The following is a 56,233-nucleotide window of genomic DNA, read 5'->3' as shown; positions in this document are numbered from 1 at the left end:
TCCTCATAGAGTATCAGTGTACGTTAAGATACTGAAACCAGGAGAGAAGGGGCGAACGGGATGAGACGAATGTACGCAAGCCCTCGGAGAGCTGTTGTGATGCACGTGGAGGAAAACCGTTCAATCTATGTGTTTTCCATTGTTCTCCTGATGATGGGCGTAATTTTCGGGGCGATCATTGTTAACAGCCTCAGTATGAACCAGCGAACCGATCTTTTCACATACCTGACCCAGTTTTTCGGACAGGTCCGTCAGGGAGAACTGGCAGCCCCGGAGGCCATGTTTACCCAGAGTTTTTCATATTACGCCAAATACCTCGGTCTTATGTGGTTTCTCGGGCTGTCCGTCATTGGTCTGCCCGTCATTCTTGTCATGCTTTTTCTAAAAGGACTGGTAATGGGCTTCACGGTGGGATTCCTGGTAAATCAGATGGGAACGGATGGCTTTCTGCTCGCTTTTGCAGCCGTGTTTCCCCAAAACGTTCTGCTCGTTCCTGTATTCATTGTTACTGCTGCAGTTTCGATCTCCTTTTCCCTGAAAATCTGCAGGCAGATCATACGTAAAGGCTATGAACCGGTTTTTCAGTATTTTATGGGATATTCGCTGTTTCTTCTTTTTACGGGTGCCTTTATCACTCTTATTTCCGCCTATGAAGCTTACGTCTCACCTGTACTGCTCCGGTCTGTGATTCAGTGGATTGGATAAGGCTGCTGTTCTTACTTTAGAATCATTATAAATTCTATATTGAAACGATTCTTATTTGACACCCTTTTTCGGTCAGGAGTATAATAGACTCTGTAATGTCATGGCGAAGGGGCGTTCAAAATGGAGCAGCGGATCGAACGAATAAAGAAACAACTGCATTCTCAAAGCTATAAATTGACGCCGCAGCGTGAGGCAACTGTTCGGGTTCTTCTTGAACACGAGGAAGATCATCTGAGTGCTGAAGACGTTTATATGCTTGTAAAAGAGAAATCACCTGAGATCGGTCTTGCCACTGTCTACCGGACATTGGAACTGCTTACTGAGCTGAAAGTGGTCGATAAGATTAATTTTGGTGACGGAGTTTCCCGCTATGATCTGAGGAAAGAGGGAGCGACCCACTTTCATCACCATCTTGTCTGTATTGACTGCGGGTCAGTGGACGAAATTCAGGAGGATCTGCTCGGTGAAGTGGAAGCAGTTGTCGAGCAGAGGTGGAATTTTATTGTTAAGGACCACCGGCTGACTTTTCACGGTATCTGCCACCGCTGCAGCGGGAAAGAGAAGCCTGAAAAAGAAAACCCAGAAAACAACGGTTAACCGGCCTTACTCGCAATTGTAGTAAGGTTTTTCTCATTTTTTACGGTATAGCAGTATAAACCGCTCCGGCCCGGACATATTCTTGTACTGTACAGAAATCTGTACGGTCGGGTTTTACGGGTCAGGAGGGAACTGTATGAGACCGCTCAGCACTATTATAGATACGTTATTTGTGTTTGTTCTGTTTATGGGGTGCACGCTGTTTTTTTATTATGGTATTCTATGGGTGAGTGATGAGTATGAAAACTATCACCGCTACGATGAGCCGGAAGGAAAGGCTGTAAAAGTCATTCAGCCGGCCGGGGAAAGGGTTTATGATCCTGTATCGGTAAAAGATAGGCTTAAACTCTTTTACATGCATGGGGAATAGAAATGGAGGCGTTTAACCAATGAAGGAAGAACTCACTAAATACCTCCGTTATCTTGTGGTGGAAAAAGGTCTGTCTGCCAATACGGTACAGGCTTATGAAAGGGACCTGGATTCATATCTTCATTTTCTTGAGAACGCTGAAAACATTCAGAACATAAACAGCGTACACAGATCCAGTATTGTCGCGTACCTGTTTGCACTGAAAGAGGACGGCAGGGCATCCACGACTATTTCAAGACGGCTGTCGTCTGTCCGTTCATTTCACCAGTTTCTGCTCCGTGAGGGAGCCTGCGATCACGATCCCAGTGATCTTGTGGATATTCCAAAAGCCGAAAAGCGCCTGCCGAAGGTTCTGTCGGCCTCTGAAGTGGAAGCACTCCTCGATTCAACGGATACCACACCACTTGGACTCAGGAACAAAGCCATGCTGGAAATTCTTTATGCAACCGGTCTGCGGGTAACGGAACTGTGTTCAATGACCCTGTCCGATCTTCACCTTGACATGGGTTTTATCCGCTGCGTAGGTAAAGGTAACAAAGAGAGAATTATTCCGCTTGGAGGCGCCGCTGTGAAAGCGCTGCGTACATACCTGAGCGCAAGCAGGCCTGAACTTACGAGAAAGGAAACCCACGATGTTCTCTTCGTCAACCATCACGGACGGAAAATGACAAGACAGGGTTTCTGGAAAATACTTAAACAGCTGGCCCGTAACTGTGAAATAAAAAAAGAACTGACCCCGCATACACTCAGGCATTCGTTTGCCACACACCTGCTCGAAAATGGAGCGGATCTTCGGGCTGTACAGGAAATGCTTGGTCACGCAGATATTTCAACCACACAGATCTACACACACGTCTCCAAAACAAGGCTGAGAGATGTGTATGCAAGTTACCATCCGCGGGCTTAAGCCGGATTTTGCGCTGAAAACCCGGCGCGAAATTAGATGTCTGACTTCTGACAACTCGATTAACCCCATAGACACGACCGGGGGTGGGTATAGTATTGCAGAAGAAGGCATCTGCTGACATGCGGTAAAATAGGTGAAAACAGGAGGATTATGAATGAAAGGAAAGCGCTTTAACAGAGTGTTCCTAGTCGTTATGGATTCAGTTGGGATCGGAGAGGCACCTGACGCCGATCAGTTCAATGACATAGGTGCCGACACGCTGGGTCACATCGCTGAGAAAATGAACGGACTGAAGATGCCGAACATGGGAAAGCTCGGTCTTGCCAACATCCGGCCGGTAAAAGGTATTGAAGAAGCGGCCAGCCCGATGGCCCACTACGGACGAATGGCAGAGGCATCAAACGGTAAAGACACCATGACCGGTCACTGGGAGATTATGGGTCTCTATATTGACCAGCCTTTTCGCACTTTTCCCGACGGGTTCCCTCCGGAACTGATTAACGAGCTTGAGGAACGGACCGGCAGAAAAATCGTCGGAAACAAACCGGCTTCCGGTACAGAAATACTTGATGAACTCGGGGAACACCATGTAAATTCCGGAGATTTGATAGTCTACACTTCTGCAGACTCCGTTCTTCAGATTGCTGCCCATGAAGAAGTGGTGCCGCTTAAAGAACTTTATGAAATCTGCGAACTTGCCAGAGAACTCACTCTGGATGAAAAATACATGGTCGGAAGAATTATTGCCCGCCCGTTTATCGGAACGCCGGGTAAATGGGAGCGCACATCCAATCGGCACGACTACGCCCTCAAACCGTTTGGCCGGACAGTCATGAATGATCTGGAAGATGAAGGTTTTGACTCCATCGCAATCGGTAAAATATCCGATATTTACGACGGGGAGGGAATTACTGAATCCCTTCGGACAACCTCAAACATGGACGGCATGGACAAGCTCCTGCAGACCCTGGATATGAAATTCACAGGTCTCAGCTTTTTAAACCTCGTTGATTTTGATGCGAAGTTTGGCCACAGAAGAGACCCGATTGGATACGGTAATGCACTTGAAGAGTATGATGCCAGGCTTCCGGAGGTGCTCGAGCGCCTGAATGAGGATGACCTTCTCATTGTGACTGCAGACCACGGGAATGATCCTGTGCACCATGGAACCGACCACACCAGGGAGTATGTGCCTCTTCTTGCATACAGCCCGCAGTTTTCGGGAGGCTCCCAAATTGAGGACCGGAAAACGTTTGCAGATGTGGGGGCTACAATTGCGGAAAACTTCGGTGTGAGAATGCCTGAGCACGGTGAAAGCTTCCTGAAATATTTAAAATAAGTCACAGACTCCGGAGGGCCACAGCGCGAGGAGGCAGAGCTGCCGCCGCAGAACAGCGGTGGTGAGAACTTCTGCACCATCTGTGTTCGGAGGGCAGGATCCAGGGAGCGGCGCGCATGCCGTTCCTTTCCCTCTTTACCGGCCCGAGAGTATGCCGGGGAACTGCGGAACGATAAGAAGAAAATGAAGGCAAAAAGAAAGGGACGATCACTGATGAGAAAAGAAATAAACGAAGCAGTAAATTATCTTGAAGGTAAATTAAGCTCCAAACCGGAGACAGGGCTTATCCTCGGATCAGGTCTGGGAGTGCTTGCAGATGAAATTGAAGACGCTGTCATTATTCCGTACCAGGAGATCCCCGGTTTCCCTTCTTCAACTGTTGCCGGTCATAAAGGCCAGCTTGTATCAGGTACGCTTGAAGGACGCCCGGTGCTTGCCATGCAGGGACGCTTTCACTTCTATGAAGGCTACGAACTGTCACTGGTAACACTTCCGGTCCGTGTAATGAAGGCACTTGGCGTAAAAGAACTGATCGTTACAAATGCAGCGGGAGGAATTAACGAATCCTTCAAACCGGGTGATCTCATGCTGATTGAAGATCACATTAACAATTTTGGCACGAGCCCTCTGATTGGACCGAACAGTGAGGAAGACGGTCCCCGTTTTCCAGATATGAGTGAAGCCTACAGCCGGGCGCACATCACTCTTGCTGAAAAAACAGCTCAAGAAGCGGGAATCACTGTACAAAAAGGGGTGTATGTAGGAAATACAGGCCCAGCATACGAAACCCCGGCAGAGGTTCGGATGCTCAGAACACTCGGTGGAGATGCTGTGGGGATGAGTACGGTTCCGGAAGTAATTGTGGCCAGACACTGCGGACTTAAAGTACTTGGTATTTCCTGCATTTCAAACATGGCAGCAGGCATCCTGGATCAGCCGCTGCACCACGAAGAAGTAATTGAGACTACAGAGAAAGTAAAAGCGGACTTCCTTTCTCTTGTTAAAAAAATCGTTGCCAGCCTCGATCAGACTGGAGAATAATCGAAAAAGCCGATACAGAGAGGAACGGTGAATCATTATGAGAATGGTAGATCTGATAGAAAAGAAACGGGATGGAGCAGTATTAACCGAAGAGGAAATCAAGTTTATCATCAGGGGTTACACGAATGACGATATTCCTGACTACCAGATGAGTGCCTGGGCTATGGCTGTTTTTTTCCGTGGTATGACAGATGAGGAAAGTGCGGCGCTGACGGACGCCATTGTCCACTCAGGTGATACAATCGATCTTTCCGCCATCGAGGGAGTAAAGGTGGATAAACACAGCACTGGCGGTGTAGGTGATACGACTACACTCGTACTGGCTCCACTGGTGGCAAGTGCTGGTGTGCCGGTGGCAAAAATGAGCGGAAGAGGGCTGGGTCATACAGGCGGCACCATCGATAAGCTGGAATCCATTCCGGGTTTCAGTGTGGAAATTACCAACGATCGTTTTATTGAGCTTGTAAACCGGAACAAAGTAGCCGTAATCGGACAGACTGCTGATTTAACGCCTGCAGATAAAAAGCTTTACTCACTGCGGGACGTGACTGCCACGGTGAACTCAATCCCGCTGATCGCGAGCTCCATCATGAGTAAAAAGCTCGCTTCGGGAGCTGATGCCATCGTTCTCGATGTAAAAACGGGTTCCGGTGCATTTATGAAAGAGCTTGAAGATGCCAAAGAACTTGCAAGGACCATGGTGAAAATCGGCAACGACCTGGGCCGCCATACTTCGGCTGTCATTTCCGACATGACGCAGCCCCTCGGTTTTGCGATCGGAAATGCTCTTGAGATGAAAGAAGCGATCGATACGCTGAATGGGCGCGGGCCAAAAGACCTCACTGAGCTCTGTCTCACCCTTGGAAGCCGTATGGTCCTTCAGGCAAAAAAAGCAGATAGTCTGGAAGAAGCGCGAGCGATGCTTGAAAAGGTGATTGAAGACGGTTCCGCACTTGAGAATCTCAAGACGTTTGTTGAATCTCAAAATGGGGATAAAAGTGTGATTGATCACCCTGACAGGCTCCCTGCCGCCAGACATACTTTTGAGGTGAAAGCGAAGGAATCCGGGTACGTCACCGGAATCACAGCAGACAGGATCGGAACTGCAGCGATGGTACTTGGTGCCGGACGCGCAACAAAGCAGTCGGAAATTGACCTGGCAGTGGGTCTGGTTCTCCGTAAAAAAATCGGGGAGAAGGTAGAAGAAGGCGAGACGCTTGTAACTGTGCACAGTAATCAGGAAAACATAGAGGATTGTGTAAACCGTATTTATGAGTCCTACACGATTTCCGCTGAAAAAACAGAAGCGCCTCCTCTTGTATATGAAGTAATCGACAAATAAACGAATTTACCAAACCGGTACTGCTCAGCTGACAGCAGTACCGGTTTTTTACTGTGGCTGAAATAGTACCCCGCAGGAGTCTTCGTTCATCGAAGGCCGGATCACCGCAGGTATGGGAGAGGGGCATTCTTATGGTCTGCAGGCGGCCATTATCTTCATTCAGGCTACTTGCAATAACGTATAAACTGCCTGAACAGGGGCAGAATGGTAGAGAAAACATGGCCTTCCTGCAGCCGTCCAGGGAGAGGCTCCGTAAAACCAACACAACCCAAGGAGGTTTTTGAAATGAAGCTGTATTCAAAATTTGTTCTCGTGTTTACTGCATTCATGCTGATGACAGGGGTGCTCTCCCCGGATGCATTTGCCCAGGAAGGGGGCGTGAAGCTTGCTGATGACGCAGGCTCGGCTATATTAATTGAAAGGGATACAGGCGAGATTATGTTTGAGAAAAACAGTAATGAACAATTACCGCCTGCTTCCATGACTAAAATAATGACGATGCTCCTCATTATGGAAGCCGTTGATAACGGCAGCATAACAATGGATGAAAAGGTCAGAACAAGTGAACGTGCGGCGTCCATGGGAGGCTCACAGATTTTTCTTGAACCCGGTGAGGAAATGACAGTGGAGGAAATGCTTAAGGGTATTGCGATCGCTTCGGGAAATGACGCTTCTGTCGCTATGGCTGAACACCTGGCCGGTTCAGAAGATGAATTTGTAAACATGATGAATGAAAAAGCGAAAGAGCTGGGCCTTAAAGATACAAACTTTGTGAACTCCAACGGCCTGCCGGCAGCTGAACACTATACCACTGCACACGATATGGCTATGATGTCGAGAGAGCTTCTCAAATATGAAAAAATTACCGAATACACAAGCCTTTATGAAGATTATCTCCGTGAAGACAGTGACAGGAAATTCTGGCTTGTAAACACGAACCGTCTTGTTAAATTCTATCCCGGTGTAGATGGACTGAAAACAGGTTTTACACGCGAGGCCAAGTACTGCCTTACAGCTACTGCAAACAAAAATGATATGCGGGTCATCGCTGTTGTGATGGGGGCATCCACTCCAAAAGACCGCAACCGTCAGATCACGGAAATGCTTGACTACGCTTTCAGCCAGTACAAACTTCACAGACAGTATGACCGGGGGACAGTGATCGACCAGGTGAAAGTCAGCAAGGGATCCAGGAGCAGAGTGGATGCAGTGACCGGTGAAAATGTATCCATGCTGACCAGAAAAGGAGAATCGCTTGAAGGGGCAACGGAAGAAGTTACATGGCAGGAAAATCTGAAAGCGCCACTGAAGAACGGCGATCCGGTCGGGAAGCTGACAATTAAGCTGGAGGGCAAAACCCTTTCCGAAGTTCCGCTTGTGATTACGGAAGATGTACCGGAAGCTTCTGTCTGGCAGCTGATTAAAAGAACAACGTCTGTTCTCGTCGGAAAAGAGAGGTCATGATTCGTCGCATCACACCTTTCTTTGACGAAGACTCACTAGTTTTGATTCGGTGAAGGAATCCGCCGGCAGAAAAACGAAATTCCCTTTACGTATTTTCCGGGAGCGCTGACCTCTGCGGCAAATGCACATTGAAGAGAGGGAGTGAAGGGGCAGTGAGTCTGTTAATCGATCTGGAAAAAAAGAGAATGTTCTTTGTGTCCGGCTTGAAGGTGAACTGGATCACCATACGGCAATGAAACTGAGGGAACGTGTGGATCAGGCAATGAAGGAACACAATTTAACACATATGCTTTTGAATCTTGAAAATCTGATGTTTATGGACAGCTCGGGTCTTGGTGTCATTCTTGGACGCTATAAGTTTATTCAGTCTCTCGGAGGAGAGATGGTGGTCTGTTCCATCTCCCCTCCTGTCAAACGCCTGTTTGATATGTCAGGCCTGTTTAAGATTATCCGTCTGGAAACCGATGAAAACCGTGCATTATCCATGCTGGGGGTGGCGTCATGAAAAATGTGATGAAGCTTTGTTTCTCTGCAGTCAGTGAAAACGAATCTTTTGCAAGGGTGACAGTAGGTGCTTTTATCGCCAAGCTTGATCCGACAATGGATGAGTTAACCGAAATTAAAACGGTGGTCAGTGAGGCGGTAACCAATGCGATCATTCACGGTTATCCGAATGACGAGCACGGAATGGTCCGGATCGAAGCAGAGATTGATGAGGATTCGGTAAAGATAACCGTGCAGGATGAAGGCGTCGGAATGAATAATGTAAATGAAGCAAGACAGCCTCTTTTCACTTCCAAACCGGAGCTTGAACGGAGCGGTATGGGCTTTACGATTATGGAGAACTTTATGGACGATGTGGAAATCCGTTCAGAACCGATGGTGGGAACAACTGTCAGACTCCAGAAGCGTCTAGCCGGGCAGAAAGCCATGTGCAATTAGGTGCCGCCCATGGAAGTGAATGTAAAACAGAAGAAAGAGGTGTTTCTGAAGGACGGGGAACTCAAAAGGCTGATTGCCGAAGCGCAGGAAGGAAGCCGGGAGTCAAGAGACCGCATCGTAAGCCACAACACCCGCCTCGTCTGGTCGGTAGTACAGCGATTTCTAAACCGGGGTTACGAACCCGATGATCTGTTTCAGATCGGCTGCATCGGCCTGATAAAATCGGTGGATAAATTTGATCTCAACTATGATGTTAAATTTTCCACCTACGCTGTGCCGATGATTATCGGGGAAATTCAGAGATTTCTGCGTGATGATGGAACGGTAAAGGTGAGCAGGTCGATTAAGGAAAGTGCAAACCGGATCCGGAAAATGAAAGAAGAGATGACCAAGTCCCTCGGCAGGGTGCCGAAAGTGAATGAAATAGCCGAAGCACTTGATATGAGCCCGGAGGATGTCGTTTTTGCACAGGAGGCAAGCAGAAACTTAACCTCCATTCATGAGACTGTCTACGAGAACGACGGTGATCCCATCACTCTGCTTGATCAGATCTCTGATCAGAATGAAGGCAAGTGGTTTGATAAAATTGCCCTGAAGGACGTTATTGAAAAACTGGAGGAAAGGGAACGCCTTATTGTATATCTGCGCTATTACAAGGATAAGACACAGTCCGAAGTCGCAGAACGACTGGGCATATCGCAGGTTCAGGTGTCGCGTCTTGAAAAGAAAATATTAAAGCAGTTAAAAGACCAGCTGGACGAGTGATCCGGCTGGTTTTTGTGTTGGGCTCAGCCTGCGGGGAATGACAATGAGTGATTGTTTGCATAATAAGAGGGAGTCTTACAAAAGCCGTCTACTTTTCCGGGGGTGATGAAAGTGAATGAGCAGAGGGTCTACATACGGCTGAAATCAAGAATCAGGGTGAAGGAGCCTTCTTCTCTTACGATTGGCGGGATATCATCCCTGATCGCTGATGATGGCTTAAGAGAGGAACTGGAAAAGATGCCGGCAGCTGGGGCCATGAAGGATCCCGGATCAAGCCCCGTAGTAATTGACTCCATGAATATCGTCAAGCTGATGCTTGCCAGATACCCTGACCTGGATATTCAGGTCGTTGGACCGGTTCAGACGATTGTATGGCATAAGGTGGAAAAGCAGCCTATGAAACCGGTGCTGTTCTGCCTGGTATGGTTTCTGCTTTTTATAGGCTCTGCGCTGGCGATAATGAATTTTCATGAAGATGTAAGCATGTCCGGTGTGCACCGGAAACTGTATAAAGTGATTACCGGAACGGAAACAGACAGTCCCCTGTGGCTGCAGATCCCCTATTCCTTCGGTCTTGGACTTGGGATGATCCTGTTTTTTAATCACCTCCTGAGAAAGCGGATCAATGATGAACCAAGTCCTCTCGAGATGGAAATGTTTAACTATCAGGACAATATCGACCGGTATGTTGCACTGAATCACAAACATCCGAACGAACAGGAAAAAAGTGATGATTGACCAAGCTTTTGCCATTCTGACAGGCCTTGGCGGAGGGATCGCTGTCGGCAGCGGACTGGTGGCTTTTATTACGGTACTTGGCATTATTCCGAGACTTGCCCAGCTTACCTTCACAGCGTCCTGGGTCACACGTTATGAAAGTGCTGTTATCCTGGGGGCGCTGTCCGGTGCCTGGATGAGCCTTGGAAGTCCTGTTATTTCACTGCCGGTCGTTTCTGCAATTCCCGTTGGCCTTTCAGCCGGGATGTTTATCGGTCTTCTTGCTGCGGCTCTGACGGAAGTTCTGAACGTGTTCCCGATTCTTGCAAAGCGCGTCGGGGCTTCAGACCGGATTAAATGGCTTCTGTTTGCAATAGTACTGGGCAAAATCAGCGGCTCCTTATTCCACTGGCTTTATTTTCAATTCATGAGGTGATCAGGTGTGAAATCAGAAGAACAGATCCGTAAAGAGAGGTTCGAGGAACGGCGCAAAAGAATGATTATTAAACCGCCGCGGATTAAAAACGCAGTAACCGCGTTTGTAACCGGTGGGCTGCTTGCAGTCGCCGCCCAGCTTCTTTTTAACCGTTACATTGTCTGGTTTAACCTGACTGAAAGAGAGGCAGTTAACCCGGTGGTTGCCACTTTTATACTTGGAGCGTGTATTTTGACGGGAGCAGGTGTTTTCAGCAGGATTTCCGAGAAGTGGGGAGCAGGGGTGATTGTACCGATAACCGGCTTTGCGAACTCTGTAACATCCAGCGCTATGGAAGCAAGGGCAGAGGGTGTCGTGTACGGCATCGCCGGTAACATGTTCCGCATTGCAGGGGTTGTACTGGTGTTCGGTGTAGCATCGGCATACCTTGTGTCATTCATACGTGTTCTTATTGAGACACTTATCAATTAACGTTTGGATTGTGCAGACCGCCTTAGGAGGGGAGAGGGTGAAATGATGAAAAAAATCCGGCAGACCTGGGTACTTGAAAATCCCGTTTATGTTGAAGCGGCCGCGATTGTCGCCGGCCCGCAGGAAAGGGAAGGACCTGTTGGGAGTTATCTGGACCATTCCTTCAAAAATCTCTACTGCGGTGAAACCACATGGGAAAAAGCCGAAAGGGCTCTGATGAAAGAGGCGGTGGACCGGTCCCTTAAAAAAGCGGGCCGTCAGACCGAGGATATTGACATGTTTGCTGCAGGAGATCTTCTTAATCAGACAGTGACGAGCAATTACACAGCCAGGGATTATCCGTGGCCCTACATGGGCCTGTACAGTGCCTGTGCCACGTCGATGCAGAGTGTAGCTCTCCTCACTCTGCTCGTACATTCAGGAATTATAAAACGCGGCCTCAGCGCAGTGAGCAGTCATTACGGGGCTGCTGAAAGGCAGTTCCGCAATCCGGTGGAACATGTCAGGCAGAAACCATCCACGGCTATGAAAACCGTTACCGGCGCAGGTGCTGTTATTTTATCAGACAGCCCGGCAGAAATTGCTGTTGGATCCGTCACCATTGGAAAAGCAGTGGACTGGGATATGAAGGATCCGCTTGATATGGGACAGGCGATGGCACCGGCTGCATACGAAACGTTCCGCCGTCACCTTGAGGATACCGGGCGCAGTGAAAAAGATTACGATCTTATTTTAACAGGTGATCTGAGTATGTTTGGTTCCAGGCAGTTTCTCGAACTATGTGAGGAGGATGGCTTATTCATCACCGACAAATATCTTGATGGAGGCAACACGATTTTCGGTTATCATCCTTCGGGATGCGCCGGGGGCAGCGGGGCAGCGTGCAGTGCTCTCGTGACCTATGGATACGTGTTTCATAAAATGCGGAGTGCACACTGGAAAAAAGTACTGTGTATTGCTACCGGAGCTCTGTTCAATCCTTTAACAGTAAGGCAGAAGGAGACGATCCCCTGCATCGCTCATGCAGTTGAATTTATACGAGTAGAGGAAACGGCGGGAGGCTGAAACAATGGAGTATCTGGCGGCATTCGCTGTAGGAGGTCTTTTTTGCCTGATCGGCCAGCTGTTTATGGACATCGGCAGGTGGTCTCCGGCACACATAATGGGTGGATTCGTTGTAGGTGGAGCGCTCCTGGACGGCTTCCACCTCTATGACCGGCTGATTGACTTTTCAGGTATGGGCGCGATTCTTCCCATTTCAAGTTTTGGACACTTTCTTGTGCACGGGGCCATGGCCGAATCAGATCGGTACGGATTTCTGGGAATTGGGATGGGGATATTTGAAGTAACGTCTGCTGGTGTTTCATCAGCTATTTTGTTCGGGTTTCTAACCGCCCTTGTTTTTAAACCGAGAGGATGATTCAGAGGATGAGTGCTAAGAAGAAGGTGATCGTCATTACCGATGGAGATGCGTCTGCCAGGGCAGCGGCGGAAAAAGCCGCGGAGAAACTCAATTGTTTTTTTATCGCTGAATCCTGCGGAAATCCAAGCCCGGTAACCGGTGACATTCTGATTAGACATATCCTGCGGGCTGAAAAGGAGCCGGTCCTGGTTCTGTTTGATGACTGCGGCTATGCGGAGGAAGGGCCGGGTGAAAAAGCACTGCTCACAGTATGCAGGCACCCGGATATTGAGATTCTGGGCGTTCTTGCAGTTGCTTCCCAGTCATTTGCCCACGAATGGGCAAAGGTTCATTTTTCCATTGAGCGTAATGGAACCCTGACGGAATACGGGGTGGACAAGGACGGGATCAAAGATACAGAAATAGGGAGAATTCGCGGAGATACGGTTTATGTCCTTGATGAACTCGATCTTCCCCTTGTAATCGGCATAGGGGATCTCGGGAAGATGGGCGGCCGGGATACTGCGGAAAAGGGAGCACCTGTTACATCGAAGGCCCTGGAACTGATTCTGGAAAGGAGCGGCTTTAATGGCGGAAAATCATCAGGATTTAACAAAAGTTGACCATCCCCTTTCTTATGACTTAAAAGAAAATGAAGAACGCATGAAGAAACGGGTCGGTATCGGCAAGAGTTTCGATGTCGGGGTCCGTAAACTCAACATACTGGATAAGGAAGTTCAGATCTATTTCGTAAACGGTCTTTGTGATACACAGTACATTATTGAAATTCTCCGTGAACTGATGCTGATTGAAACTGTCGACCGGAAAAAGAGAAATGTCCGCGAGCAGATTGAGAACCATTTTGCGCACGTACAGGTTGAAAATGTAAAAACACTTGATGAAGCCATTACGCAGATGCTCTCCGGTCTCATTTCCATTTTTATCGAGGGTGAAAACGAAGCGGTCATTATTGACACACGGATGTACCCGGGTCGTGGACCGGAGGAGCCGGATCTGGAGAAGGTTGTCCGTGGCTCCCGTGACGGGTACACGGAAAATATTATTGAAAATACGGCACTTACGAGACGCCGTATTCGTGATGAGAGACTCCGCAATGAAATTCTCCAGGTAGGCAGAAGATCCAAAACAGATATCTCCCTCTGCTATATCGAGGGAATTGTGGAAAAAGACCTTGTGGATGTTGTCAAGAAGGAACTTGAAGCTATAGACATCGATTCCCTGACAATGTCCGATAAAGTCGTGGAGGAGTTTATAGTCAAACAGGGAAACAATCCATTCCCGCTCGTCCGCTATACTGAACGCCCGGATGTGGCAGCTACACACATTCTTGAAGGCCACCTTGTCATTATCGTGGATGCCTCACCAAGTGCGATCATTCTTCCGACGACACTGTTTCACCATGTCCAGCACGCAGAGGAATACCGTCAGGCTCCTTTTATCGGTACGTTCCTGCGCTGGGTCCGTTTTACCGGCATGCTTTTTTCTCTGTTTATTCTGCCGTTCTGGCTTCTGATGGTCGTTCAGCCGGATCTGCTGCCGGAAGGGTTCGACTATATCGGGCCTGATGAAACGACGAACGTGCCTATTTTCGTTCAGATAATATTAGCTGAACTGGGGATCGAACTGCTCAGGATGGCAGCCATACACACCCCGTCCCCGCTAGCCACCGCACTTGGCCTTGTGGCGGCACTTCTGATCGGGGAAATTGCCATAGAGGTCGGCCTGTTTGTACCGGAAGTGATTCTGTACGTTGCTGTAGGGGCGATCGGCATGTTTGCAACCCCGAGCTACGAACTGAGTGTGGCGATGAGAGTCATGAGGTTAGGCCTTCTGGTTGCTGTGGTTCTCTTTAAGGTACCGGGCTTTATGATCGCCACGACCGTACTGATCCTGGCCCTTGCTGGTATCCGGTCCCTCAATGTTCCGTACCTCTGGCCGTTTCTCCCGTTTTATCCGAAAGCTTTCTTTGATATTGTGATCCGGAGAGCAGTTCCTGCCAAGATGAAACGGCCGGCTGCTGTCCATCCTCAGGATTCCGTAAAGCAGGCAAAGTCAGAAACATAGGAGGCCGGGACAAACCCGGCAAGCGGTAAGGGCTCTCACAGCTGTGAGGGCCCTTACCTTTCTTCAAAAACGAAAACTTTCCTTCTTGATCTGTTTCTGCTTTTGTGATATGGTTTTTTCTATAATTGAATTATTCTCATGTACGTCATGAGGTAGAGGAGCAGGGCGAAAGAGTAACGCGGCTGAGTGCAGGAGCACGGAGAAGCCGTATGAAAGGTCAACCTGCCGAAGGGAAATACCGTCTCCGCCGGTATTTTTCTGGGGTATTGCAGAAAATGCAATGCACTGTCACTGCCCAATCAGCAGTGGAGCACTATCCGGATGATGAAAAGCGACTGTGCAAATTCGTCAGAGACCATTAGTGCTGTGCATTAATTGGTCTCTTTTTGTGTTCAGAGCGCAGCAGTCATCCGAGACCGGACAAAATGAGGAGCGGAAAATGATGAAAAACAACCACCGGATCAATGAAAATGGAAACCTTGAGATAAACGGAGCGGATACAACCCGGCTTGCGGAAAAATACGGAACGCCTCTTTACCTTTACGATGTAGATGATATTTGTGATCGGGCACAGGCTTTCAGACAGGCCTTTGAAGAGGAAGGTGTCGGTTACCAGGTAGCCTATGCAAGCAAAGCCTTCAGCTGTGTGGCCATCTTCGAACTCATGGATGAGCTGGGACTGAGCCTTGATGTCGTGTCAGGAGGAGAACTTTACACGGCAGTAAAAGCAGAATTCCCTCCTGAGCGGATTCATTTTCACGGTAATAACAAAACACCCGATGAAATTGAAATGGCCGTCAATGCAGGCATAGGATGCTTCGTCGTTGATAATTTTCATGAACTGACATGGCTTATGGCGATTACGGATTCACTGGAGAGAGACATGAATGTGCTTCTCCGTATTACACCGGGTGTGGAAGCACATACACATGAATACATCAGTACCGGACAGGAAGATTCCAAATTCGGCTTTGATATTACGAGCGGGCAGGCCGAGGCGGCAATAACACAGGTTATGGGCCACGGCCGTCTCAATCTGCTCGGCGTTCACTGCCATATCGGGTCCCAGATCTTTGACACTACTGGATTTGTCTCCGCAGTACACGAAGTGTTCAGCCACCTTGATCAGTGGCGGGCATCCACCGGTTTCGTTCCGGAAGTTGTCAACCTCGGAGGCGGGTTCGGCATCCGTTATAATGATGAAGATACTCCGCTGCCCCTTGGGGATTATGTAAAGGCGATGGTATCAGCCGTTAAACATGAATCGTCGGAAAGAAACTTTTCTGTTCCGGAAATATGGATTGAGCCGGGCCGGGCGCTTGTTGGTGAAGCCGGTACCACTCTTTATACAGTGGGGGCGCGAAAGTCCATTCCGGGTATCAGGGATTATATCTCCGTTGACGGCGGGATGACAGATAATCTCAGGCCGGCTCTTTATCAGGCAAAGTACGAAGCGCTGGTGGCCAACAAAGCCGGACTTGAAAAGTCGGAAACCGTTTCAGTAGCCGGGAAATGCTGTGAGTCCGGGGATATGCTCATCTGGGATCTCCAGGTGCCTGAACTTAATCAGGGAGATATTCTGGCTGTTACCTCGACGGGCGCATACGGGTATTCGATGGCCAGTAACTACAACCGCATTGCACGTCCGCCGGTAGTATTCATCCGGGGCGGGGAAGATGCGTGTGTGGTTGAACGGGAAACGTATGAAAACATGACGAGCCTCGACCGCTCTATGAAGCAGACGAAAGAACCGGTGCAGCAGGTGAGATAGAGGAAGTAAGGTACTGGTGAGTAAGGGGCCCTGAAGACAGGTGGATAAACCTTCAGGGTCCGTTTTTATCTGCAGAGGTACGGGTACTTTCCTTTTCCCGCAGTATTGTTGTAGAATAGAGCGTGCAGTCAGTTACATAGCAGACTAAAAACCGAGAGGACGGATTTAATATGAAAAAAGGAACGATCGTACTGGACAGTGGAAATAAACTTGAACTGGAGTTCTACCCTGAGGCAGCACCGGGAACCGTGGAAAACTTTGAAAAGCTTGCAAACGAAGGTTTCTACGATGGTCTTACCTTTCACCGCGTAATCCCCGGATTTGTCGCTCAGGGGGGCTGCCCTGTCGGCAACGGTACAGGCGGCAGCGGTAAAACAATCAAATGTGAAACAGAAGGCAACCCGCATAAACATGTGCAGGGAACACTTTCCATGGCTCATGCAGGGAAAGACACAGGCAGCAGCCAGTTCTTCCTTGTTCATGAACCACAGCCTCATCTCGACGGAGTGCACACTGTGTTCGGGCAGGTAACGGAAGGTATGGATGCTGTTCTTGATATTAAAGCAGGCGACGTTATGCAGGAAGTCCGCGTCTTTGACGACAAGTAAAACAGAGTGAAGCAGGCTCCCGGCATGGGGGCCTCTTTCTTTTGAACAGCCTACCTGCGAAAGTATGGTCACTTGCTCCATCCCGGCATATTAAAGCGCTTTCGGGATTTCGGAGCAAAATTCGACCCGTATGTATATTTTTGTGATATACTATACAAAACTTCAATATCACGTTTCTTCGGGGCAGGGTGAAATTCCCAACCGGCGGTGATAAATGAGCGATCATTTTAAGCCCGTGACCCGTTCCCCCTTTGCAGTATGGGAACGGTGGATTCGGTGAAAAACCGGAGCCGACAGTATAGTCTGGATGGGAGAAGAAACAGTGGAAACCGGAATTGATTACGGGACCGGTCTGCCTTTTTGAGGCAGGCGGCAAAGTATTCGGCAAGTGTGTCTTTTTAAGCACCCCGCCACCGGTTTATTAACCATTGTTTTTACGCCTGAAGAGACCTTTTCTTCAGGCTTTTTGATTGCCCGGATTTAACAGCAGGGGGCACTGTATATGAACGATGAAGCATATATGAAACTGGCACTTGGACTTGCCCGGTCTACAATCGGGCAGACATCACCCAATCCGGCTGTAGGGGCAGTCCTTGTGAAAAATAATGAAGTCGTTGGAATGGGGGCTCACCTAAGAGCCGGGGAGCCTCATGCAGAACGCCATGCGCTCACAATGGCCGGGGAAAAAAGTAAAGGTGCTGTAATGTATGTCACACTTGAGCCGTGTGCACATTACGGACGCACGCCTCCCTGTGCAGAAGCACTGATTGAGGCTGAAGTGAGCCGTGTGGTTGTAGGTACAAAAGATCCTGATGAACGGGTGGCAGGCCGGGGAATCCGGATGCTCAGGGATGCAGGAATCAGTGTAACGGAAAACGTCTGCGTTGAGGAGGCAAGGGAACTTAACCGGATGTTCTTTCATTCTGTCACGGAAAAAAGACCGTTTGTGACGCTGAAAACAGCTTCCTCACTTGATGGCAAAATCGCAACAAAAACCGGGGAAAGCAAATGGATTACCGGTGAGGCCGCACGGGAGGACGTTCACAGACTCAGGCATGAACATGATGCCATACTGGTTGGGGTTAATACGGTTATAGCCGACGATCCATCCCTCACCGTGAGGCTGCCGGGAGGAGGTCGTCACCCGGTGAGGGTCGTTCTTGACCATAATCTACGCACACCTGCAGATGCCGGAATGATTCAGGACGGACTTGCGCCGGTCTGGATCGTTTCCTCACAGAACGGGAATACGGAAAGAAAATCAGCACTGGAAGAACAGGGGGCGAAAGTATTCGAGCTCGGCAGGGATACTGTGGAGATTGCACCTCTTCTTACTCTTCTCGGTGAACAGCAGATCCGCTCGGTACTTGTTGAAGGCGGGGGCAGTGTAAACGACAGCTTTCTAAGGTCGGGACTGTTTGAACAGGTGATCGTTTATATTGCACCTCTTCTCATAGGGGGAGAGGATGCCCGTTCATCCTTTGCCGGATCGGGAATCCGCAGTCTTACCGATGCTGCTGAACTATCTATTCAAAAGACAGAAAACATCGGCAGAGACCTGAAAATCACTGCTGTCAGGGAGGGTAATAATGTTTACCGGAATCATTGAGGAAAAAGGAACAGTAAAGGAAATCAGGGAATCGGGTGAAGCCATAGAAATGGTAATTTCAGCACCGGAAATACTGAAGGATGTAAAACTCGGCGACAGTATTGCAGTCAACGGTGTCTGCCTGACAGTTACCTCTTATACAGACCGGGTATTTTCAGTGGATCTTATGCCTGAAACAGTCAGGGCAACTAGCCTGAAAATGCTGAAGACAGGATCAAGTGTCAACCTGGAGCGGGCGATGGCAGCCGGCGGCCGGTTCGGAGGCCATTTTGTAACCGGTCATGTGGATGGGACCGGCACAATTGTTTCCAAACGAAAGGAAGCCAATGCGGTTTATTATGAGATCAGAGTCAGCGGGGATCTTCATAAATATATGATGCTGAAAGGTTCGGTGGCTGTGGACGGCACAAGTCTCACGGTATTTGGAACCGGGGATGATACGTTTACGATTTCCATTATCCCGCACACGATTGAAGAGACAATCATAGGTTCACGGGGCCCAGGAGACATCGTTAACATAGAAACAGACATGCTGGCAAAATATATTGAGCAGTTTCTGACACAGAGAATGACAGCAGATAACGGGGCCTCGGAGAAGCTGACGGAGTCATTTCTGAAGCAGCACGGATTTTAATGCTGCCGAAACCCGGTTTAATACAGCAGTTAAGCCTTGATAATCATGCGGGAAGGGCGTGGAAAAATGATACAGTTTGATGCGATAGAAGAAGCGATTTATGATCTGATGCAGGGGAAAATGGTCATTGTATGTGATGATGAAGACCGGGAAAATGAAGGGGACTTCGTTGCTCTTGCCGATAAAACCACACCGGAAGTCATCAATTTTATGATTACACACGGGCGAGGACTTGTCTGTACTCCGATCACCCAGGCACGTGCAGAAGAGCTTCGTCTTTTTCCGATGGTGGATCACAATACCGATCCCCATGGAACTGCGTTTACAGTGAGTGTAGATCATGAATCAACAACGACAGGGATTTCCGCACACGAGCGGGCGGATACAGTCCGGGCACTGATTAATCCTCAGGCAAAAGGAACGGACTTCAAAAAGCCGGGTCATATTTTCCCTCTGATTGCAAAGGATGGAGGTGTTCTGCGCCGGGCCGGACACACGGAAGCAGCTGTTGATCTGGCACGTCTGTGCGGATCTGCACCTGCAGGTGTCATCTGTGAGATCATAAAGGAAGACGGCTCTATGGCAAGAGTACCGGATCTACGGAAAATTGCTGATGAGCACGATCTTAAAATGATTACAATCAAAGACCTGATCCAGTACCGCAACCGGAAAGATCAGCTTGTTAAAAAAGAAGTGGAAATCTCAATGCCGACAGAGTTCGGTGATTTCAGGGCAATAGGCTATTCCAACGTCGTGGATGGAAAAGAACATGTGGCTCTTGTGAAAGGTGAGATTAACCCGGAGAAACCGACTCTTGTACGCGTTCATTCGGAGTGTCTTACAGGTGACGTTTTCGGATCCAACCGGTGTGACTGCGGGCCGCAGCTTCACGCAGCCCTTGAACAGATCGAAGAAGCCGGTGAAGGGGTGCTCCTTTATATGCGCCAGGAAGGCCGGGGCATCGGACTCCTCAATAAAATGAGAGCGTATAAGCTCCAGGAAGAGGGCCTTGATACGGTCGAAGCCAATACAAAGCTTGGCTTTGCACCTGATTTGCGGGATTACGGAATAGGCGCACAGATTCTCAGGGACCTGGGGGTAAGAAAAATGCGCCTCTTAACGAATAATCCCCGTAAGATTACGGGCCTTAAAGGTTATGATCTTGAAGTAACCGACCGGGTGCCGCTCCAGCTGCCCCATAAAAAAGCGAACGAGCGCTACCTTAAAGCAAAAAAGGATAAACTCGGCCACATGCTTCATTTCTAATTGGCTGTTTTCGGACAGATTATTCCTTTTCGGAAATTAAATAAGGAGCGGAAAGCGTCCGCCTGAAGTGGCCTGGGGTTAAGTGGCATTATGCTGATACGACACAGAAAATAATTTAACAAGTCAGGGAGGAAACAAAAATGGGAAACGTGTATGAAGGACAGCTTGTAGGTACAGGATTAAAAGTAGGAATTGTTGCAGCAAGGTTCAATGAATTTATCACAGGAAAGCTCGTAGGGGGAGCTCAGGATGCCCTGAGACGCCACGGCGTTTCAGAAGACGACGTGGATCTGGCATGGGTACCGGGTGCATTTGAAATCCCGTTAATTGCAAAAAAAATGGCTGAATCCGGCAAATACGATGCAGTCGTTACGCTGGGCACTGTGATCCGCGGGTCCACACCGCACTTTGATTATGTATGTTCGGAAGCTGCGAAAGGCGTATCCGCTGCTGCCATGTCAAGCGGTATTCCTGTCATTTTCGGCGTACTTACAACAGAAACGATTGAACAGGCTATTGAGCGTGCCGGTACAAAAGCAGGAAACAAAGGTGGGGAAGTGGCTGTAGCTGCAATTGAAATGGCAAGCCTTGCAAAAACACTTGACCGATAAAGAAGAGGGAACAATATGATCATTCCGTATCAACAGGATTATAAGAAAATTGCCATGGGGCTGCTTTCCTATATGCCCGGAGAAAAAAAAGTGAAAAAACTGCAGAATACAATGGACCAGTATTCCGGTAACCGGGACTGGGAATTGTATTTCTGGAAGGAAGAAGATACTTTTGTGGGAATTATGGGAGTGGAAATGGATGGAGAGCGTGCTTACCTCCATCACCTGTGTGTGAATCCATCATTCAGATCCGAAGGGATTGGAAAAAGGATGGTCCGGGAGCTGGAAAGTCACCTGGGGACGACAGCACTTTGCCCGACGAAACCCACAACCTCTTTTCTGGATTCATGTAATGAAAGTGGAAACGAAAGAAAGGAAGGCTAATCTGCCTCCCTTTCTTTTCTTTTTTTTCTCAGACTCGTTTCCCTTGCCTGAATCACTTCAGAACGGTCGCGGAGGCTGTGCTTGTATACGAGAGCTCTGTCGAGGCTGGATTCAGGTTTACCCCAGCTGAACCCGGCCGTCCTGCTCCGTTCAATCATTTCCTCTTCCAGTTTTGAATCCCGGAAAGGAAGATTAAACGATGTGTACGGCTCTCCTTTTTCCAGTACAGCCAGTCTTCTGCGGAGGAGGCGGAGCCATTCCGCGGTATCAATTCCGAGCGAGCGGAAAACATCGCTCCTTTTTTCTCCTGCTATTATCACTTTTTTGAGGAGACGCACAGCCCCGGGGAAGTTTCCCTGACGGTGATGATACAGGGCGACGGCAAGCTGAATTAAAGCCAGCCAGTGGTCCTGCCGGTCTTCCTTCCACTTGTCCTCCATAATTTCATGACATTCAAACAGATCCCGTTCTGCCTGAAAATATAGCAGATACTGCTTGTATTCTTCAGGATAGTGCAAGACAATTTCCCCTTTCCGGCCGTTTTCTTCCTTTACTTTAACACAGAACTTTTTCGGGATAAATTTATGCTCTCCGCCGTACGGCTGTGAAAACGTGTGATATAATGCTTTCAGACATTTATGAACAGGGTGAAATGATATGCAGTACAGCGTGAAGTTGCAGGCTTTTGAAGGCCCGCTCGATTTACTTCTCCACCTGATCCAGAAAAATGACCTCGACATTTATGATATTCCGGCAGCGGAGATTACAGACCAGTATATGAACTATATAAAGACAATGAAAGTGCTTCAGCTGGATATTGCCAGTGAATATCTGGTTATGGCAGCCACTCTGCTGGAGATGAAAAGCAGCCACCTTCTGCCGCGGCAGGAGGATGATTTCGAGGATGATGAGATGCTGCTTGATGAAGAAGAGGACCCGCGGGACGACCTGATGAAGCGCCTGATCGAATATAAGCGATATAAGGAAGCGGCCGGGCATCTCCGTGAAAAGGAAGTGGAACGAAGCAGGCTGTTTTCAAAACCGGTAAGTAATCTTTCTGCCCTTTCTGAGGAAGAGGAGCGTGACGTATCGGAAGTGGATGTCACGCTGTATGATATGCTTGATGCCTTTTCCAGAATATCTTCCAGAAAAAAGGAAAGAGAACCTGTTTATTCGACTGTACGCAGAGATGAATATTCGATTGATGAGAGGATGACAGAGATTGTGGACGTTCTGGGTAAGGGTCCTGGGCGCGTACCCTTTGAGGCACTTTTTGAAGAGCGCTCACGCCCCCAGAAAGTCATCACATTTCTTGCTGTACTTGAGCTCATGAAATCGAAGATGATCGGCTGTGATCAGGAAGGTAATTTTGATTCTATTGTTGTTTATCAGACATGAGGTGACAAACGGTGAAAACAGATGAAATGAAAGCCGTGATTGAAGGGCTCCTGTTTGTTTCAGGAGAGGAAGGCATGGATAAAAAACAGCTGGCCGAGGTGCTCGGAGAGGATCTGGAGAGCGTGAACAAGGGGATAGAAGCGCTTACTGCCGACTACAGCGAAGGAAACAGAGGGATACAGATCCTTGAGGCAGGCGGCACTCTGCAGCTGACAACAAAAGCTGAACATGCTCCCTACTTTAAGAAACTTGTTCAGTCTCCGGCAAGTGCGACCCTCTCCCAGGCTGCCCTTGAGACGCTCGCTATTATCGCCTACAGGCAGCCTGTTTCAAGAGTGGAGATTGAGGATGTCAGGGGAGTTAAATCAGAGCGGCCAATCAGAACTCTTATGGGGAAACTGCTGATCAGGGAAGCGGGCCGTGCGGAAGGTACAGGCCGTGCCATTCTTTACGGAACAACGCCTGAATTTCTCGAACAGTTCGGCCTGCGGTCGATTGAAGAACTGCCGCCTCTTCCGGAGAATCCTGATACAGAGGATGCTGAAGGGGAAGCGGATCTCTTTTTTGAGCGATTTCAGGAACAATTTGATGAACCGTCCTAGCATTCTTTACGTACAGGCTTCATAAGCTATAGTACGATAAGCTCAAGGAGGTCTTTATGGGAACCGATTCAATCAGACGTGAGCTTGGCGTAACAGTGGAAAAGCTCAGCTTATCAGCTGGTATTATAAGGGATTTCCTGAATAACGTAACTCTGCCCATGCTTATTGAAGAGACGGGGGAGGATTCGGTGAAAGAAGAGGATCTGTCCCTTCTGCTGGATCAGCTGAGACGTCTGCTTGTTTACAGTGATGAAGCAGTCGAGGCGTGTAAAACACTCCTCCGCCGTAATACCCTTCAGCAGGACCATGCCTCAAAAAGAATGGTCTGGGTTTATCACTACTGTGTGGAGGAGTTTTTTCAGCCGCGATTGGATACGTGGTACGAAGACAGCCGAGCCGCATACTGCGGAAAACATGCCGTGGTATTCCGGTTCCCGGTGCCTGATAGAGTGACGGCCATGATGATGTCCTGTGAGGACTGCATTCAGAAACTGAGGGAAGAACTTGAAGCCTACACAGATTACAGGGCTGGCGGCAGGTAATTGAAACTGCGCTCCGCATTCGTGCGGGGCGTTTTTTTGTTTGGGCTGATTTAGCCTTTACGGAGGGCTGTTCCTTGACCCGCCGGATGACAGCTCGATTTTTTTTACATAGGGAAAGTGATTAATCTGAATATAGAGGGGCTTTCCTTCTGTATATTCCCCATAGAGAATATCCCTTACCGGAATACCGTTCCCGGCCAGAGTTTGTTCAATGTCTTCCTTTGAAAACGGAATCTGCCCGACGTTTTCGCTGACCCATTCCCCGTCACTGATAATGGAAATGGGAAGTAAAGTATCCTGTTTCTTTTCACCCGGTTTCAGATCCTGCCTGACTGCAGCCTGATAAGGCCCTTTTTTCATTACATTTACTGTCCCGTTCGGCTCGAGTACCGCATAGGCGACCTCCTCCATCGAAAAAACATCTTTATCCCTGAGCAGATGCTGCAGCTGATTCAGGTCAAGCTTACTTTTCCGTAACTCCTCCCGGTCAATCACTCCATCACGGATGACTATGGAAGGTTTTCCTTCTAAAATTCCCCGGGTTCGCTTCCACTTTTGTGTGATAAATTCCACTGTAAAGATCAGTCCTCCCCAGAAAACCACAGCATAAAGAACGTAGTTTAACCCGATTTCCTTATCATAGATGGCATTTCCAACCAGCTCCCCAAGCACGAGTGCGGAGATAAAATCAAAGGGAGTCAGCTGGGTAATCTGTGTTTTGCCCAGAACTTTTGTGAGAATCAGGAGCGCAAAAAATCCTGCAAGCAATTCAATTGTAAGAGAGGGGAAGGTTGTATTCATCGTTGCACACTCCTGAATCGTTATCCCTGTTAGGGTTAGCATGAACGAATAATTTATAACACCGGTGAGCCATTATAAGTGTATACGCCTCCGGCTGTCACTTTTCGGACGGCAAAAATCATGCAGCAACCGGAAAGGGGATGTTCACCGTGAAACTGAGAGTTGCCCTGACATTACTCCTTATAATCGCCGCACTGTCTGCACTCGGCGCGTGCGGTAAAACAGATGATGCAGGAGGACAGAATAAACAGCAGGCAACTGCCTCCTATATCGAAGCCCAGAGCGATGTCTCACAGAAAGAAGCTGACACCGTAAAACGCCGGCTTGTTCGGATGAAGGAAGTGAAGGAAGTCAGGGGAGCGTCAGTGGATAATGATATTTATATGGCGCTGACGGTTGAAGGGTTTGACAGGTTCTTTCTGGATCGAATCCGGAAAGCAGCACACGACAGAGCGGCAGAAAAATACCCGGATGCCAATATCCATGTCAGCACTGACCGGAAAATATCCTCTGATTTAAAGAAGCTCGAGACGGAACTGAGCGGAAATAAACTGAATCGGAAAGAGCTTAAAAAAAGGCTCAAAAAAATTGAGGATGATATGAGAGGGTAGAAAGGAGGAACAGATTTGGGAAAGAAAAAGAAAATGCAGAACCTGACGCCGGAACAGCGGCAGTATCAGGATACGGCGCAGAAACACGAAATAAAAAGGCCTGTGGTCGCAAACTGTATTAAAGCTTTTCTGATCGGTGGACTGATCTGCGTATTCGGACAGGCGATCCAGCTGTTTTATATGTATCAGTTTGATTTCACCGAAAAAACTGCCGGGAACCCGACAGTTGCCACACTGATTTTTATCGCCGTCCTGCTTACCGGTTTGGGCGTTTATGATCGCTTTGCCCAGATTGCAGGGGCAGGTACGGCCGTTCCGGTAACCGGATTTGCAAACAGTATGGCTTCTGCTGCCATTGAGCACCGGACGGAAGGATATGTGCTTGGAGTGGGCGGGAACATGTTCAAGCTTGCAGGGTCAGTCATCGTCTTTGGCACATTTGCTGCATTTATTATTGCACTCATACTGAATCTGACAGGATTTGAAGGGGGTTGACGGGATGATTTCAGGACAGCGGACGTGGACGTTTCAGAACAGACCGGTCATTCTGTCAGCCGGAACAGCGGTAGGGCCCTTTGAAGGAGAAGGACTGCTTGCTGATGATTACGATGTCATTCATGAGGATTTGTGGTGCAGCCAGGACAGCTACGAAAAGGCACAGAAAAAGCTTTTCGAAGATGCAGCAAATCAGGCGCTTGATAAAGTGTCCAAAAAGCCTGAAGATGTCCAGTTTATTTTTGCAGGAGATCTTTCAAACCAGATTACATCAAGTTCATTTGCCTGCCGTACGCTCTGTATTCCGTACTTCGGTCTGTTTGGGGCCTGTTCAACTTCGATGGAGGGGCTCGCCCTTGCAGCTTTTATCACGAACTGCCGTGGAGCAGATCTCATTATGACCGGTGCAGTGAGCCACAATTGTGTAGTAGAGAAAACATTCAGGTATCCGACCGAATATGGCGCCCAGAAACCCCCCAGCTCCCAGTGGACGGTAACCGGGGCCGGTATGGCTCTTCTCGCACAGAAAGGTGACGGACCTGTTGTGACTTCTGCCACCATCGGAAAAGTAATCGATATGGGGCTTTCCGATCCGTACAATATGGGAGCAGCCATGGCTCCGGCAGCTGTTGATACAATCACTGCACACCTGAACGAGAGAGGAGTGGAGCCTGACTTTTATGATCTAATTATTACAGGCGACCTCGGAAAAATCGGGAGAAACATCGCTCTTGACCTTTTCAGGGAACAGGGTACCGAAATAGATCCCGAGAAGTTCAAGGATTGCGGTCTGCTTATCTATAATGACGATCAGCCTGTATTTGCAGGTGCCAGTGGAGCGGGGTGCTCTGCCACAGTTTTATATGGTCACCTTCTCAGGCGTATTAATAACGGCGAACTCAATCGTATTCTTGTCGTTGCAACGGGAGCACTGCTTTCTCCCCTTACTTATCAGCAGAAGGAATCCATTCCGTGCATCGCACATGCGGTTGCCATTGAATCGGGAGGTGGAGCAGAGTCATGATGACATTTGTCTGGGCTTTTATTGTCGGAGGGCTGATCTGTGTAATCGGACAGCTGCTGATGGATGTGGGTAAACTTACTCCGGCTCATACGATGAGCGCCCTCGTTGTAAGCGGAGCGGTTCTTGACGGGCTCGGCCTGTATGAACCACTTATTGATTTCGCGGGAGCAGGCGCCACGGTTCCGATCACAAGCTTTGGTAACGCTCTCGTACACGGTGCAGTGGCTGAAGCAAATCAAAACGGTCTGATTGGTATCGTAACCGGAATATTTGAGGTCACCAGTGCCGGTATTTCTTCGGCTATCATCTTCTCCTTTCTCGCGGCCCTTATTTTCAGGCCGAAAGGGTAGAAACAGGATTGAATCGCAGTTTCTTTATACATTCCTTAAACTGAAAATAAGAAAGACGGTGATTGTGTGGAGGATATAAAAAGTGTCAGAGGGTGTCTTGCCTCTCTTCACATGCTTGAAGCAGGGCTTTCGGAACTTCAGATTCAGACTGCTTCAGAAGAAGCGCATGATGTGTACCGGGAATCGATGCTTAAAATACGTACAACGGCAGCCCGTCTCGAGACGCGTATAAACGAGCTGGAAACGACGCCTCCCCAATGATGAACTGAAAGAAAAAGGAGATGACTCTGTATGCCGGGTTGGCTTGAAGTAATACTGAGAACAGTAAGCGCGGTTGTCCTGATCCTTGCTTCTGCAAGACTGCTTGTGCGGAAAAATATTCAGCACATGACCCAGACCGAAGTGCTGCTGATGGCATTTTTTGCAGCTATGCTGGGAGTGGGGACAGTATTGCTTACGGTTCCTGCTGTTTACCCGCTCATCGGTTTTTTTGCTGCATCCATGATCCTGTTTGCTGTTCAGATTCTTAAACAGAAAAGCAGGAGCTTTCGGATGTGGCTGCAGGCCACACCTGTTCCGGTCATAAAAGACGGAAAGATTCTTGAAGATGAAATGAAAAAGCAGCGTTTTTCTACTGACGACCTTGAGGCCGGGCTAAGGAAAAAGGGTGTTTTTAATTTACAGGATGTTGAATTTGCCATGCTTGAAGATACTGGTGAAGTGGATGTGCTTCTTAAAAGTGACCGAAGACCTGTTACAGCTAAAGATTTAAGAATTGAAATGCCTCCCGGAAAAGAAAGTGTCACTGTGGTAAGGGATGGATCCATACAGGATGAAGGACTTAACAGGATCGGTCTTTCCCGTAAGTGGATAGAAGCGGAGATCGAAGCGCGTAACCTTACGCTGGATAATGTTTTTTTTGCACAGGCAGATGGTGATGGTCAGCTGTATGTGGATGTTTTCGATGATAAACTTCCCGCAAAACAGGTCAATGATAAACGGATGCTTCTCACTGCACTTATTAAAGCAGAAGCAGAATTACAGTCCTTTGCGGTTCAGACGGGTGATCAGCGGGCAGCGCAGATGTATGAACTTTGTGCATTTGAGCTTGAGGAAGTAAAGGGCAGGGTGAAAATGTACCTCGAAAATTAAAGGAGGTCCGCCGGTTAATCAAAAAACGGCGGACCTTTTCTCTGTTCATCTTTAAGTGATATGTGGAGACGCCTGTCATCCGTTACAGCTGCATAAAAAACGTCATCCTGTCCTGGAACTCCTTTTTCGAGTAATTCGTTTCTGAGCCACTCCCTGTCGAGACCGAGATCAAAGAGAACCTCTTCGTATACTTTTCCTTCCAGTATGACAGGGTACGCAATACCCGAAGACTTCTTACTGATATTGAGATCTTCGGGAGAGAGGTGATCTTTTTCGGGTTTCATCCTCACGCTGAGGTTGCCGTTTCCCTCCACAATCGCCACTTCCACATCATCTGGATCGAACACGTTTTTTTCCCTTAGCATCTGGAGAATATTATCTGCCGAATAGCGCAGTTTTTTCAGGCTGCCCGGTAAAATGCGCCCGTTATGAACGACAATTGTGGGTTCAAAGGTTACAAGTTTTTCAAACCTTCTGCTCTTGATCATTATATAGGCAATCATGCGCTGGAGAACGGCTATTCCCAGAATGGCAGCCACAGTGTGGATGTGCTGAATATCGGGGTTGGCCAAATCAGCTCCGGTGACCGAAGCAAGTGTCATAATTACAAGGAAATCAAATACCGGAAGAGCACCGATGGAGCGTTTTCCCATAAAGAGGGTTGCAGCAAGAAGAATTGGAAGAATCGTGCTGATTCTGAAAACAATTAAGCCCAGATCCTGTAATACAGCCAACGCACCACTCTCCTTTCCCGCTATCCGGATTACTTTATTTTCCACCCCTGGACAGGGATTATACATTTTCAGAAAGCATAACAGGTGAGGTTGGGCATAGACTTGTACAAACTATGCTTGGACCGGGGGACGGTGTAATGAAAACATTAGCAACAGCAATTTTTCTCATAATATTTGCCTGGAGTACTGCCTTTCACCCTCTGCCGGTGAATGGAGAAGGCTACCCGGGAGAGACATCGGCTCAGGGCGCAGTTCTTATTGAGCTTGAAAGTGGAAGGGTCTTATATGAGAAAGAAGCACATACCCAGATGAGAATAGCGAGTATTACGAAGATCATGACCGCTCTTCTTGCCATCGAAGAAGGTAACCTGGAAGACATTGTAACGGTGTCAGCAAGGGCAGAAGGGACAGAAGGTTCGTCATTATACCTCTATGCCGGTGAAAAGCTGCCGCTCAGAGATCTTGTATACGGGTTAATGCTTCGTTCCGGCAATGATGCGGCTGTAGCCATCGCTGAACATATTGGCGGGAGCCTCGAAGGTTTTGTTTACATGATGAATGAAAAGGCACGTGAAATCGGTATGTCGGGAACCGTATTTAATAATCCCCACGGTCTTGATGATCATGAAGAACATTATTCAACTGCCTACGACATGGCACTCCTTACGAAATATGCGATGGAAAACAGTGCGTTTCGTGAAGTTTCCGGTACAAAAAGCTACCGGGCTTCGGAACGGGAGAACGGCTACCGGGTATTTAATAATAAAAACCGGCTTCTCACCCAGCTATATCCCTACTCAACGGGAGGCAAAACCGGCTACACAAAACGTGCCAAGCGGACACTTGTTTCCACTGCTGCAAAAGACGGTCTCGAACTTGCTGCTGTTACACTCAACGCTGGGAGTGACTGGCAGGACCATATGAATATGTTCAACTGGGCGTTTGACAATCTGACGATTACTGAGCTTGTGAAGGAAGGGAAAGTTAAAGGAATAAAGGACGAGGTATACAAAGGCAGGGTATTTGCCGATTACAGCTTTGAATATCCGCTTACAGAAGAGGAAGAAGGCCTTGTTGAAAGCAGAGTGACTCTCCTTAAACCTGATCCCCGCTGGGAGGACACGGGTTATCCCGATCCCATCGGATCAATTCAGGTTTACCTGGAAGAGGAAAGGATCGGGGCTGTTCCGCTGTCCTACGTGACGGAAAGAAAGGATCACCGGACATTCTGGCAGAAGATGTGGGATGTGTTCTTTACGGTTACTGGTGTGAAGACAAGTGGTTAATCTGATCTGGGTCATACTGTTCGTCGTCGGGATTGCTTTTGCAGCCGTAAACGGGACAATGGACCAGGTTAATAAAGCTGTATTTGAAGGGGCCAGGGAAGCAGTAACGATCTGTATTGGTCTGATCAGTGTTCTTGTATTCTGGCTCGGTTTAATGAAAATTGCCGAACAGGGTGGTATTCTCAGAGGGATGAGCAGACTTCTGGGACCCCTGGTACGTAAGCTTTTTCCGGAGGTGCCGAAAGATTCTCCGGCAATGGGATACATTCTTTCCAATATGAGCGCAAATATGTTCGGTCTTGGAAATGCGGCGACACCGATGGGGATAAAAGCAATGGAGGAGCTGAAAAAGCTTAACGGGGGACGGGATGAGGCAAGCCGTTCAATGATTACGCTTCTTGCGATCAACACGGCAAGTATTACCCTTATTCCAACAACCGTCATCTCACTGCGTCTTCAGTATGGCTCGGTTTCCCCTACAGAAATAGTCGGAACGACGATAATAGCAACTGCATGCTCCACGGCAGGCGCTGTCCTTATTGACAGGTATTTCCATTACCGGAGGGTGCAGAAAGGAAGAGGGTGATTGGTATTGGAATGATTACAGCTGTTTCACTCTGGATCATCCCCTGTCTGATTGCCTTTATTCTTGTGGTGGCTGTGATTCGGAAGGTGCCGGCCTATGAGGCTTTTGTGGAAGGTGCAAAAGAGGGAGTGGGGATGTCCTTTGCTATTATTCCCTACCTTGTCGGCATGCTCGTGGCTATCAGCGTATTCAGGGAATCAGGTGCGATGGAGTTTTTTATTGATCTTATCAGGCCCGCACTTCATGCCCTTGGAGTGCCCGCCGATATTGTTCCCCTTGCTATGATCCGGCCACTGTCGGGCACAGGGGCACTCGGTATGACTTCTGACCTTATTGCCACTCACGGCCCCGATTCATTTATAGGCCGGCTTGCATCAACAATGCAGGGGAGTACAGATACAACGTTTTACGTGCTTACGGTGTACTTTGGAGCCGTAGGAATTAAGAAGATGGGCGACGCCCTCAAAGTTGGCCTTCTTGCAGATGTAATCGGCATTGCATCAGCTATTGTAGTTGTTACGCTCGTTTTTGGATAACTAAGGAACGATTCGTGCACCTCCAGTCGTATATTCATTAGCCCCGCCCGCCTGTCGGCGGGTTTTTTACTGTGAAGGAGAGTCTACTCATTGCGAAGGACACGGAACCTCAGCCGCTTCCTGAGGAAAGTGGCGTATATTCAGGAGCTATACCTGAACCGCACCATGATTCACCTCTTAAAACAGCAATTTCAACGCTTCCTGGAACCTCCACGTTGAGAGTTTGATAAAAAAAAGATAAAATAAAAGTTTGAAACAGTGTGCACAGCGGCGACACTGTCAGTGAAGAGCAGTGCCGACCAGACAGAAGAGGTGAAGTTTGTGGAAAGATTACAGAAAATCATAGCCCAGGCCGGGATTACATCCCGACGGAAAGCGGAAAGCCTTATCGAGCAGGGGCGTGTAAAAGTAAATGGAAGTGTCGTTACGGAACTTGGTGCTAAAGCGGATCCATCCTCGGATGAAATTGAAGTGGATGGAGTTCCTGTAGGTAAGGAAGAACCCGTTTATTACCTTTTATATAAGCCCCAGGCCGTCATTTCAAGTGTAGATGATCATCATGGAAGAAAGACGGTAACCGACCTGGTCGAAACGGATAAACGGATTTATCCGGTTGGAAGACTGGATTACGATACATCCGGACTCATCCTTCTCACCAATGACGGGGAATTTGCAAATATGCTCATGCATCCGAAGTTCCGGATCCATAAAACGTATATTGCAAAAGTAAAAGGGATCCCTTCCCGCCAGAAACTTAAAACACTGGAGAAGGGGATTGAGCTTGAAGACGGCAAAACAGCACCTGCCCGCGTGAAGCTCGTCAGAGGGAACAGCAAAAAAGAAAATGCTATTGTTGAAATAACCATTCACGAAGGCAGAAACCGGCAGGTGAGGAGAATGCTGGAAGCGATCGGTCACCCCGTGGACAAGCTGAAGCGGGAACAGTATGGGTTCTTAACACTTAAAGGTCTTAATGCAGGAGAATACCGGGAACTGAAACCCCATGAAGTAAAAAAGCTGCGTGAGCTTGCCGTCACATAATGTTCATTTTTTGACCGGGGTAATTCCCTGTTCACTCTCCCGGGCGAATGCTAATATGAGAGTGTGGATTAAACTGTGCGGCAGAACATGCCGGTAACTGAGGGGAGAAAGAATGAAAAAAAGGAGACTGGTCATAAGAACTGCTATCCTTCTTGTTCTGACAGCAGCTCTCGGATATACGTTTTATACTCACTTCTCCGAAGAACGGGGGCTTGTGGATGCAGGTGACGAGGCGCCCGACTTTGCTCTTGAGGATATGGAAGGTAACACTGTACACCTTGATGAAATGAAAGGAAGTGGTGTATACCTCACGTTCTGGGCAACATACTGCGCCTACTGCCGGGATAAGATGGAGTACTTGAAGGATTATCATGAAGACTACAGGGATAAAGGGGTAGAAATCGTTGCAGTCAACGTAGACGAGCCGTCCGTTTCGGTGCAGCGCTATATTGACAGGCACAGCGTCCCTTATGCCAATGTTATCGATCGTGGAATGCGGGTTAGTAACGCCTACGGTGTTCGGAGTCTGCCTGCCGTATTCCTTATTGATGAATCAGGAGCCGTTGTTGAAAGACAGATCGGCGGCAAAACCGAAGCCCAGGTTCTTGAGGCTTTGGATAAATTAGTACCGGGCAGCGGGTAGGGGGTCACCATGAAGAAAGTGATTTGTGAATGCGGCCATGAAAATCCCTACGGCACGGAACTGTGCGAATCGTGCGGTAAACCACTGAAAGACCAGGGAAAAGGCCTTGTAAACATGCGTTACGAAGGGGCGGCTCGCCGCTCACAGACATACAGCAGAACGATAGTGGATAAAATATGGAACTTCTTTTCATCCGTAAAGGTCGGCGTATGGATCATCGTTCTCACTCTGATTGCGTCCTCACTGGGAACAGTTTTTCCTCAGGAGATGTTCATTCCTCCCGGGGAACGGGCGTCTGTGTATTATCAGCAGGAATATGGGACGGCAGGTCAGCTCTTTTACCAGCTGGGCTTTCATAACCTATACAGTTCCTGGTGGTATATGCTCCTTGTGGCGGGGCTTGCCACCTCACTCATCATTGCGAGTATTGACCGGTTTTTCCCGCTGTACAGAGCGCTTAAAAATCAGCGGGTGACACGTCACCCGGGATTTATGAAGCGTCAGCGTCTTTATCACACAGAAAGAGCGGGAGAGGATGCTCACGATCGTCTGAAAAAGGCGGGGGATGCACTCCGGGAAAAACGCTACCGTGTGAGAGAGGAAAATGGAAATCTCCTCGCGGAAAAAGGCCGTTTTTCCCGCTGGGGCCCGTATGTGAACCATATCGGACTCATCATATTCCTGATCGGGGCTACACTTCGTCTGTTTCCTGAAATGTATCTGGATGACCATATCTGGGTCAGGGAGGGTCAGACTGTGGAAGTTAAAGGAACCGGAGGGGAGTATTCTGTCCGGAACGAGGAATTCCTGATTGAATTTTACGATGATGAAGATGAAAGGTTTATAAACAACCCCCAGCAGGCCAGTGCAGTAGCCAAGACCTATCAGACAACGGTTACGCTGTTTCAGCAGACATCGGAAACGATTGGTTCAGGTGTAGAGCCGGATGAAGTGGAGCAATTCCCGATTCGGGTGAACAACCCGCTCACCTTTGACGGTTTTTCCCTGTATCAGGTTGATTTCAAGCTCAATGAACTGTCCGAATTCACCTTCGCCGTGGAGCCTGAAGAAGGAACAGACGATGAACTGTACAGTGAAACAATTGATGTGAACCTGTACGATCCTGAAACCGTTTATGAAATGGATAACGGCTTTACGGTTGAGATTCTGGAGTATTTCCCGAACTATGTATTTGAGAATAATGAACCGGGTACCCTCAACCGTATTCCCGACAACCCGCGTTTCATTGTGGAAATCACCCCTCCTGGTGAAGAGGAAGGTGAAATGAGCATGGTCGGCATACAGGTGAATAATCCCCTATCGGAGGAAAGTGACTACCGCCTCCGGATGGTTGATTTTGATACGAACCATGTAAGCGCCCTTGCTGTAAGACGTGACCGGACAATCCCGATTCTCATCGCAGGTGGTATTATTTTCATGATCGGACTTGTGCAGGGGGCGTACTGGCATCACAGACGTATATGGATTCAGGAGCGTGACGGCGAACTGCTTCTTGCCGGACACGCTAATAAAAACTGGAATGCCCTCAAAAAGGATTTTTCCTGGCTTTCGGAAAAAACTGGACTTCCGGAACCTGCAGACCAGGCGGAAAAGGAAGAGACTGACGGTACGAGGGATGAAGGAGTGAAGAGTAACCATGGCGACGCTGGCTCAGACAAGCAGTAATCTGCTTCTGGCTGCATTTTTCCTGTATTTCCTGGCTACAGTGTTTTTCGCTGTATCCATTACAGGCGGCCGCTTTAAAAATAAAGAGGGTGACGAAAAGAACCGGACTGGAACATACGGCTACATTTCGTCCGTTCTCGCTTTTGTATCTGCGATCGGTTATTTTGTAACCCGCTGGATTGCAGCGGGTCACGCACCGGTCAGTAACATGTTTGAGTATACGACGTTTCTCGGAATTATGATGGGTCTTGGATTTGTCATTATTTATCCGATCTATAAGAGCAGAGTGCTGGGACTATTCACGATGCCGATCGTCATGCTGATCATTGCCTACGCTTCGGTATTTCCAACAGAGATTCAGCCGCTCATCCCGGCGCTGCAGACAGGGTGGCTTCAGATTCACGTTATTACAACGGCTCTTGGACAGGGAATTCTTGCTGTCGGGTTTGCAGCCGGACTCGTTTATCTTATCCGTGTGACCGATTTCAAGGCAAAATCAAAGAAAGTAACCGCCCTGGAGCTGGTACTGTTCGGTCTTCTCTGCTTTGTCGGACACGTCCTTCTGAACATGGGATTTGGTGCTGCCGGCTACGAAAAAGAATTCAATTACACGAATGAATACGGTGAACAGGCTCAGATGGAGTATCAGCTTCCGGCGATTATCGGGCCGAACGAAGCGGAGCTTGCTTCCGAGACCGGATCGAACCCGCTTCTTCTTGCTCCGGATTTTATCGTTGCAGATGATCTGAATGCGGTTATCTGGGCATTTATTGCCGGTACCGCTCTTTACTGGCTGCTGCGTCTTGTCCTGCGTAAACCGATTGGCGGGGCACTTCAGCCGCTTGTAAAAGGCGTCAATCCCCAGAGTGCCGATGAACTTAGTTACCGGGCGATTGCCATCGGATTCCCGATCTTCACACTGGGCGGGCTGATCTTTGCCATGATCTGGGCCCAGATTGCCTGGACACGCTTCTGGGGCTGGGATCCAAAGGAAGTATGGGCGCTTATCACGTTCCTGTTTTATGCAGCCTATCTTCACCTTCGCCTCTCGAGAGGATGGCACGGCGAGAAAAGTGCCTGGCTCTGTGTGATCGGATTTGCAATTATTATGTTCAACCTGATCTTTGTAAACCTGGTTATTGCAGGACTCCACTCCTATGCCATGTAAAACAGACCCGCTGCCCTGTGCAGCGGGTTTTACTATGGGAAAAAGGGTACGTTACAAGGGAAGGGGCGGTATAAAATTCACCGGATTGACAAAGGTTTCGTGTCCATCCGGTGACGCTTTCATATTTGTAATGGTAAACTGAGAAAAGATAGGAGATTTTCACTGCCCAATATCGGAAGTTTTTGAACAGGAGGTATGCACGGATGGACACAACAGAAGCAAGACTCCTCGTTGTTGATGACGAAGAGCGGATCAGGCGATTACTCAAAATGTATCTCGAACGGGAAAACTATACCGTCGATGATGCAGAAAATGGAGAGAAAGCGCTGGAGATGGCAATGAATGAAGATTATGATCTGATCCTTCTCGATCTTATGATGCCTGGAATTGACGGCATCGAAGTCTGTGAGGAACTCAGAAAGTATAAAGCAACCCCGGTAATCATGCTTACCGCAAAAGGTGAGGAAGCAAACCGTGTTCAGGGGTTTGAAGCAGGAACTGACGATTATATTGTAAAGCCTTTCAGTCCCCGGGAAGTGGTGCTGAGGGTAAAAGCACTGCTTAGGCGTGCATCAACGACCAAATTCCTGCAGACCGAAACAGCTGCAAAGGATGTCATTGTATTTCCGCATCTCACAATCGATAATGATGCGCACCGTGTGCTGGTTGACGATGAGGAAATCAGCCTTACACCAAAGGAGTATGAGCTTCTTTTATATCTGGCGCAGGCACCGGATAAAGTCTTTGCCCGGGAGGATCTCCTGAAAAACGTATGGAACTATGAATTTTTCGGTGATCTCCGTACGGTTGATACCCATATAAAACGCCTCAGGGAAAAGCTTAATAAGATTTCCCCTGAAGCCGCCAATATGATTTCCACCGTATGGGGAATCGGTTATAAGTTCGAGGCTGGAAGACAGTAATGTTCTGGCGCAGCGTCGTTGGAAAACTATGGGCTACAATTCTCCTTCTGGTAAGTGTGGTTCTTCTTGTCCTCACAGTCCTCCTTCTGCAGTATTTTGACCGGTTTCACAGTGAACAGGCGGAGGAGCAGCTTCTCAATCATGCTTCTCTGATTGTCGGACTGATGGAGGATAATCATACGGGTGAAGCAGCCGTGGCTATGGGAAGCCGGATCGCAGATACTTATGCCACAAAGTCCGTCATCGTTCTTGATGAGGAGGAATACTGGTATTCTTCCGGCAGAACTTCCAGGGAACTGCCGATCGAACTTTTTTATTCCGACAGTGAGTTGGCCAGGGTCATGTCAGAAAGGGAAACCGTGGTGCAGCGCGGGGGATATGAACTGAATGGGGGAGGCGGCGAATATCAGGACCTCCTGCTTGTCGGAAAACCCTTTATCTCGGATGGACAGACAGGAGCTGTTTATCTCTATCAGCCGCTTGATATCGTAGAGGAGGCTTCCGCACAGACAAAAAACATTATCTTTCTCAGTGCGGGTGTAGCCATTGTCCTGACCACTGTATTTGCATTTTTTTTAACAACCAGAATTACGGCTCCGCTTCGAAGGATGAGAAAAGCTTCTCTGGAAGTGGCAAAAGGGAATTTCAACGCAAAAGTACCGATCCAGACGAGTGATGAAATCGGTCTTCTTGCCATGGCGTTTAACAGGATGGCAAGAACACTGAACGTAAACCTGGCTGCACTCAATCGTGAGAAAGAACAGCTGTCCCGTATTCTGAGTTCCATGGCGGATGGGGTTATTACTGTTGACCGGCGGGGGGAAATGAAAGTAATGAACCCGCCTGCTGAGTCCTTTGCCGCTGCCTGGCGTTTTGAGAACGGTTCTGAGAGCGATTCCGACCTGCCTGAGGAAATTGGCGAACTGTACAGAAAGGTTCTGGAAAACGAAGAGGAACAGATTGTTGAAGTGGATGTTCAGGGACGCAACTGGGTGATCGTCATGACTCCGCTTTACGATGACAGTAATATACGCGGGGCTGTGGCTGTGCTGAGGGACATGACCGAAGAGCGTCTTCACGACAAGCTCAGGAAGGATTTTGTCGCAAACGTATCCCATGAGCTCCGTACTCCCATTTCCATGCTGCAGGGGTACAGTGAAGCCATTATTGATGACATTGCAGGTTCTGAGGAAGAAAAGAAGGAACTGGCACAAATCATTTATGATGAGTCCCTCAGGATGGGACGGCTTGTAAACGAACTTCTGGATCTTGCCAGAATGGAAGCAGGCCACATTCAGCTTAACGTGGATGAGACGGATCTTCGTGAGTTTGCCAAACGGGTATTTAAAAAGTTTACAACGGTGGCAAATGAACACAATGTGGAACTTTCCGGGGAGATCGGCCATGTAAGCCGGAATCTTGCTGTGGATGAAGACAGAATGGAGCAGGTTCTGACCAACCTTCTTGATAACGCCGTTCGCCATACGCCGGAAAACGGACGTGTCACTCTGGTACTTGAAGAAGAGGAGAATGGAGTCAGATTTGACGTAAAGGACACCGGGTGCGGTATACCTGAGGAAGATCTTCCGTTTGTGTTTGAACGGTTCTATAAAGCTGATAAAGCACGGACCCGTGGAAGAGCAGGTACAGGGCTCGGCCTGGCGATTGTGAAGAATATCGTTCATGCTCATAAGGGGAAAGTGTCGGTACACAGTAAAGTGAATGAAGGTACAACTTTTTCCGTGTTTATTCCGGAAAATTAGGCTGTGTTTGATACTGCCGATACATCAGAAACATCGCTTGAAACAGCAGGTGGGAGGTCTGTCCCGGCCAGCTGAAGCCTTGCCCGGGGCAAGCGGGTGTTTTACTGAATAATCAGCTATTAGAATACTGAATACAGGAAAAGGCTCTCACCCATGGTGAGGGCCCTTTTTATTAGCCGGGTTTTGCCACAGCGGCGTTTTTTTACCTATCCTTCCTGATCTCCCGCACCACATGCCCCAGTTCAGGAATAATCAGCTCCTCCATCGCCAGCCGGACAGCGCCGCTGGAGCCGGGGGTGGAAAAGACCGCAGTACTGCCCCGCACCCCTGCTGTGGCTCTGCTGAGCATGGCTGCCGGGCCGATATCCTTTTCGTAGCTCAGGTACCTGAAAAGTTCCCCGAAGCCCGGTATTGTTTTATCAAGAATAGCCTCTGCAGCTTCAAAAGTTGTGTCCCTCAGGGCAATGCCTGTACCTCCATTAATCAGAACAGCTGCCGTGTCTACCCGGGCATCTGCCTCCATGACCGCTTCCTGTACTGCTGTATAGTCATCCTTGATGATCTTATACTCGGTAATCCGGTGACCGTTTTCCTTAAGTTTCCCGATCATAAGCTGCCCGCTTCGGTCTGTTTCTTCTGTTCTGGTATCGGACACTGTAACGACCATGCAGCCGACAGAGTCCGGGGCTTCACGTTTATGCTGATTTACGCTCATTATCAGCCCTCCCTTCCTGAATTCTATTCATCTATTGTAAGGGATTTCATAAACAGAGACCAGAAATAAGATAATCTGTGACGAATGTTTAATAGTGTTGTATAATAAAACGAGTAAATGAACTTCATACGTCTGCTGCTTTAAGGTCACGCTGTAACAGGCGTGCGAAAAGGGAAGCCGGTGAAAATCCGGCACGGTCCCGCCACTGTAAGTGTGCCGGCTGTGATCATTGTGTATTGTATACGCAATTTGGATCGCGTTCCATTCCACTGTCAAAATGACGGGAAGGAAGATAACAGCCCCATGTGCACGAGTCAGGAGACCTGCCTTAAAGTATTTTATGCCTTCGGGAAAAAGGTAATAGCAGTGAAAAACGGGATCACAGACTGTATGTCTGTTTTCCGGTATTTTTCATATGCACATCTTTCCGCTTTGAAGGCTTACTTCAAAGCTTTTTTGTATGGCTGCAGTCAGGCTCCGGGTAACAAAGTGCCAGCCGTTGCTCCGGGCATGCTGAAGGCTATCGCGAACTCCTTCTTCCGGACGTTGGGCATTTACACATAATACATATAAGGGAGAGAGAAAGATGAAAAGGGCTTTTTTAACAACGGTAATCGGCAGCACAATGGTCATTGCGGCAGCCTGCGGAGGTACCGACGATGCAGCTGTGGAAAATGATGAAAATGGGGTCAATGACACGGATCAGGCCGGTGAGGAAGACAGCGTGGATGTAACAGATGAAGACACAGATGATCAGGAGGATGATCAGGCCTTTCCTGTTACTGTTGAGGATGCGAGGGGAGAGGCAGTTACGCTTGACGAAGAACCTGCTGAAGTTATTTCCCTTGTCCCGAGTAATACCGAACTGATTTACGGACTTGATGCTTGGGATCAGCTGACTGCTGTTACAGCAAATGATGACTATCCCCCTGAAGTCAGCGAGATGGATACAGTGGGAGATATGTCAATCGACGTGGAGCAGGTTATTGAGATGGATCCTGATCTGGTAATGGCCAGTATTATTAACCAGCCTGATGAGATTAATCAGATTGAGGATGCGGGGATTACTGTTGTGGTTCTTAATGATGCCAATAGTTTTGAAGAACTGTTCGACGTTATTGAGCTTGCGGGCTCAGCACTGGGCAGAACCGATGAAGCAGATGACCTTATTTCCGAAATGGAACAGACAGTCGAAGAAGTAAGGGAAACAGGGGCAGAGATTCCGGAAGATGAGCGGGCAACTGTCTGGTTCGAAGTCAGCGAAGACCTTTACACTACAGGTTCGGGAACCTTTGCCGATGAAATGCTGACGCTGATCGGAGCCGATAATGTGGCTGGAGAAGAAGAGATGTGGGTGCAGTTCACCGAAGAAGACGTAGTGAGCCGGAACCCGGATGTGATCGTTCTTACGTACGGGGCATACACGGAGGATGCACGGGGACAGGTACTTGATCGATCTGCATGGCAGAGTGTGCCTGCTGTGGAAAACGAGCGGATTTATGAACTGGAAGACCCTAATACAGTAACCCGCCAGGGGCCCCGTATGATAGAAGGACTGCAGACACTTGCCGAAATTATCTACCCTGACCGCTATTAGAAAGCAGGCCGCCTGGAAATATGCCCTGGCCCTGATCGTCCTTTTACTTGCGGTGACAGTCGGAACAGGTATTGGCAGTGTCACAATACCACCCGGAGAGGTAATAAGAATTCTTCTTCAGATGCTTCCGGGTATTACAGCAGGGGAGCTTGAACCGTCACGAGTCCACATTGTCACCGAAATCCGTCTGCCCCGTGTCCTTCTGGCAGTGTTCGCAGGTGCCTCTCTTGCTGCAGCCGGTGCTGCATTTCAGGGTCTGCTCCGTAATCCGCTTGCTGATCCATATACGCTGGGGGCTTCTTCCGGTGCAGCAGTCGGTGCTGTCGGGGTGATCTATTTCGGGATTACCCTGCCTGTACTTGGCAGCTTTACCCTGCCTGTGGCTGCAATTGCAGGAGGGATTTTTTCACTGTATCTCGTGCTTTTATTTGCAAGAGTAGTGAGCCGGACGATGGCAGTGGAAACCATTATTCTTGTGGGGATAGTGCTGAGCTCATTCCTGGGCTCTTTTATCTCCCTGATGATCGCACTGAGCGGCGAAGAGCTGAGGCAGATTATTCACTGGCTGATGGGATCGGTGGGAATGAGAGGGTGGACTCATGTAGGGCTGATTGTACCCTTTTTCATTGCCGGATCAGCTTTCCTTTTATTCAACTGGCGTGAACTGAATGTGTTTGCATTCGGGGAACAGTCTGCACGGCATCTCGGCATCGACGTAAAGCGAAAAAAACAGGTGATAGTAACGGGAGCTGCCATTCTGACAGGGGCTGCTGTGGCGGTATCAGGTATGATCGGGTTTGTTGGTCTGGTGGTTCCTCACTTCGTAAGGCTCCTGACGGGCCCGGATCATAAACATCTTGTCCCACTCTCAGCTATTGCCGGTGGTGCGTTCCTGGTGTTCGCAGATGTGATTGCCAGAACAATTCTCTCACCCCAGGAACTCCCCATTGGCGTCATTACTGCTCTTATAGGAGCTCCTGTTTTTGGTGTGATCCTTATAACAAGGCTGAGAGATAAAGCGGCCAATCCCAGGAAGGTGTGAGTATATTGATAAGAGCAGACCGGGTCAGCGCTGGATATGGCAGCGAAAAAATCGTTGATGAGCTGTCTTTTCATGTGAAAAAAGGTGAAATGTACGGAATTCTCGGCCCAAATGGATGCGGTAAAACGACCCTCCTGAAAACCTTTACCGGGTCCCTTAAGCCTTTTGAAGGCGAGATATATGTTGATGGAAAATCATCAGGGAACTACAGCGCCAATGAAATGGCACAAGTAACTGCTGTTCTTCCACAGCACCACGAACAATCCTTTTCCTTTACCGTAAAAGAAGTGGTGGCAATGGGGCGATATCCGTATAAAAAAGGACTCTTCACCTTTACTGACGAAGAAGATGAGAGAGTGATCGGAAGAGTCATGGAGGAGCTGAACCTTATTCACTACAGGAATACACCGCTGAATCTCCTCAGCGGGGGAGAGCAGCAGCGTGTGTTTCTTGCCCGGGCGCTGGTTCAGGAACCACGGCTTCTCCTTCTCGACGAGCCGACAAACCACCTGGATCTTTCCTACCAGGTGGGACTAATGACGATCATTCACAGACTTGTCCGTGAAGAGGGACTTACTGTTATTGCTGTCCTGCACGATATTAATCTTGCTGCGATGTACTGTGACCGGATTCTATTGCTTAAAGAAGGAAGGATCCATGGTGAGGGTGAGCCTTGCCGGATGCTGACACCTGAACGTCTCTCTGAAGTGTATGACGTACCCGCTGCCACAGTCCCCCACCCGGAGGTCCCGGTACCCCTGGTTACGTGCCGGCCTTTTAATGCTGCAGGTAAACGGGTGCCGTTTTTCTCATTTGAGGAAAGGGAGGATAGCCTTACAGTTGTAAGTGATACACCACTGCGGACATTTCGGACCGGACACGGTGGTGAACCATTCAGCTGGGAAAAAGAACTGCCGGCAGGAAAGGGACAGCGGACTGAAAAACAGTCATCTGACTGGACTCTTTTCATGTTTCAGAACGAAGGAATCCTGGAGCTGACCCTGATTGTAAATGGGAGCATTCAGGACAGCGAAGCCGTTTCCCTGTCCATTCTGCTCGCGCGTTCATTCCCGGCTATTTCAGTCTACAGCATTGCGGGTTTCCCGGGAGAAAAAAAGTCTATTAATGAAGACAGGCTGATACAGGATGCTGCAGGGTGTCTGGCAATGATGAAAGAGGAGGCGAAAGGATGAAGATCTATACAAAAAAAGGTGATCAGGGTAAAACGTCGCTGATCGGAAAACGGGTAGCTAAAAATCACCTCCGTGTAAATGCCTACGGAACGGTGGATGAACTGAACAGTTTTATCGGGAGAGCTGTGGCCGGTCTCGGCGAAAAAGCAGGGGAGGACGTTCCGGCGGAGCTTACCGCCATTCAGCAGCAGCTGTTTGACCTCGGGGCAGATCTTGCAAATGTCACAGACGAACCGGTATATAAAACAAAGGAAGCCTATATTGACACGCTCGAAAAAGCGATCGACAGATACTGGGATGAAGCACCTGAAATCAGGACTTTCGTACTTCCCGGCGGCAGTCAGTCCGCGGCGGATCTGCACGTGTGCCGGACTGTTGCCAGAAGGGCCGAACGTGAAATTACAGCTGCTATGACTGAAGAGGAAATTCCCGGTGTTATTCTACAGTATGTAAATCGGCTGTCTGATTACCTGTTTGCAGCGGCCAGAGTGGTTAATTTCCGGGAGGGCAATAAGGACGTCCTATATAAAAGCAATTCAGATGTCTTTAAATAGTACAGAAAAGCCTGTCCGAAATTAAACGGACAGGCTTTTGTTATTTGATGTTACTGATTAAACGTGGATTTCGATGTCACTTTCCTCGCGAAGCTGTTCAACATATTTCTGCTGCTTCACGTTCTTCTCGATTTCGTCGCGAACATCATCGAACTCACCCATTTCAGGGTTCTGCATCTGCTGCATTTCATACATCTGCTCGACTTCTTCGTCTGAAACTTCAATTGCATCTTCTTCAAGGTGATCAAGTTCAAGAAGCTGGGAAACAACACTGTTTTTGCGGATGTCTTCCATTAGATCTTCTTCAGTAAATCCACTGGCTTCAAGGGCCTGCTCAAATTCCTCGTCTTCTTCAAACTGGCCGCGGATCTGGGCATACTGCTCTTCTACTTCGTCTTCGTCAGCGGAAATGCCCTGATTGTCTGCTTCCTGAAGAAGAATTCTCTCGGTCACAAGCTCATCAACGTACATTTCTTCCTGCATCTGCATCATTTCCTGGAATTCCTCTTCTTCAGGATCCATTCCCTGCTGCATGAGCATCTCCTCGACCTGTTCCATCTGCTGATCCAGGTGTCCGCGTGTCACTTCTTCGCCGTTGACAGTTGCTATTGTTTCACTGCTGTCTGTATCTGCAGCTGCATCCTCATCTGCGTCCTCATCTTCATCTTCTTCAGCATCCTGATCGATTTGTTCACCGTTTTCGGTGTCTGCACCATTATTTTCTTCAGGGGCTTCACCATCACCGCAGGCGGCAAAAACTGAAATGGCTGTAACAGCCACCCCGATTGTCAGCGTCTTTTGGAGGCGTTTCATGTACATCACCTTTCTGGGTTGAAATTAGTATCTTTATTGCTGGTACCAACTGTATCACAATTGAAACGCGGGTTTCAAACTTACAAATCTCCAAAAGTATGAAAAAAGGGGCAATTCATATAAAAACTGCCGAATGTAATCGAAGGCTGTTATGATGGAAAAGAGTGGATAAGATCAGGATAAGACAGGACAGGAAAACCATTAAAATCCAAGAGTAAAAAGAAACCGGGGGTAGGACCATGAGGACTGACTATCACAATCATCTGGAAAAAGGGACATTAACGCTCGAGTATTTAAAACAGTTCGCAAAAAAAGCAGATGAGGAAGGCATTCGTGAGTTTGGGATCTCGGAGCATGCGTATCATTTTTATGAAACAGCGGATATTCTGAGCAATGAATGGGTGGATGCACGCAGGTGGTACACGATGAAGGAGTACACAGATCTCTTCAGGGAAGCAGAACGGGAAGGTCTAAATGTAAAAATGTCGATAGAAATGGACTATACTCCGGGAAAGCACGAGGAAATGGCGGAATTTATACAGGCTTATCCGTTCGATTATGTAATCGGAAGTATTCACTGGGTCGGGAATTTCGGAATTGATCTAGCAGAATACAGAAAAGAGTGGGACAGAAGAGATGTGAAAGAGGTCTACAGACACTACTTTGACCAGGTTGTCACCCTGGCACAAAGTAACCTGTTTGATGTGATCGGTCATCTGGATCTGGTAAAGATTTTCGGTTACGTCCCTGATGACAGGGAGTTCCTTTTATCTGAATATGAACGGATTACATCTGAGCTGGCTGAATCCAAAACATGTGTGGAAATCAGTACGGCCGGTCTCAGAAAGCCGGTAGGGCGAATGTATCCGGAACCTGAACTTCTGGCCATGTGCCGCCGTAAAGGGATTCCGATTGTGCTTTCCTCCGATGCCCACGAACCGGAGCATGTAGGGTACAGATATCAGGATGCCGTTAAACTTGCCAGGGAAGCGGGTTACAGCAAGGTGATGACCTTCAGTGAAGGACGGAGAAAAGAAGAAGATTTGACGTGACAGGCGGACGTTTTCTGCGAGCATCGCTTAACATAAGGATCCCACCGATATAGTGATGCTGCGGGGATTTAACTAAATCAGAAGGTATCCTTTTTGTGTAAACTTTCGTTGATTGTTCAAAAATACACCCGCTTGCCCCGGGCAAGGCTTCAGCTGGCCGGGAGGGGCACTTCTGCTTCTTCCTCTGCAGGTTGATCTTCGAAGCTGTCTGCGTCGAAGCAGCTCGAAGCATTCACAGGATGCAAACACTCGCAGCTCTTGCTTTTCCCGCAGGCGTCTCGTGATTTTTGAACAATCAACCTCAAGATACTTACCAGATCAAAAGGAGGCTTAGTCATAAGGCAAGTGTTTAGATTAGAATACAACCAAAAAGCTGACAAGCGGATGAAATTTTCGCCGACTCCTGCGGGAGGAAAAGCGCATGTGAGACCACGCAGGGCGAAGCACGCGGAGGCTCAGCCGCTTCCCGCGGAAAGCGGCGGCATTTCAGGAGCGATTTACCTGCGACGCATATTGATTGTTAGGATTTTTATCTGTAAAAACACTTCTGCCCAGCCCCTTTCTTATCAGCCGGGAACAACTTACAGTACGACTTTAAAGCTCTATAACCGTAACCCGGTTGATTTCACTGACCTGCTGAAGCCCCCGTACGGTTTCATCGGCAACTTCCTTATCCACAGTAAGCATCATCATCGCTTCACCGCCTTCAGTTCTGCGCCCAACCTGCATTGTGGCGATATTGACACCATGACTGCCAAGAAGCTGACCGACGCTTCCGATTACACCGGGTTTATCAGTATGGCTGATAAAGAGCTGGTGGTCCGATGGCTGAAAATCTGCCGAAAAGTGGTCAATCTTAATAAAGCGGATACCGAAATCACGATTTGACGTCCCTGTCAGGGAAAATGAATGATCCTCACCCTCTGCACGAATGGTGATAAGACTCTGATAACCACTCTCTTCCTGGGTACGCTTTTCCGTCCATGAAACGTCTCTCTGCCGTGCAATATACGTGGCATTCACATCATTCACATAGGAGTCGACGCGGTTTCTGAAAAAACCCTTCAAAGCAGCACGGGTTAAAAGCGAGGTGTCCTGTTCCGCAACTTCCCCGGAGTAGGTGACGGTAATCTCTTTTACCGGGATCTGCATAAAAATCGAAGACATTCTTCCCATCTTCTCTGCAAGGTCATAAAAAGGACGCACTTTTTTAACCTGCTCTCCGGGTATATGAGGGTAATTGAGTGCATGGGTCACACTTTTTCCCTGTGAGAAAGCTATAATTTCCTCCGACACCTGCCGGGCAACGCTGAGCTGGGCTTCGCGGGTGGAAGCGGCAATGTGCGGTGTAAGTATGATATTGTCCGCATCCCTGAGGGGCGACTGGAGGAGGGGTTCGTTTTCAAACACATCCAGAGCGGCTCCGCCAATTCTGCCTTCGCGTACGGCTCCTGCAAGTGCTTCTTCATCCACAATACCGCCACGGGCACAATTCAGAAGATACGCACCCGTTTTCATTACATGTAAGGCTTCCTGTCCGATCAGACCTCTCGTTTCTTTCGTCAGAGGGGTGTGGATGGTGAGAATGTCAGCATGAGACAGAACTTCTGTCAGGTCCCCGCTTTTAACACCGGCTTTCTCCGCCCTTTCCGAAGTAAGGAACGGATCGTATACAGTTACATTCATTCTGAAGGCCTTAGCTCTAGAAGCAATCTCGGTGCCTATTCTTCCGAAACCGATTATGCCCAGATGCTTCCCGTAGAGCTCAGTTCCTTCAAATTTCTTTCTCGTCCACTCACCTTCCTTAACAGAAAGGTGGGCCTGGGGGATCTTGCGCAGCAGAGCCATCATCATGGCAAATGTATGTTCACAGGTGGAAATGGTATTCCCATCCGGAGCGTTAATGACGATAATCCCTTTTCTTGTGGCGGCCTCAATATCAATGTTGTCTGTACCCACACCGGCTCTTCCGATGAGCTGCAGTCCGGGCAGCTTTTTAAGAGCTTCTTCGGTGACCTGGGTGGCACTCCTTACAATCAGGGCGCGGATGGCCGGAAGAGGATGTTCAATTTCCTCAAGAGAACGCTCTATAACCCGGATGTTCGGGATTGCCAGTAATGGAGCCAGGCCTTCACTGCTTACAGGATCAGATACGAGTACATTGAAAGTGTTTTCCGAAACAGTCTGTGACAATACATGAACCTCCCTGTCTGTTCTGATAATTCTGATTTGTACGCATATCATATCATGAAGGAAGTACATTCGTAATCATTATTCACCGGGATCGGGGGGACTTTTGTGAAATCATATACTGCCGAAAGAGGAGATACCGTTTATCGTATTGCAGCACTTTTTGCTGTGAGTCCGCACAGACTGTGTGAAATCAACCCTGTTCTTGAGGAGCCTGACAGTTACATTGCACCCGGTACGGTAATTCAGGTACCGGATTCAGCAGGAGCGGCAGGCTGCACAAGAAAGAAAGGGGTCTGCACGGAGCCTTTTCACTTACGTGATGTAGATGCTTTTCGTGAAAAATGGCTCGAGACAGGGCTGATTCAATGTGAAACTATTGGACATTCAGTTATGAACCAGCCGATTTATGCCTTTACGTGCGGATCCGGAAAGAAGCAGGTTTTCTATTCAGGAGGCTGGCATGCAAATGAATGGATGACAAGTAAATTTCTCTGTGAATGGCTTGATGAAGTGGCAGAGGCGGTCATCAGGGATGAAGCATGTTTCGGATACGATGTGGCGGCCCTCCTTAAGGAAATTACGCTGTATGTTGTACCAATGGTGAATCCGGATGGCATTGAACTTGTCCAGCAGGGTAATTATCCCGGCCATCCCTTTTATGAAAAAATACAGTTTATTAACAGGGGTGGAGAAATGTTTGACCACTGGTCTGCAAACATCAGGGGAGTGGACCTGAATCATCAGTGGCCTGCAGGGTGGCAGAAAGAAGCAGATGAAAGCCCTCCGAGACCCTGGCCCCGGCATTACAGCGGACGGGCAGCCCTTACTGAACCGGAGGCCCAGGCTGTACACAGATTTACATTAAATCATGACTTTGCCTATGTTATAGCTTTTCACTCCCAGGGTCAGATGATTTTCTGGGGTTATAAAGGATTTGAGCCGCCGGAAAGTAAGGAGATGGTCTGCAGGCTCTCACGGAACAGCTCCTACGTACCGGTGCATACAGCAGACAGTGATGGAGGGTATAAGGACTGGTTTATTCAGGAGACCGGGCGTCCGGGATTTACAGTTGAACTCGGCACAGGGACCAATCCGCTGCCATTTCGTGCATTCAGCGAAATATGGGCAAACGGTGTGCCGCTGGCACTTGAGGGTCTCGTTCTTTAATAGACAGTAATTTAATTATGTAAACTAAACGAAGTCGTAAAAACCACCATTCCGGAAAGGAAAGGTGGTTTTTCTGCCCTATTCAAACTTAAGGGGATCTCCCTCGAACGATTCATCTGCCACTTTAATTGAATCTGTCGGACAGCCATCGAATGCATCTTCCATGTCTTCATGAAGTTCATCCGGAACTGCCTTAGTTCCTTCGTTGTCATCCAGAATAACAAACGCAATACCGTCATCATCGTAATCGTAAATGTCCGGTGCTGCAGCTCCGCAGGCTCCACACGCGATGCAAGTGTCTTTGTCTACAATTGTATACTTTGCCATTACTATTACCTCCCGTTTATGTTAAGGCTGACCCTTTAATTTTCTATTATGTAAAAAGGGGTTTATTAAGAACAATGAAATGTCTTTACTCACTTAATCATTATTGTAAATGTTCTCACCCCTACTTTCAATAGAAAATATCAGGGTAACTCTGCTCAGAGGGTCTCCTTATGCTGGCCTCATCCGATCCTGTCTTTTATAATATTGGAAGATGGACTTCCGGTAAGAAGGAGGAAAGGGCATGGATGTTGAGAAGTGGCTGTTTTTAACGATGACTGAACGTCTGAAGGGACAGCGGACAGGCAGTGGTGCGGTCTACCTGTTAAATGGTAAACGTTCCTCGCAGACTCTGCAGGATGCATCGTTGTTTTATGTTTTACCTTTAACAGGCAGTTTAAAACATCGATCTGTGACAGATGTTCACGGTATATTAAGCACACTTGCCGCCTCCGGGCTTGTGAGGGAAACAGACCGTGGTCTCATTGACCTTACCAGGGAGGGGCTCAGTATGAAGCAGAAGCTTGATACCACGTACACTCTTCCTGAGCACTATAATGCCGGGCGCTTTGAATGGAACGGCGAGGCGGACTGGTTCTGGAAAAGGCTTTCCCTCTATATCCAGTCTCTCTCCTCTGTAATGGCAGGAATAAAGACATTTATTCCGATTCAGTACGATTACAGCGTCCAGTCCTGGGTAAGGGACAATTTTCCTTCTTCCCGTCAGGAAAGAGAGGACGCAGCAGCTTCCCTTTATTCTGAACTCAGTTCCATTTTATCGGCATTGAGTGATGAATATGCTTCCCTTTTTGTAAGACGGCTTTCCTCAGGTCACCGCGCCGGTGAATCGTTTACTCAGCTGGCCGGGGAAACGGGTGATCCGAACTTTACGTATATTCGTTTTCGTTCCTGTCTGCACTTTATCCTCGCCAGACTGAGTGAATCACGCTCAGGAAAGAAATATATCCTGCAGAATTTCATGAAGCCGGAAGAAGAGCGTACGCTTATGTCCCGATCAGCAAGGGAAACTCTGGACCTTCTGCTTGAAGGTAAAACGATGAAGGAGATCGGACAGATCCGCAGACTGAGGCGGAGCACACTTGAAGACCATGTAGTGGAAATAACAATGATGCATTCCGGATTCGATGCTTCACGGTTTGTCAGCAGCTCAAAACTCGAACTTGTAAAAAATACTGCAGAAGCACTTGGAACAAACCGGCTGAAAGTGATTAAGGATACTCTCGGTTCTGACATTGATTATTTTACGATACGTCTTGCACTGGCTGAAATGAAAGGAGATCCTCATGCACAAACCTTCTGAGGAAGAGCTGAAACATCTTTTCGGTTTCCGGGCTTTCCGAAAAGGTCAAAAAGAAATCATTGCAAAAATCCTTGCAGGACATGATGTGCTTGCTGTACTTCCGACAGGGACAGGAAAGACGCTTTGCTACCAGTACCCCTCAAGGATTCTCAAGGGTATGACTATAGTTGTCTCACCTTTGTTATCCCTTATGGAGGATCAGGTTCATCAGCTTAAAGCCATGGGAGAAAAAGGAGCATGTGCATTAAATTCACACGTTTCCTTCCGTGACAGAGAACGCATCCTCGCTTCCCTGAATGACCGTTCCATACTGTTTGTTTCGCCTGAAATGCTTCAGAACAGGGAAGTGACGGCGAGTCTTTCGAGAGTCAGGACCGGCCTTTTTGCAGTCGATGAAGCTCACTGCATTTCCCAGTGGGGACATGAATTCCGGACCGACTACCTTAAACTTGCCCAAGTCAGAGAGGAACTTGGCAATCCCCCCTGTCTCGCTCTCACGGCAACGGCAACAGAAAAAGTGCAGGAGGATATCATCTCCCACCTGAAGCTCGAAAGACTTTCGCGCTGTGTGCACTCGGTGGACAGGCCGAACATTTCCCTTCACATCAAAAAGGCGGGCACATATGAAGAAAAAGAACTGACCCTCGTCCAGACAGTAAATCAGTTAAAGGGACCAGGGATTGTGTACACTGCAACCAGGGCAGAAGCTGATCTCCTGGCGGTAAAACTCCGGCACCGGTGCGGGTTAAGAGCTGCCTCCTATCATGGCGGGATGGAAAAAGAAGACCGTCTTCTCGTTCAGCAGCAGTTTGTCCGGGATGAAACGGATGTAGTCTGCTGTACGAACGCGTTTGGAATGGGAATTAATAAACCGAATATACGGTTCGTCGTACATTATCATATCCCTCAGAGTCCGGAACACTATGTCCAGGAAACAGGCAGGGCAGGAAGGGGCGGAGGGCAGGCGTGTGCAGTTCTTGTTTATCAGGAGGAAGACAGACATCTCCCCTTATCCATGATCGTTTCCGATCTTCCGACAGATGATGAAATCGACCTGCTTTACTCAGTACTGAAAACAGTGCGGCCGGGCGCGGGCCCCCCGACTGCCGACGAAGCGGTAAAATCCTGCGTATCCTCGGAATCCAAAGAACGTCTGCTCTGTTTTTATCTCGATCAGGAAGGATTAATCGGTGAAGACGGGAGAATAATCATGACAAATGCCGGAAGCTCGAAACAGCGTCTGAAGAACAGGTTCCAAAAGCGGAAAAAAGAGAAAGAAAGCCAGTTTTTCAGCATGGAAAGCATGGTGAAAGATCATGAAAGCTGTACGAGGGAGCTGCTGCTGAATTATTTTGGTGAGGCGAAGACCGTGAGTCCGGTCCCGTGCTGCAGCAGCTGTGGGGATTCTCCTTTTTCATTTCAGATGGTTAAAACATCCGCATCTGAAGGGACGGGGGAAGCAGGCACTTCGTGGGAAAGCCTTCTCAGCAGGATCTTTCATCAGGATATTGGGCAGAAGAGGACAGGGCACCATTGAACAGACAGGCAAAAGTAATCAGCAGGCTGACCGATGGTGAACTTCTTCTCAACCTTTATCTCTCACAGGGAATTATGCTTCTTGTTGCACTTTTTGCCTCACGCCTTTTACTGGGTGGCTGGTTTGAGCCGTTTACCCTGATAGAATGGAACATGGGAGCTGTATTTACAGGACTTGCTGTTGCGGCTGCAGTGGTTCTTCTGGAATGGCTCTGTATCCGGATCCTCCCTGCAAAGTGGCTGGACGATGGAGGAATCAATGAGCGCATTTTTAAGAACCGCTCCGTTGTTCATATTGCTGTTATTTCCTTTGTGGTTGCCGTCTCCGAGGAAGTACTATTCAGGGGAGTCATCCAGACTTCGGCGGGCATTATAGCTGCTTCTGTACTGTTTGCACTGATTCATTTCAGATACCTTCATCACCCGTTTCTGTTCACCTTTACCGTAGGCCTCAGTTTTCTGCTTGGTTACGTTTATCTTATTACAGGGAATCTGCTGACCGTAATCAGTGCCCATTTCTTTATTGATGCCATTCTTGGTCTGGCAATAAAATACGGTTGGTTTGAAAAAAACGGAAAAAATCGATAATACCTCCTATTTACAAATGGCCGGATACCCACGAAAATGGTAAAAAGCATACAAAAGAGGTGAACAGAAAATGGCAGCCGAACAGCTTTCCCGGACAGACAGACAGCAGCATCTGCCGGAGGAAGAATGGTCCTCAGCCGATGCGGCTGATCTTCCTCCCCGAAGTGTAGTGAGAAAACAGAGGGAAAAAGAGAAAAGGGAGCAGCAGATTAAAGAGCAGGAAACAGATAGTGATGTGGCTGTATCTGTACATATTCCCATTGTCAGGCTGATGATGATCCTGTTTTTCCTGCTCGTATTCGGTGTGATTACCTATCCTGTCTGGGGGTCCTGATCTCCCCCGTCCAAAGCATGAACACAGCTTCGCCTTCATAGGCTGTAACAGGACAGACTTCAGGAGGCGGAAATGAGCAGCAGGGAAAAAAGCTTTTATGCAGAATTTATGACGAATGCACTTGTAAAGGCGAAGGAGAAGGAGAAAAGAGCCTACAGGCTGATTCAGCGTGCAGGCTGGATGCATCTTGCAGTTTTATGGGCTGCCGTTTTCTATATGGCTTTCGGCATTTTTATGCAGTATCACAGTTCCTTTTACATTACCGCTATTCTTCACGACCCGGTAATGATCATCCTGATTTTCCTGACAGTAATTACGTTCAAGTATGCAGATATGAAAAAGAAGCAGCTGGACAAGGCTGAAAAAAATACAGACAGACTGCGGACGGAGGTTATTGACCGGAGCAGTGAGATCTGGGCAGGGGAAAACAGGGAGCGGATTTATGCCGAATTTCTGGAAAAGTATAATATCAATCTTTATCATAAATAAGAAGTGCGAAACGGAGCGGATGAAAAATACGCAGACGCTCTTCCCGGCACAGAACTGCCGGAAATGGAAAAAAGGACATGGCCCTGGCCGTGTCCTTTTTCATCGGGGTATTTAGAGGATTACGTCTGATCAGGAAGTTTTAAGTTCCCTTGAAGGTCTTGAGCCGGGCAGTCCAAAGAATGCGCATCCGTTTCTTTTAAACCTTCTGCCATGGATGAGTACCGTTTCATCCGAGAGATCCTGAATTTTTCCGTAAGCAATCGTTCTGCAGGTAGTCAGGCAGAATACTTCAACAGGGTACCCCAGATTGATATTATGGATGAACTCCGCGTCAGTAACTAACGAGCGGTTTTTCCATTTATGCAGGGTCATCGGAATCCTCCTTTATATTATCAGAAAATTTAAATAATTGTTATTTTAATTATACTTACTCAGGGAAATCAATGCAAGGCGGTTTTGGAAATTGGGCCTGTCCTTATTTTGCCGGGAAGGTCGCTTTCTTTTTAACAATACGTACAGCGGCTCATATACTGTACTGTATTTAAAAAGAGGTGAAGTCTGTGAGCGATAACAGTTCTCTCGGTTATGCCATCCTGCTTGTTGTCACGATATTCGTTTTTATAACGTTCGCTGCCGGTCTGGGGGCAAGCAGTAATGGGGAAAACGGAGGTTTTGTGGTTATATCAACCTGACCGGGGCAGAGAGTGGCGGTGATACGGCGTGAACAAAAAGGGAAAAGGACAAAACGGTGAACAGAAAAATCCCTATACAGAAGAGCTGGGACCTTTAAGCCCTCAGCAGATTGCTGTCATTCTCGCCATGCTGACAAATGTCCTGAGGGTTAAAGCTGTACTGATTACCGTTGACCAGACAGTGGAGGTCGTCCTACAGGGAAATCTGAGGAAACAGAAAAAGGAAATACAGAATATGCTCAACGAACTGAGTGAGGATAAAGTGGACGAATGGATGAGAATGCTGCAGAAGTTTAACAGCGATGATTAAAGGAGGGAGGGCAGACATGTTCTCTCTTTTTTCGTTCAAATTGCTGTAATTTCCCCGTAAATCCGATACAATGTAAAGGGTTACATAATCAATTACTCCAGCTGGAAAATGCTGCAGATAAAAGGAGTGTGCTTGCATGAGTGTGAAGTCGGATATTGAAATTGCACAGGCGTGTACCATGAAGCCGATCCGGGAGATTGTTGAAAATCTCGGTTTAAGAGAAGAGGAGTGGGAACCGTACGGCCATTATAAAGCCAAGATTTCCCTCGATGTGATGGACAGGCTTGATGAGCGTGAGGATGGAAAGGTTATTCTGGTGACGGCGATTAACCCTACCCCTGCAGGTGAAGGAAAATCAACCTGTACGGTCGGCCTCGGCCAGGCGTTAAACAGAATCGGAAAAAATGCGATTATTGCACTGAGGGAACCGTCTCTCGGACCAACGATGGGGATAAAAGGCGGCGCAGCAGGGGGAGGGTATTCCCAGGTCGTGCCGATGGAGGACATCAATCTCCATTTTACCGGGGATATTCATGCCATTACTACAGCTCACAATGCTCTGGCAGCAATGATGGATAATCATATCCACCGTGGAAATGAACTCGGTATCGATGTAAGAAAAGTAGTGTGGAAACGTGTAATGGATATGAACGACCGCTCACTCCGTGAGGTCGTCGTCGGTCTGGGCGGCCCGTTAAAAGGAGTGCCGCGCCAGTCCGGTTTTGACATTACGGTGGCTTCCGAAATTATGGCGATCCTCTGCCTCGCTGTAGATCTTAAGGATCTTAAAAAGCGTCTCGCGGACATGGTCGTTGCCTACACAGCTGATGATCAGCCGATTACCTGTGCTGACCTGGGAGCGGAAGGGGCACTGACACTTCTTTTAAAGGATGCTGTTAAACCGAACCTTGTACAGACGCTGGAAAACACACCTGCACTGGTTCACGGCGGACCGTTTGCCAACATAGCCCACGGCTGTAACAGTGTAATAGCCACGAACATGGCTTCGCGACTTGCGGATTATGTGGTGACAGAGGCAGGTTTTGGGGCGGATCTCGGTGCTGAGAAATTTCTTGATATTAAAGCCCGTGCAGGAGGCATTGACCCCGACCTGGTAGTGATCGTTGCAACAGTCCGGGCGCTTAAAATGCATGGCGGTGTACCGAAAGACCAGCTCAAGGAAGAAAATACAGAGGCACTGCAAAAAGGGCTTGCAAATCTTGAAAAGCATGTGGAAACCATCCGTGGTTTCGGGCTCCCTCATGTAGTGGCAGTCAACCGCTTTATTCACGATACGGACGCAGAAATTAATCTTCTTATGGACTGGTGTGAAGAGCAGGGAATTAATGTTGAACTTGCTGACGTCTGGTCAGACGGAGGAGAAGGAGGGCGTGCACTTGCGGAACGTGCTGTCTCCATTATTGAACAGGATGACAAGGACTTTACACCTGTCTACGATGTAAATGAATCCATTGAAGAAAAGATCAGGCTTATCGCCACAAAAGT

64 protein-coding genes, 1 pseudogene and 3 riboswitches (1 of these 68 running past the window's edge) are annotated in these 56,233 nt (G+C 48.3%); of the genes and pseudogenes, 57 read left to right on the top strand and 8 right to left on the bottom strand.

Annotation, left to right across the window (positions count from 1 at the left end; all coding sequences use genetic code 11):
* Positions 1-69 precede the first annotated feature (69 nt).
* The 25 genes and pseudogenes from spoIIM (at position 70) to FGB90_RS05035 (ending at position 21,466) form a co-directional block, all read left to right on the top strand.
* On the top strand, positions 70-705 hold the full coding sequence (gene spoIIM, locus FGB90_RS05155; RefSeq protein ID WP_438502683.1) for a stage II sporulation protein M: 636 nt from the start codon (positions 70-72) through the stop codon (positions 703-705).
* Between the two features lie 120 nt (positions 706-825).
* Complete coding sequence (gene fur, locus FGB90_RS05150; RefSeq protein ID WP_138809470.1) at positions 826-1,302, top strand: ferric iron uptake transcriptional regulator; 477 nt, start codon at positions 826-828, stop codon at positions 1,300-1,302.
* 136 nt (positions 1,303-1,438) lie between these two features.
* The gene (locus FGB90_RS05145; RefSeq protein ID WP_138809469.1) at positions 1,439-1,672 is read left to right on the top strand and encodes a YqzK family protein; all 234 of its coding nucleotides are present in this window, start codon (positions 1,439-1,441) and stop codon (positions 1,670-1,672) included.
* A 19-nt stretch (positions 1,673-1,691) separates the two neighbouring features.
* A complete protein-coding gene (gene xerD, locus FGB90_RS05140; protein ID WP_138809468.1) occupies positions 1,692-2,579 on the top strand; it encodes a site-specific tyrosine recombinase XerD in 888 nt (295 codons plus the stop codon).
* A gap of 154 nt (positions 2,580-2,733) precedes the next feature.
* On the top strand, positions 2,734-3,918 hold the full coding sequence (gene deoB, locus FGB90_RS05135; protein WP_138809467.1) for a phosphopentomutase: 1,185 nt from the start codon (positions 2,734-2,736) through the stop codon (positions 3,916-3,918).
* 213 nt (positions 3,919-4,131) lie between these two features.
* Positions 4,132-4,959 (top strand): purine-nucleoside phosphorylase, encoded by an 828-nt coding sequence (locus FGB90_RS05130; RefSeq protein WP_138809466.1) that lies wholly within the window; start codon positions 4,132-4,134, stop codon positions 4,957-4,959.
* 37 nt (positions 4,960-4,996) lie between these two features.
* Positions 4,997-6,301, top strand: a complete 1,305-nt coding sequence (locus FGB90_RS05125; protein ID WP_138809465.1) for a pyrimidine-nucleoside phosphorylase — start codon at positions 4,997-4,999, stop codon at positions 6,299-6,301.
* Positions 6,302-6,586: 285 nt separating this feature from the next.
* Positions 6,587-7,765 carry a D-alanyl-D-alanine carboxypeptidase family protein gene (locus tag FGB90_RS05120; protein ID WP_138809464.1) on the top strand — a complete coding sequence of 393 codons (1,179 nt, stop codon included), beginning with the start codon at positions 6,587-6,589 and terminating at the stop codon, positions 7,763-7,765.
* 152 nt (positions 7,766-7,917) lie between these two features.
* Positions 7,918-8,270: pseudogene (gene spoIIAA, locus FGB90_RS05115) on the top strand (anti-sigma F factor antagonist).
* Positions 8,267-8,707 (top strand): anti-sigma F factor, encoded by a 441-nt coding sequence (gene spoIIAB / locus FGB90_RS05110; protein WP_138809462.1) that lies wholly within the window; start codon positions 8,267-8,269, stop codon positions 8,705-8,707. The pseudogene spoIIAA and the gene spoIIAB overlap by 4 nt, the downstream one beginning before the upstream one ends.
* A gap of 9 nt (positions 8,708-8,716) precedes the next feature.
* Positions 8,717-9,472 (top strand): RNA polymerase sporulation sigma factor SigF, encoded by a 756-nt coding sequence (sigF, locus tag FGB90_RS05105; protein ID WP_138809461.1) that lies wholly within the window; start codon positions 8,717-8,719, stop codon positions 9,470-9,472.
* Positions 9,473-9,583: 111 nt separating this feature from the next.
* A complete protein-coding gene (locus FGB90_RS05100; protein ID WP_246056055.1) occupies positions 9,584-10,210 on the top strand; it encodes a stage V sporulation protein AA in 627 nt (208 codons plus the stop codon).
* On the top strand, positions 10,200-10,625 hold the full coding sequence (locus FGB90_RS05095; protein WP_438502673.1) for a stage V sporulation protein AB: 426 nt from the start codon (positions 10,200-10,202) through the stop codon (positions 10,623-10,625). The genes FGB90_RS05100 and FGB90_RS05095 overlap by 11 nt, the downstream gene beginning before the upstream one ends.
* A gap of 6 nt (positions 10,626-10,631) precedes the next feature.
* Entirely contained in the window at positions 10,632-11,096 is a 465-nt protein-coding gene (locus FGB90_RS05090) for a SpoVA/SpoVAEb family sporulation membrane protein (RefSeq protein ID WP_246056054.1), read from the top strand.
* Positions 11,097-11,138: 42 nt separating this feature from the next.
* Positions 11,139-12,161, top strand: a complete 1,023-nt coding sequence (gene spoVAD / locus FGB90_RS05085; RefSeq protein WP_246056053.1) for a stage V sporulation protein AD — start codon at positions 11,139-11,141, stop codon at positions 12,159-12,161.
* A 4-nt stretch (positions 12,162-12,165) separates the two neighbouring features.
* Positions 12,166-12,516, top strand: coding sequence for a stage V sporulation protein AE (gene spoVAE / locus FGB90_RS05080; RefSeq protein ID WP_138809458.1), 351 nt, complete (start codon positions 12,166-12,168; stop codon positions 12,514-12,516).
* A gap of 8 nt (positions 12,517-12,524) precedes the next feature.
* On the top strand, positions 12,525-13,121 hold the full coding sequence (gene spoVAEA / locus FGB90_RS05075; RefSeq protein ID WP_138809457.1) for a stage V sporulation protein SpoVABEA: 597 nt from the start codon (positions 12,525-12,527) through the stop codon (positions 13,119-13,121).
* Entirely contained in the window at positions 13,087-14,583 is a 1,497-nt protein-coding gene (locus tag FGB90_RS05070) for a spore germination protein (RefSeq protein WP_138809456.1), read from the top strand. Before spoVAEA ends, FGB90_RS05070 begins: the two co-directional genes overlap by 35 nt.
* Positions 14,584-14,728: 145 nt before the next feature.
* A riboswitch (Lysine riboswitch) is annotated at positions 14,729-14,907 on the top strand.
* 115 nt (positions 14,908-15,022) lie between these two features.
* A complete protein-coding gene (gene lysA, locus FGB90_RS05065; RefSeq protein ID WP_138809455.1) occupies positions 15,023-16,354 on the top strand; it encodes a diaminopimelate decarboxylase in 1,332 nt (443 codons plus the stop codon).
* 170 nt (positions 16,355-16,524) lie between these two features.
* A complete protein-coding gene (locus tag FGB90_RS05060; protein ID WP_138809454.1) occupies positions 16,525-16,962 on the top strand; it encodes a peptidylprolyl isomerase in 438 nt (145 codons plus the stop codon).
* A gap of 170 nt (positions 16,963-17,132) precedes the next feature.
* A riboswitch (FMN riboswitch) is annotated at positions 17,133-17,285 on the top strand.
* A gap of 179 nt (positions 17,286-17,464) precedes the next feature.
* The gene (gene ribD / locus FGB90_RS05055) at positions 17,465-18,571 is read left to right on the top strand and encodes a bifunctional diaminohydroxyphosphoribosylaminopyrimidine deaminase/5-amino-6-(5-phosphoribosylamino)uracil reductase RibD (protein ID WP_138809453.1); all 1,107 of its coding nucleotides are present in this window, start codon (positions 17,465-17,467) and stop codon (positions 18,569-18,571) included.
* Positions 18,552-19,205, top strand: coding sequence for a riboflavin synthase (ribE, locus tag FGB90_RS05050; protein ID WP_138809452.1), 654 nt, complete (start codon positions 18,552-18,554; stop codon positions 19,203-19,205). Before ribD ends, ribE begins: the two co-directional genes overlap by 20 nt.
* Positions 19,206-19,271: 66 nt before the next feature.
* A complete protein-coding gene (locus tag FGB90_RS05045) occupies positions 19,272-20,471 on the top strand; it encodes a bifunctional 3,4-dihydroxy-2-butanone-4-phosphate synthase/GTP cyclohydrolase II (protein WP_138809451.1) in 1,200 nt (399 codons plus the stop codon).
* 140 nt (positions 20,472-20,611) lie between these two features.
* Entirely contained in the window at positions 20,612-21,082 is a 471-nt protein-coding gene (ribH, locus tag FGB90_RS05040) for a 6,7-dimethyl-8-ribityllumazine synthase (protein ID WP_138809450.1), read from the top strand.
* A gap of 15 nt (positions 21,083-21,097) precedes the next feature.
* A complete protein-coding gene (locus tag FGB90_RS05035) occupies positions 21,098-21,466 on the top strand; it encodes a GNAT family N-acetyltransferase (protein WP_138809449.1) in 369 nt (122 codons plus the stop codon).
* Here the strand turns inward: FGB90_RS05035 and FGB90_RS05030 are convergent.
* Entirely contained in the window at positions 21,463-21,984 is a 522-nt protein-coding gene (locus FGB90_RS05030) for a DUF309 domain-containing protein (protein ID WP_171051706.1), read from the bottom strand. The two genes, FGB90_RS05035 and FGB90_RS05030, sit on opposite strands and share 4 nt — an antisense overlap.
* A 139-nt stretch (positions 21,985-22,123) precedes the next feature.
* Between FGB90_RS05030 and FGB90_RS05025 the strand changes: the two genes are divergently transcribed.
* Genes FGB90_RS05025 through FGB90_RS05015 form a run of 3 tightly spaced genes read left to right on the top strand, consistent with a single transcriptional unit; the run spans position 22,124 to position 24,008 of the window.
* A complete protein-coding gene (locus FGB90_RS05025) occupies positions 22,124-22,864 on the top strand; it encodes a segregation/condensation protein A (RefSeq protein WP_138809447.1) in 741 nt (246 codons plus the stop codon).
* 26 nt (positions 22,865-22,890) lie between these two features.
* On the top strand, positions 22,891-23,466 hold the full coding sequence (gene scpB, locus FGB90_RS05020) for an SMC-Scp complex subunit ScpB (protein ID WP_171051744.1): 576 nt from the start codon (positions 22,891-22,893) through the stop codon (positions 23,464-23,466).
* 56 nt (positions 23,467-23,522) lie between these two features.
* Positions 23,523-24,008, top strand: coding sequence for a DUF3907 family protein (locus tag FGB90_RS05015; RefSeq protein ID WP_138809445.1), 486 nt, complete (start codon positions 23,523-23,525; stop codon positions 24,006-24,008).
* A 57-nt stretch (positions 24,009-24,065) separates the two neighbouring features.
* On the opposite strand, the gene FGB90_RS05010 is transcribed toward FGB90_RS05015, so the two are convergent.
* On the bottom strand, positions 24,066-24,809 hold the full coding sequence (locus FGB90_RS05010) for a DUF421 domain-containing protein (protein ID WP_138809444.1): 744 nt from the start codon (positions 24,807-24,809) through the stop codon (positions 24,066-24,068).
* A 149-nt stretch (positions 24,810-24,958) separates the two neighbouring features.
* Between FGB90_RS05010 and FGB90_RS05005 the strand changes: the two genes are divergently transcribed.
* From FGB90_RS05005 to FGB90_RS04980, 6 genes are all read left to right on the top strand, one after another.
* Entirely contained in the window at positions 24,959-25,420 is a 462-nt protein-coding gene (locus tag FGB90_RS05005) for a YhcN/YlaJ family sporulation lipoprotein (protein WP_171051705.1), read from the top strand.
* A 33-nt stretch (positions 25,421-25,453) separates the two neighbouring features.
* The gene (gene spoVAC / locus FGB90_RS05000) at positions 25,454-25,915 is read left to right on the top strand and encodes a stage V sporulation protein AC (RefSeq protein WP_138810019.1); all 462 of its coding nucleotides are present in this window, start codon (positions 25,454-25,456) and stop codon (positions 25,913-25,915) included.
* A gap of 4 nt (positions 25,916-25,919) precedes the next feature.
* The gene (gene spoVAD, locus FGB90_RS04995; RefSeq protein WP_138809442.1) at positions 25,920-26,939 is read left to right on the top strand and encodes a stage V sporulation protein AD; all 1,020 of its coding nucleotides are present in this window, start codon (positions 25,920-25,922) and stop codon (positions 26,937-26,939) included.
* On the top strand, positions 26,939-27,289 hold the full coding sequence (gene spoVAE / locus FGB90_RS04990; protein ID WP_138810018.1) for a stage V sporulation protein AE: 351 nt from the start codon (positions 26,939-26,941) through the stop codon (positions 27,287-27,289). The genes spoVAD (FGB90_RS04995) and spoVAE (FGB90_RS04990) overlap by 1 nt, the downstream gene beginning before the upstream one ends.
* A 66-nt stretch (positions 27,290-27,355) precedes the next feature.
* On the top strand, positions 27,356-27,550 hold the full coding sequence (locus FGB90_RS04985; RefSeq protein WP_138809441.1) for a hypothetical protein: 195 nt from the start codon (positions 27,356-27,358) through the stop codon (positions 27,548-27,550).
* A gap of 30 nt (positions 27,551-27,580) precedes the next feature.
* Complete coding sequence (locus FGB90_RS04980) at positions 27,581-28,441, top strand: DUF421 domain-containing protein (RefSeq protein ID WP_138809440.1); 861 nt, start codon at positions 27,581-27,583, stop codon at positions 28,439-28,441.
* Positions 28,442-28,455: 14 nt separating this feature from the next.
* On the opposite strand, the gene FGB90_RS04975 is transcribed toward FGB90_RS04980, so the two are convergent.
* A complete protein-coding gene (locus FGB90_RS04975) occupies positions 28,456-29,175 on the bottom strand; it encodes a DUF421 domain-containing protein (protein WP_138809439.1) in 720 nt (239 codons plus the stop codon).
* A 137-nt stretch (positions 29,176-29,312) separates the two neighbouring features.
* On the opposite strand from FGB90_RS04975, the gene FGB90_RS04970 reads away from it, so the two are divergent.
* The 9 genes from FGB90_RS04970 to FGB90_RS04930 all read left to right on the top strand — a co-directional run bounded on the left by FGB90_RS04970 (position 29,313) and on the right by FGB90_RS04930 (position 38,807).
* Complete coding sequence (locus tag FGB90_RS04970; RefSeq protein ID WP_138809438.1) at positions 29,313-30,461, top strand: D-alanyl-D-alanine carboxypeptidase family protein; 1,149 nt, start codon at positions 29,313-29,315, stop codon at positions 30,459-30,461.
* Positions 30,454-31,047, top strand: a complete 594-nt coding sequence (locus tag FGB90_RS04965; protein WP_138809437.1) for a nucleoside recognition domain-containing protein — start codon at positions 30,454-30,456, stop codon at positions 31,045-31,047. The genes FGB90_RS04970 and FGB90_RS04965 overlap by 8 nt, the downstream gene beginning before the upstream one ends.
* An 11-nt stretch (positions 31,048-31,058) precedes the next feature.
* Complete coding sequence (locus FGB90_RS04960; RefSeq protein ID WP_438502682.1) at positions 31,059-31,583, top strand: spore maturation protein; 525 nt, start codon at positions 31,059-31,061, stop codon at positions 31,581-31,583.
* A 321-nt stretch (positions 31,584-31,904) separates the two neighbouring features.
* Entirely contained in the window at positions 31,905-32,624 is a 720-nt protein-coding gene (locus FGB90_RS04955) for a pseudouridine synthase (protein WP_138809436.1), read from the top strand.
* A gap of 112 nt (positions 32,625-32,736) precedes the next feature.
* Positions 32,737-33,267 (top strand): thiol-disulfide oxidoreductase ResA, encoded by a 531-nt coding sequence (gene resA, locus FGB90_RS04950; protein WP_138809435.1) that lies wholly within the window; start codon positions 32,737-32,739, stop codon positions 33,265-33,267.
* A 9-nt stretch (positions 33,268-33,276) separates the two neighbouring features.
* Positions 33,277-34,953: a cytochrome c biogenesis protein ResB gene (gene resB, locus FGB90_RS04945; protein ID WP_138809434.1), complete on the top strand. Its 1,677-nt coding sequence runs from the start codon at positions 33,277-33,279 to the stop codon at positions 34,951-34,953.
* On the top strand, positions 34,934-36,121 hold the full coding sequence (gene ccsB / locus FGB90_RS04940) for a c-type cytochrome biogenesis protein CcsB (RefSeq protein WP_138810014.1): 1,188 nt from the start codon (positions 34,934-34,936) through the stop codon (positions 36,119-36,121). The genes resB and ccsB overlap by 20 nt, the downstream gene beginning before the upstream one ends.
* 203 nt (positions 36,122-36,324) lie before the next feature.
* The gene (locus FGB90_RS04935) at positions 36,325-37,044 is read left to right on the top strand and encodes a response regulator transcription factor (protein ID WP_138809433.1); all 720 of its coding nucleotides are present in this window, start codon (positions 36,325-36,327) and stop codon (positions 37,042-37,044) included.
* Entirely contained in the window at positions 37,044-38,807 is a 1,764-nt protein-coding gene (locus tag FGB90_RS04930; protein WP_138809432.1) for an ATP-binding protein, read from the top strand. The genes FGB90_RS04935 and FGB90_RS04930 overlap by 1 nt, the downstream gene beginning before the upstream one ends.
* A gap of 202 nt (positions 38,808-39,009) precedes the next feature.
* Here the strand turns inward: FGB90_RS04930 and FGB90_RS04925 are convergent, their stop codons facing one another.
* On the bottom strand, positions 39,010-39,522 hold the full coding sequence (locus FGB90_RS04925) for a MogA/MoaB family molybdenum cofactor biosynthesis protein (RefSeq protein ID WP_138809431.1): 513 nt from the start codon (positions 39,520-39,522) through the stop codon (positions 39,010-39,012).
* 126 nt (positions 39,523-39,648) lie between these two features.
* Positions 39,649-39,867: riboswitch (cobalamin riboswitch) on the top strand.
* A 241-nt stretch (positions 39,868-40,108) separates the two neighbouring features.
* On the opposite strand from FGB90_RS04925, the gene FGB90_RS04920 reads away from it, so the two are divergent.
* Genes FGB90_RS04920 through FGB90_RS04905 form a run of 4 tightly spaced genes read left to right on the top strand, consistent with a single transcriptional unit; the run spans position 40,109 to position 43,908 of the window.
* Entirely contained in the window at positions 40,109-41,119 is a 1,011-nt protein-coding gene (locus FGB90_RS04920; protein ID WP_138809430.1) for an ABC transporter substrate-binding protein, read from the top strand.
* Positions 41,088-42,161 (top strand): FecCD family ABC transporter permease, encoded by a 1,074-nt coding sequence (locus FGB90_RS04915; RefSeq protein ID WP_138809429.1) that lies wholly within the window; start codon positions 41,088-41,090, stop codon positions 42,159-42,161. The genes FGB90_RS04920 and FGB90_RS04915 overlap by 32 nt, the downstream gene beginning before the upstream one ends.
* 5 nt (positions 42,162-42,166) lie before the next feature.
* Positions 42,167-43,354, top strand: a complete 1,188-nt coding sequence (locus FGB90_RS04910; RefSeq protein WP_171051704.1) for a heme ABC transporter ATP-binding protein — start codon at positions 42,167-42,169, stop codon at positions 43,352-43,354.
* Positions 43,351-43,908 carry a cob(I)yrinic acid a,c-diamide adenosyltransferase gene (locus tag FGB90_RS04905; RefSeq protein ID WP_138809427.1) on the top strand — a complete coding sequence of 186 codons (558 nt, stop codon included), beginning with the start codon at positions 43,351-43,353 and terminating at the stop codon, positions 43,906-43,908. Before FGB90_RS04910 ends, FGB90_RS04905 begins: the two co-directional genes overlap by 4 nt.
* A 57-nt stretch (positions 43,909-43,965) precedes the next feature.
* Here the strand turns inward: FGB90_RS04905 and FGB90_RS04900 are convergent, their stop codons facing one another.
* A complete protein-coding gene (locus FGB90_RS04900) occupies positions 43,966-44,721 on the bottom strand; it encodes a SurA N-terminal domain-containing protein (RefSeq protein ID WP_171051703.1) in 756 nt (251 codons plus the stop codon).
* Positions 44,722-44,960: 239 nt separating this feature from the next.
* On the opposite strand from FGB90_RS04900, the gene FGB90_RS04895 reads away from it, so the two are divergent.
* Positions 44,961-45,773, top strand: coding sequence for a histidinol-phosphatase (locus tag FGB90_RS04895; RefSeq protein ID WP_138809425.1), 813 nt, complete (start codon positions 44,961-44,963; stop codon positions 45,771-45,773).
* A gap of 594 nt (positions 45,774-46,367) precedes the next feature.
* Here FGB90_RS04895 and serA read toward each other — a convergent pair.
* Positions 46,368-48,017: a phosphoglycerate dehydrogenase gene (gene serA, locus FGB90_RS04890; RefSeq protein ID WP_138810013.1), complete on the bottom strand. Its 1,650-nt coding sequence runs from the start codon at positions 48,015-48,017 to the stop codon at positions 46,368-46,370.
* Between the two features lie 54 nt (positions 48,018-48,071).
* Here serA and FGB90_RS04885 point away from each other — a divergent pair, with 54 nt between their 5' ends.
* Positions 48,072-49,133: a M14 family metallopeptidase gene (locus FGB90_RS04885; protein ID WP_138809424.1), complete on the top strand. Its 1,062-nt coding sequence runs from the start codon at positions 48,072-48,074 to the stop codon at positions 49,131-49,133.
* Between the two features lie 78 nt (positions 49,134-49,211).
* Here the strand turns inward: FGB90_RS04885 and FGB90_RS04880 are convergent, their stop codons facing one another.
* The gene (locus FGB90_RS04880) at positions 49,212-49,460 is read right to left on the bottom strand and encodes a ferredoxin (protein WP_138809423.1); all 249 of its coding nucleotides are present in this window, start codon (positions 49,458-49,460) and stop codon (positions 49,212-49,214) included.
* A gap of 241 nt (positions 49,461-49,701) precedes the next feature.
* On the opposite strand from FGB90_RS04880, the gene FGB90_RS04875 reads away from it, so the two are divergent.
* From FGB90_RS04875 to FGB90_RS04855, 5 genes are all read left to right on the top strand, one after another.
* Positions 49,702-50,778, top strand: a complete 1,077-nt coding sequence (locus FGB90_RS04875) for a YpbB family protein (protein WP_138809422.1) — start codon at positions 49,702-49,704, stop codon at positions 50,776-50,778.
* Positions 50,762-52,315 carry a RecQ family ATP-dependent DNA helicase gene (locus tag FGB90_RS04870; RefSeq protein ID WP_138809421.1) on the top strand — a complete coding sequence of 518 codons (1,554 nt, stop codon included), beginning with the start codon at positions 50,762-50,764 and terminating at the stop codon, positions 52,313-52,315. The genes FGB90_RS04875 and FGB90_RS04870 overlap by 17 nt, the downstream gene beginning before the upstream one ends.
* Positions 52,312-52,902: a CPBP family intramembrane glutamic endopeptidase gene (locus tag FGB90_RS04865; protein WP_138809420.1), complete on the top strand. Its 591-nt coding sequence runs from the start codon at positions 52,312-52,314 to the stop codon at positions 52,900-52,902. The genes FGB90_RS04870 and FGB90_RS04865 overlap by 4 nt, the downstream gene beginning before the upstream one ends.
* A gap of 70 nt (positions 52,903-52,972) precedes the next feature.
* Positions 52,973-53,236, top strand: a complete 264-nt coding sequence (locus tag FGB90_RS04860) for a hypothetical protein (RefSeq protein WP_138809419.1) — start codon at positions 52,973-52,975, stop codon at positions 53,234-53,236.
* 72 nt (positions 53,237-53,308) lie between these two features.
* The gene (locus FGB90_RS04855; protein ID WP_138809418.1) at positions 53,309-53,725 is read left to right on the top strand and encodes a DUF2663 family protein; all 417 of its coding nucleotides are present in this window, start codon (positions 53,309-53,311) and stop codon (positions 53,723-53,725) included.
* A 129-nt stretch (positions 53,726-53,854) separates the two neighbouring features.
* Here FGB90_RS04855 and FGB90_RS04850 read toward each other — a convergent pair whose 3' ends face one another.
* The gene (locus tag FGB90_RS04850; RefSeq protein WP_138809417.1) at positions 53,855-54,097 is read right to left on the bottom strand and encodes a hypothetical protein; all 243 of its coding nucleotides are present in this window, start codon (positions 54,095-54,097) and stop codon (positions 53,855-53,857) included.
* A gap of 188 nt (positions 54,098-54,285) precedes the next feature.
* On the opposite strand from FGB90_RS04850, the gene FGB90_RS20080 reads away from it, so the two are divergent.
* The 3 genes from FGB90_RS20080 to FGB90_RS04840 all read left to right on the top strand — a co-directional run.
* Positions 54,286-54,417, top strand: a complete 132-nt coding sequence (locus FGB90_RS20080; RefSeq protein ID WP_281280017.1) for a hypothetical protein — start codon at positions 54,286-54,288, stop codon at positions 54,415-54,417.
* A gap of 28 nt (positions 54,418-54,445) precedes the next feature.
* A complete protein-coding gene (locus FGB90_RS04845) occupies positions 54,446-54,727 on the top strand; it encodes a hypothetical protein (protein WP_138809416.1) in 282 nt (93 codons plus the stop codon).
* Positions 54,728-54,863: 136 nt separating this feature from the next.
* A protein-coding gene (locus FGB90_RS04840) for a formate--tetrahydrofolate ligase (RefSeq protein WP_138809415.1) crosses the window boundary here: on the top strand, positions 54,864-56,233 show its 5' portion. It continues 307 nt past the right edge of the window; only the first 1,370 of its 1,677 coding nucleotides appear in the window; it begins with the start codon at positions 54,864-54,866; the stop codon falls past the right edge of the window.

The organism is Alteribacter natronophilus, assembly GCF_006007885.1.
GTDB classification, from domain to species: domain Bacteria; phylum Bacillota; class Bacilli; order Bacillales; family Salisediminibacteriaceae; genus Alteribacter; species Alteribacter natronophilus.
Note: the sequence above shows the minus strand (reverse complement) of the source record. Positions and strands in the feature narration are given on the sequence as shown.

Coding starts and splice junctions, on each gene's coding strand:
- spoVAE (WP_138809458.1), top strand. CDS start 12,166: ATGGAGTATCTGGCGGCATTCGCTGTAGGAGGTCTTTTTTGCCTGATC.
- FGB90_RS04870 (WP_138809421.1), top strand. CDS start 50,762: ATGCACAAACCTTCTGAGGAAGAGCTGAAACATCTTTTCGGTTTCCGG.
- FGB90_RS05130 (WP_138809466.1), top strand. CDS start 4,132: ATGAGAAAAGAAATAAACGAAGCAGTAAATTATCTTGAAGGTAAATTA.
- FGB90_RS05120 (WP_138809464.1), top strand. CDS start 6,587: ATGAAGCTGTATTCAAAATTTGTTCTCGTGTTTACTGCATTCATGCTG.
- ribD (WP_138809453.1), top strand. CDS start 17,465: ATGAACGATGAAGCATATATGAAACTGGCACTTGGACTTGCCCGGTCT.
- FGB90_RS04960 (WP_438502682.1), top strand. CDS start 31,059: ATGATTACAGCTGTTTCACTCTGGATCATCCCCTGTCTGATTGCCTTT.
- spoVAD (WP_138809442.1), top strand. CDS start 25,920: ATGATTTCAGGACAGCGGACGTGGACGTTTCAGAACAGACCGGTCATT.
- deoB (WP_138809467.1), top strand. CDS start 2,734: ATGAAAGGAAAGCGCTTTAACAGAGTGTTCCTAGTCGTTATGGATTCA.
- ribE (WP_138809452.1), top strand. CDS start 18,552: ATGTTTACCGGAATCATTGAGGAAAAAGGAACAGTAAAGGAAATCAGG.
- FGB90_RS04860 (WP_138809419.1), top strand. CDS start 52,973: ATGGCAGCCGAACAGCTTTCCCGGACAGACAGACAGCAGCATCTGCCG.
- FGB90_RS05060 (WP_138809454.1), top strand. CDS start 16,525: ATGAAAAAAGGAACGATCGTACTGGACAGTGGAAATAAACTTGAACTG.
- FGB90_RS05045 (WP_138809451.1), top strand. CDS start 19,272: ATGATACAGTTTGATGCGATAGAAGAAGCGATTTATGATCTGATGCAG.
- FGB90_RS04970 (WP_138809438.1), top strand. CDS start 29,313: ATGAAAACATTAGCAACAGCAATTTTTCTCATAATATTTGCCTGGAGT.
- resA (WP_138809435.1), top strand. CDS start 32,737: ATGAAAAAAAGGAGACTGGTCATAAGAACTGCTATCCTTCTTGTTCTG.
- scpB (WP_171051744.1), top strand. CDS start 22,891: ATGAAAGCCGTGATTGAAGGGCTCCTGTTTGTTTCAGGAGAGGAAGGC.
- FGB90_RS05035 (WP_138809449.1), top strand. CDS start 21,098: ATGATCATTCCGTATCAACAGGATTATAAGAAAATTGCCATGGGGCTG.
- FGB90_RS05070 (WP_138809456.1), top strand. CDS start 13,087: ATGGCGGAAAATCATCAGGATTTAACAAAAGTTGACCATCCCCTTTCT.
- fur (WP_138809470.1), top strand. CDS start 826: ATGGAGCAGCGGATCGAACGAATAAAGAAACAACTGCATTCTCAAAGC.
- FGB90_RS05125 (WP_138809465.1), top strand. CDS start 4,997: ATGAGAATGGTAGATCTGATAGAAAAGAAACGGGATGGAGCAGTATTA.
- FGB90_RS04855 (WP_138809418.1), top strand. CDS start 53,309: ATGAGCAGCAGGGAAAAAAGCTTTTATGCAGAATTTATGACGAATGCA.
- spoVAE (WP_138810018.1), top strand. CDS start 26,939: ATGACATTTGTCTGGGCTTTTATTGTCGGAGGGCTGATCTGTGTAATC.
- serA (WP_138810013.1), bottom strand. CDS start 48,017: ATGATATGCGTACAAATCAGAATTATCAGAACAGACAGGGAGGTTCAT.
- FGB90_RS04980 (WP_138809440.1), top strand. CDS start 27,581: ATGCCGGGTTGGCTTGAAGTAATACTGAGAACAGTAAGCGCGGTTGTC.
- FGB90_RS05145 (WP_138809469.1), top strand. CDS start 1,439: ATGAGACCGCTCAGCACTATTATAGATACGTTATTTGTGTTTGTTCTG.
- FGB90_RS05015 (WP_138809445.1), top strand. CDS start 23,523: ATGGGAACCGATTCAATCAGACGTGAGCTTGGCGTAACAGTGGAAAAG.
- FGB90_RS05025 (WP_138809447.1), top strand. CDS start 22,124: ATGCAGTACAGCGTGAAGTTGCAGGCTTTTGAAGGCCCGCTCGATTTA.
- xerD (WP_138809468.1), top strand. CDS start 1,692: ATGAAGGAAGAACTCACTAAATACCTCCGTTATCTTGTGGTGGAAAAA.
- spoVAC (WP_138810019.1), top strand. CDS start 25,454: ATGCAGAACCTGACGCCGGAACAGCGGCAGTATCAGGATACGGCGCAG.
- FGB90_RS04875 (WP_138809422.1), top strand. CDS start 49,702: ATGGATGTTGAGAAGTGGCTGTTTTTAACGATGACTGAACGTCTGAAG.
- FGB90_RS04905 (WP_138809427.1), top strand. CDS start 43,351: ATGAAGATCTATACAAAAAAAGGTGATCAGGGTAAAACGTCGCTGATC.
- FGB90_RS04920 (WP_138809430.1), top strand. CDS start 40,109: ATGAAAAGGGCTTTTTTAACAACGGTAATCGGCAGCACAATGGTCATT.
- lysA (WP_138809455.1), top strand. CDS start 15,023: ATGATGAAAAACAACCACCGGATCAATGAAAATGGAAACCTTGAGATA.
- FGB90_RS04900 (WP_171051703.1), bottom strand. CDS start 44,721: ATGAAACGCCTCCAAAAGACGCTGACAATCGGGGTGGCTGTTACAGCC.
- FGB90_RS04930 (WP_138809432.1), top strand. CDS start 37,044: ATGTTCTGGCGCAGCGTCGTTGGAAAACTATGGGCTACAATTCTCCTT.
- FGB90_RS05010 (WP_138809444.1), bottom strand. CDS start 24,809: ATGAATACAACCTTCCCCTCTCTTACAATTGAATTGCTTGCAGGATTT.
- spoIIM (WP_438502683.1), top strand. CDS start 70: ATGTACGCAAGCCCTCGGAGAGCTGTTGTGATGCACGTGGAGGAAAAC.
- spoIIAB (WP_138809462.1), top strand. CDS start 8,267: ATGAAAAATGTGATGAAGCTTTGTTTCTCTGCAGTCAGTGAAAACGAA.
- spoVAEA (WP_138809457.1), top strand. CDS start 12,525: ATGAGTGCTAAGAAGAAGGTGATCGTCATTACCGATGGAGATGCGTCT.
- FGB90_RS04850 (WP_138809417.1), bottom strand. CDS start 54,097: ATGACCCTGCATAAATGGAAAAACCGCTCGTTAGTTACTGACGCGGAG.
- FGB90_RS04935 (WP_138809433.1), top strand. CDS start 36,325: ATGGACACAACAGAAGCAAGACTCCTCGTTGTTGATGACGAAGAGCGG.
- FGB90_RS04895 (WP_138809425.1), top strand. CDS start 44,961: ATGAGGACTGACTATCACAATCATCTGGAAAAAGGGACATTAACGCTC.
- spoVAD (WP_246056053.1), top strand. CDS start 11,139: ATGATGAAAAAAATCCGGCAGACCTGGGTACTTGAAAATCCCGTTTAT.
- resB (WP_138809434.1), top strand. CDS start 33,277: ATGAAGAAAGTGATTTGTGAATGCGGCCATGAAAATCCCTACGGCACG.
- FGB90_RS04925 (WP_138809431.1), bottom strand. CDS start 39,522: ATGAGCGTAAATCAGCATAAACGTGAAGCCCCGGACTCTGTCGGCTGC.
- ribH (WP_138809450.1), top strand. CDS start 20,612: ATGGGAAACGTGTATGAAGGACAGCTTGTAGGTACAGGATTAAAAGTA.
- FGB90_RS04880 (WP_138809423.1), bottom strand. CDS start 49,460: ATGGCAAAGTATACAATTGTAGACAAAGACACTTGCATCGCGTGTGGA.
- sigF (WP_138809461.1), top strand. CDS start 8,717: ATGGAAGTGAATGTAAAACAGAAGAAAGAGGTGTTTCTGAAGGACGGG.